Genomic DNA, 49,304 nt, shown 5'->3' with positions numbered 1-49,304 from the left:
TGCACGGGCAACCAGCCCGCGCTGCACGGCGTTCCTTGCCGAAAAGCTTCCAGCGCCAATCACGGTGGGTCAATCTAGGTCGGAAAGACTCTAGCCGGTGCCCGATGTCGTTTTCCAGGCAGACCCGCTCGAAGATGTGGATCAGCCATTGCCGGTTCTGGCCGCGCTGGAGCTGGACGAACTGGATGCCGTTGTCGGTCAGCAAGGTGTGGATACTGTAGGGCACGGACCTGACCGGCACCTAGAGGAAGGCGGCGGCGGCCAGCTTGGTAGCCTTGCGGCAAATGCGGGCGAACACCAGCTTCGAGGTGCGGTCAACGGCAACATGGAGGAAGCCCTTGCCGCCTTCGTAGCGCAGCTCGGCGATATCGATGTGGACGTTGCCGTTCTACACGACGACCAGCATGGGGCGCCAGACCCTCAACATGCTGCTCTCCTTCGCCCAGTTCGAGCGCGAGGTCACCGGCGAGCGCATCCGCGACAAGATTGCCGCACTGCGCGTATGATTTTGCATCCGCACGATATCCCGCGGAACTGCGCCATTGCCGGCGCCTGATGCGCGAGAGGCCCCTTGAGGGGGTGTTGCTCAGGACTGATTGGTGCGGTCGAGAAGACTCGAACTTCCACGGGGTTTCCCCCACAACGACCTCAACGTTGCGCGTCTACCAATTCCGCCATGGCCGCACGCGCCTCGACAGGTAGGACGCCGCCCCTAGCAAAGCGGTCCGGTGCGCGCAACAGGCTTTGTGCTGACCATGCCAATCATATTGCTGTCGCATAACGGCACAGTTTTAACTTTAGGGCCAATCGGTCGTTTGATGGCGGGTATGTTTTGGATATTTGCCCTCTATGCCGCTTGCGCAACATGGTTAAAACGGCGTTATCATTTGGCTGTGATATCGCTTTTGCCCCTGCTGTTGGCTGCAACGCCAGCGACCGCACCGAACGCGTCGCCGCGCGTAAGCCGGGTAGGAACGGCGACGGTGCAAATCATAAGGGCTGAATCCGTCATTCCAAAATCACCGGAGCAGGATCGCAAGCGACGTGATCGCCAATATCGGAAACGGGACAACATGCCTTTGGTCGATTTTTATTAGGCGGCGATTTTTTCGAGGCGGTATTTCCGCATTTTCTCGATCAAAGTTGTGCGTTTCAATGTAAGCAGGCGTGCGGCTTCTGAAATAACACCTTCGGCATGGATAAGCGCCATCTGGATGCGTTCCAGTTCCATCCGTTCAATCTGCGCCTTCAGATCGATGGGCGCGCCGAATGGTTGCGGTGCGGCAACGGCTGCTGGCGGAACAATGTCTGGCATATCGACGGCGACGGGCAGAGAGGTGACGGGCAGGGCGGGCACGGCGGCCAATTTTGGCAGGCTGCGGCCCAGGAGCTGATCGACCCCAAAGGCATCCAGTGTTTCACCGCTGAACAGGATATTTGCGCGTTCGATCACGTTGCGTAATTCGCGGACATTGCCCGGCCAGTCATGCATCGACAAACGCTGGATTGCGCTGTCATCAAATTGGCAAAGCTGGCCGGTGCGACCTTTTTGGAAATGGGCAATCAACTGGGGAATATCTTCCACCCGCGAAGCCAGATCGGGCACTTGCAACACGACTACGCCAAGGCGGAAAAACAGGTCTTCGCGGAAACGGCCGTCAAGAATGGCCTTGTCGATTTTCTGATGCGTTGCCGAGATTATGCGGACGTCGACGGGGATATTGCTGTTGCCACCGATGCGCGAAATCAGGCCGTCTTCCAAAACACGCAGCAGTTTGACCTGCATGTCAAAACGCATATCGCCGATTTCGTCGAGAAACAGCGTGCCCTTGTCGGCATTTTCAAAATGGCCGGTGCGGCGTGCTTGCGCCCCTGTAAACGCACCGCGTTCGTGTCCGAACAATTCGGATTCAATCAATTCAGCCGGTATGGCACCGCAGTTCAGGGCAACATAAGGTTTCGCGGTGCGCGGACTGGCGTTGTGGATGGCGCGGGCGACAACTTCCTTGCCGCAACCCGAAGGGCCGCAAATCATGACCGAGGCGGACGAATTGGCGACGCGGCGGACCATGTCGCGCAAGGTGCCCATGATAGGGCTTTTCCCGATCAGCATTTCTTCTATAGAGACGGGCTTTTCGTATTTTGCGGGTGCCTGAACCGTTGTCGTTACCATGCTGATTTCCTGTCGGATGACTGCCTTGGACCCGGTTTTTGTCCAACATGGTAAACGAAATACTAACAAAACCGGGCCCAAGCGTTAACTGATCCGAAACGGATTAAAGATGGGGCTGATTGTCAAATTTTGTAAACAGACATATCCATTTTGGATATCATTCCGCGCCTATTCCGAAACGGTTCGCCATCCCAGGGTGATCGACATGCGCCGGTTACGGGGGTCATAGGGGTTGTCGCGGATATAGGCTTCACGGTCGGCCACGCCTTCGATACGGACAAACCGGTTCGGCGATACGCCAGCACGGGCGAGCGCGGATCGAGTTGCTTCAGCGCGCGCCGATGACAATTGCCAGTTGTTGACGCCCAGCCGGCTGGATGTGGGCTGCGCGTCAGTATGCCCGCGAATGATAAGGCCATTTGGCAGGTCCGAAATGCTCGCACCGACGTCCCCCAACAGCTTGATGGCATCAGGTGTCAAAATATCGGTGCCCGATATAAACATCGAAAAATTGGCTTCATCGACCATATCAATCCGCAGTCCATCGCGGGTTTCGCTAAAGCGCAGGCTTTTTGCGATGCGCCTTACCTCTTTGCGTTCCATCAACTTGGTCAGCAACGTCTTGCGGACTTCCTGGAATTTTTGCCGGTCCTTGCCAATTCCGGACGCTTCTTTGGGGCCACCGGTCGCATCGCGCGGGATGGTCATGCTGCGGGTACCGGTTTGTCCTGCGCGGTGCGGATATTTGTCGACCGAAGTGATCGAATCCCCGCCAAAGAAGCTTGTTGAACCTGCACTGTCCTGTTTGCTCGACACCAAAGTCGGCGAGAAATAGTCGGCCAAGGCCTTGCGTTGCTTTTCCGTGGTCGCACCGAGCAGCCACATGAGTAGAAAGAACGCCATCATTGCGGTCACAAAGTCGGCATATGCCACCTTCCAGGCACCGCCATGATGCCCGCCATGCGGTGCCTCATAGATCTTCTTGACGATTACCGGGCGAACGGGTTCGTTTGCTCTGGCCATTACCGCCCCCGCATACCGTCAAATACTTCGGCAAAGCTCGGCTGGTTGCTATGTTCGATACCCGAACGGGCGGCCTCGATTACCAATGGCTGCGGATGGCCGTGCAGCGATGCTATGATCATCTGCTTGACGACATGATAGATGGCGGCATCCGCCTCGATTACCTGTTTGGCCCGGTTGGCGAAGGGACCGACAAGTCCATAGGCCAGCAACACGCCCAAAAAGGTTCCAACCAATGCAGAGCCAATCATACCGCCCAAAATGGCAGGCGGCTTGTCGATTGATCCCATCGTTTTGACGACGCCCAACACAGCAGCAACAATCCCGAGCGCCGGCAACGCGTCGGCAAGCCCTTGGAGACCTTCGGCAGGTTTTACGACATGATGGTGATGGTTCTTGATGCTGTTATCCATCACTTCTTCAACGGCATGGGGGTCAAGTGTTCCCGATGACACAACAACCAGCCGCAACGTGTCGCAGATCAGGTGGACGAGAGTCTTGTCCTTTAACAATTTGGGATATTCGCTGAACAATGAGGAACTGGCCGGGTCCTCAATATGGGGTTCAACCGCAACCGGGCCTTCGGTCTTCAGCATTTTCATCAGCTTTGACACGAGGAAAATGCAATCGAGATAATCTTGCTTGCCATATTGCGGTCCTTTGAAAACCTTGGCCAGACCGCCACCCAACGCCTTCAATTCCTTCGCTGAGTTTCCGATGATCAAAGCGCCCATACAGGCTCCGCCGATAATCAGCATTTCATGCGGCAGGGCATGCATGACAGGTGCCAGGTTGCCACCTGTGAGGGCGAATCCACCAAACACCATGACCAAGAGGACGATGATACCGACAACTGCAAACATGAAATGATTGGCCCCTATACGCGTCTTACAATCATGGTAAACGGCAGGAGCAACCGGATATTAAGCAGTTTTTCGTTTTTTCGAGTGGGAGGAAGAACTGCGATTTTCTACTTCGCTGCAGAATTCGCACAAAGATGAATGGGTAAGAAAAGGTTGCGCGTTAAACTTGACTTCCAATTCTGCACCACGTCACCCTGAACTTGTTTCAGGGCCCATTGGTCAGCCCAATCCTGCCTTTCTTGTACCAAGACAAGTCATGACTTAGGGGTGCGCTTCTTATCGCGCGACGGTCGAGGCTTCATGATGGACCCTGAAACAAGTTCAGGGTGACAGTGACGCTAAATTCACTCAATTAGCACCGTTGCTCCCTCAAGCGACCCCAATCTTCCTCTTAGTGGAGGGATTTGAGCAACATTCAATTTCGCCCTAGTTCAGAATGTCCATCAACGTCCGTCGGTTGATGCGGGCGAATGCGGCTTGGGCGGCTTCCAATGTCAATGTCATGCCATTCAATTCGGCTATCGCTGCACTTAAGTCGGTATCTTCAAGTGCCGATCGCTCGGCCCGGATACTGATTGAACGCAATTCGCGGTCGTCATTTATGCGTTCCAGTCGGGCGGCATTTATACCGACCGCTGCTGCCATATCGGCCGTATGGTTTATGGCACTATCTACCGCGGTATTTGAAAGACCGATTTGTGCGGCGTTACCGGCTGTTACTGCCGCGGCGGTATCCCGGATGATTTGCGATATCGAAACACCGGCTACATCAAATGCCTCTGCGCGAGTCGGGACGGGTGCAAAGGTTGCGTTGTCGTCGAAACGTATCGGCATATTGGCACCGGTCGCAAACAATGGCTGGCCCGTGGCCGATTTAGCCGCAGCCATCGCGTCGATTTCGTCGGCAATTGTTGTAAGCTCGATTGCTATGGAGCCTCTGTCCGCCGCTGAGGTAGCGCCGTTTGCACCAACCAATGTCAGTTCTTTGGCGCGCGCCAGCAAACCTGACATCTGACGCAAGCTGCCGTCGGCCTGTGCCGTCATGGTAATGCCGAGGTTGATATTCGCGGCGCGCGCCGTGTCGTTGGCCTGTGATCGGGCCAGATCTGTGACCCGTGCAGTAGCCACCGGATTATCCGATGCCCGTTGCAACCGACGGCCTGTCGAAATTTGTATCTGCTTTTCGGCAATCTGTTGCGCCATGCGCGACTGCCTTTGGATTTCCTGGGTCATCCGGTTGCCGGTTGCGTTGATCATTTCGGCCTCACCTTAAAATATGTTCAAAAGCGATTGCATGGTTTCACGGGCAACCTGAATAGTGCGGGCCGCCGCTTCATACGCCTGTTGGAACCGAAGCAACTCGGCAGCTTCACGATCAAGATCGACCGCGCCTATCGCATCGCGCGCGGCAAATGATCCATCCCGTCGGCTGCTGGCGGCGGCCTCCTGTGCTCGGGCGGCTGCGGTTGTTTGCGCCTGCGCCGCAATCATTGCGGAAATATTCTGCTCTATGCCACCTGCGCCCCGCAGATTGTTCATTGAAAGGACATTGCCGTTCAAGCTCGACCCGTTTGCAGCCGCGACATCATCGGGAGCCAGAGCAACCGCAACCATTGCGGCAGCGCCTCCGTTAAAGTTGAGCAAAGCGGCACCCGGATTACCATTGGCATCCGTACCGGCTTGATGGGCGGCATTCAGTTCTGTGGCAAATTGCGAGGCAAGCGTGTCCAGTGCCGTGCGTTGACCGGCGATATGGTCGGCCGCATCTTGCAGCCCGGCCAATGTTCCTGATCCTGGTATTAAAACGCCGGTTGCGCTCGGGTTGATTCCAAAACCAATTGTGCCATTGGCGGCAACGGTCACGGAGATGGTTGCCGTCGTCGCACCATCGACCAACGCATCGCCCGATGGTGTGCGGACAATGGCTGCGCCTCTGGCATCATAAGATACGACAACATCGGTCGCATTGGATAGATTGCCGACAAGGCGATCGCGTTCATCTAGCAAGGTTGCTTCGTTGCTCGATCCGGCGCGCGCGCGGCGCAAGCCGTCGTTGATGCGTGCCAAAGCCGATAGGTCAGAATTTAGCTGCGTTGCTGCGCCTTGGGCTTCGGTCGCGACACCTGCGGCTGCGGAGCCGAGCGCACTCGCGGTGCGACGGAAATTGGCCGCGCTTTCATCGACGGATGACAAGAATTGGCGGCGTAACGTATCGCTACCGGGGTTGCCACTGAGTTGTTCGGCGGCGGTGAATACTGAAGTGACTGAATTGCCGATCCCTGCACCGCCATCTGCGAGTACAGACTCGGTTGCAGTCACCCAATCCAGCTTTGCGCTTTGCCGTGATGCTTCGCCACCTGCAACGCGTGCATCGTCGACCAGCCACATATCGATCGACCGGGTAACCCCGGCCGCAATGACTCCGCCCGGCCGGATACTGTTACGTGAAAGGACGATGTCCCCGCCTGATGGCGCTTCGGACAGTCTTACGCTGCGGCGCACATAGCCTTCGGTCTGGGCGTTGGCGATGTTATCGCCGACAACCGATAGCGCCTGGCCATATGCCTTGATGCCCGATGCACCGATGGCGAGAAGGTCGCTCATCTTGTGTTTCCTTTGTGTTCAACCTGCACGGGGGCAGGACTAGCTGACGTTTTTGCCAATTGCCGTTCGACCATATCGGCAATGCCGAATTGCCGAAGGCCAGCCATATTGTCGGCAAGTTTTGCATCCGACATCTCGCGAAAATTATCGGTCGCGCTGGAACCGAATACATCTTTGCCAAGCTTGGCCTGCCGCATACTCGCCATCATCTGGCGCAGCATGACCGCCTCGAACGCTTCGGCAGCCTTGCGGAGCGCCGGATCGGGCTTTGTCGACGGCACGACTGGTTTTGAAAGGCTAACGAGAGGTGTCATATCACCACCAGCTCTGCACTCAATGCGCCCGCTTGCGATAATGCTTCCAAAATGGCGACAAGATCGCCGGGGGATACATTCAGCTTGTTGATTGCCGTTACGATATCAGAGAGCGAGGCACCCTTGTCCCATAAAAAGGCGGGGTTTGTGTTTTCCTGAATGGCGATATCGCTTGCCGGTTCGAGTGCAGTTTCACCCCGGCTAAACGGTGCGGGTTGAACCACCGTGGGGTTCTCATCAACTTTAACCGTCAGCTTGCCATGACTCACCGCCGCCGGTCCTACTCTGACAGCGCCGTTGATAACGACTGTTCCGGTTCGGGCGTTGACGATAACGCGCGCCGGTGGCTGTGCCTTCTTGATTTCGATATTTTCGATGACCCCCATCATGCGAATACGGGATTCACCGCCGGTGGGCGCATTTATGCGGATCGATGCGCCATCAACGGGTTGGGCAACATCGCTACCCAATTGCCGGTTGATGGCATCGGCAACCAATCCGGCGTTGCTGATATCTTGTTGCGCCAGGTTAAACGTTAAATGCGGGCTTTGGGCAAAGCCTGTATCCACGCTGCGTTCAACGGTTGCGCCGCTGCCGATGCGGCCGGCGGACGGAATGTTGACGGATAGTTTGGAACCGTCCGCGGCATCAACGCCCAGACCGCCCACAACCAGATTGCCCTGCGCCATCGCATAAATCTGCCCATCGGCACCGTAAAGCGGGGCCATTACCAGCGTGCCGCCTCGTAGCGACTTTGCTTTACCCAAAGCCGATACCGTGACGTCAAGACGTTGACCCGGTTTGGCAAAAGGCGGCAATTCTGCCGTGACAACGACCGCCGCCGCGTTCTTGAGCGCCGGGTTGATGCCGGCGGGAAGGTTGACACCAAAGCGGGAAATAGCGCCTTTCACGCCCTGCGTCGCATAATCGAGGCTGTCGTCACCGGTTCCGGCGAGGCCGACAACTACGCCATAGCCGGTGAGCTGGTTCGCCCGCAGGCCTTCGAATTGCCCCATATCTTTTATCCGTTCTGCATGTGCAGCGGATGAAAATAGCATGGCGAGGAGGATAAGCAGCGCGCGCATCAGAAAGGACTTATTCTGGAGAAGAAGCGTTGCAGCCAGCCTTGCGAGCTGCCGCGTGCGATTTCGCCCTTACCGGTATATCGGATGCGGGCATCAGCGACGCGGGTTGAAGGAACCCGGTTGTCGACGCTGATATCGGCGAGGCGGACAATTCCTGAAAACTGCACTTTTTCATCGCCGCGATTCAACGTGACGAACTTTTCGCCTTTTACCAGCATCGTGCCATTGGGATAGATGGCGGCAACGGTCACACTTACTTCTCCGGACAAGGCATTTGATTGGGAGGCTTCGCCTTTGCCATTAAACGACTGGTCGCCACTAATGTTTACATCGCTTGGACTAAACAAATTGAGCGGCCCGGTGGTCGGTGGAGTTAGACCCACGCTTCCTGTGCGTCCTGTAGTTGCGCTATTGCTCTTTGTTGCGCTCATTCGTTCGACAAGAATGATCGTCAGCAAGTCGCCAATACGGCTGGCGCGTGCGCCGGATGTCAGCGGGCTGTAATTTTCGGCCAGGAATATTGCGCCTTGTGTCGGCGCGTTCACCGGCATCGCTGGCGCAGTGGGCGTAAAATTGTCAGGTAGCTTACGTTCTTTGGCCACCCCTGGCGCGGGCACGGCCATGACCAGCATGGCCAGAACGAGCCTGCCAAAATGATGCGCACTTGATTTCACGATCTGTGCGGGATTAGAGGTTTTGTGTGGCATTACGCATCATTTCATCGGTGGACTGGATCATCTTGCTGTTGACCTCGTAAGCGCGTTGGGTTTCGATCATGTCGACCAATTCTTCAACGACGTTGACATTGCTTGCCTCAAGCGCCCCCGAGCGCAGCGATCCGCGCCCTTCTTCACCGGCAGCACCAACCTGCGGCGCGCCCGAAGCAGGCGTTTCGACCAAAAGGTTATTTCCGATCGATTGCAGGCCCGCCGAATTGGCAAAACGGGCGATTTCGATACGGCCGACTTCAGTGACATCGGCTTGTCCGGCAATTTGCGCGGACACGGTCCCGTCAGCACCAATCGAAACAGCGGTTGTGCCATCGGGGATTTGGATTTGCGGCTGAACCGGCATGCCGTCGGGGGTCACCAACGTACCTTCGGCGGACAGGCTGAAATCGCCTGCGCGGGTATAGCCGATGCGTCCGTCGGGCATCTGCACCTGAAAATAACCTGCGCCTTCAATGGCGACATCCATACCGTTTCCGGTTGTGGTTAGCGTGCCTTGCGTGTCGATGCGCGCGGTTCCGTTTACCTGAACGCCGGTGCCAAGGTTAAGGCCGATGGCATATTTGTTTTCCGCCGACGATGCCGAACCGGCGACAGTCATGGCTTGGTAAGCCAGTGTTTCGAAACTCGCGCGATCCTTTTTGAATCCGACGGTATTAACGTTGGCCAGATTGTTGGCGATGACTTGCATCCGCATATTCTGGGCATCCAGACCGGTGCGGGCGACATGAAGGGCTCCGTTTGACATAATCTATATTCCTTATTGCGGCATTGACATGAGGTCGGCGGTCGCAGCGTCCATATCGCGCGCGTCACCAAGCAGTTTGAGTTGGGTGTCCCACGACCGGCTGGCCTCGATCATCTTGACGAGGGCTTCGGTCGCGCTGACATTTGAGCTTTCCAGGTTGCGCGTGGTGACACGGGCGTCGGGGTCGTCGGGTAATACGCCGCCGCCTTTGACGCGGAACAGACCATCCAGCCCCTTAACAATGTTTGAACCGGCCGGGCTGGCGATCTGCAATTTATCGACCTGTTGCGGTTGGCTGGCATCGCCGCCTTGCGGGACGATCCAGACACTGCCTTGTTCATCGATGTTGATACTGTCCGCCGGCGGAAGGGTAATCGGGCCCTGACTGCCTTGCACCGGGCGGCCATCGCCCGTCGTTAAAAGGCCGCTGGCCGAAAGCAATAGATCACCCCTTTTGGTGTATCCGATTTCGCCATTTTCAGCTTGCACCGCCAACATGGAGTCGCCCGACATCGCAATATCAAGATCGCGGCCTGTGGAAACGACGGTGCCTGCGTCCATATTCGCCGCCAACACCTCTTCTGAAGCAAAGGCGCGTGTGTCCAGCCTTTGTCCGTCCAGCCACAGGGACTGCGCTTCGGCCAAATCGGCCTTAAATCCCGGCGTGTTGGCATTGGCAAGGTTGTTGGCAATGGCGGTTTGCCGCGCCATAGAGCCGCGCATCGCGGTCAGGCTGGTATATATCAGACGGTCCATGCCATTGCTCCGGTTTCGGCGGTCAATTTCCGGGTCCTGTCTGCACCCCGAATAATCTTCGTTATGCAGACAGGCAGGAAGTTATTGGCCATCATTATTAGTTGATCTGGACAATCGTCTGCGTCATGTTCGACGCGGTTTCGATTGCTTTGGCATTGGCCTGAAAGTTGCGCTGCGCCGAAATCAATGCGACCAGTTCTTCAGTCACATCGACATTGGCGCGTTCCAATGCACCCGAGCGGATGGTACCCAAAGGACCATTGGTTGCGGCATCAATCGACGGCGCACCGCTATCACCGGTGGATTGCCAATGGGCATCACCGACAGGACGCAGTCCTTCTTGCGCAGTAAAGCTGGCCATGGCGACCTTGCCCAGTAGTTCACTCGAGCCATCGGCGTAAGTCGCCGAAACAAGGCCATCAATGCCAACCGACACGTTCACAAGTGCGACCGTTGGATCAGCAGGCGAGTTGGCCGGCAATACAAAGTCAAATGCGGCGCCCAATGTTGCGGATGTCACGTTGCCCGCCGCATCGACCGGTAAAAGCTGCAAGGTGGATCCCAAAGTATCGACAACCTGCCGGTTCGCATTGACCTGAAACGCGCCGTTGCGGGTGTATGTTACCGCTGCACGGGGTGGATCACCGCGCGATACGAAAAATCCTTCACCGGCAATTGCCAGATCGAGCGTTTTGTCGGATGCTTCCAACGTGCCTTGGGTAAACTGCTGCACGACGGAGTTCAGGCGCGTGCCTTGTCCTGCAATCATCTTGGTGGTTTGGGTCGGCGCACTGGCGAACAGGTCACCAAATTGGGCGCGGCTTTTCTTGAAGCCCGTCGAGCCAACGTTGGCGAGGTTATTCGAGATTACCGAAAGATCGGTTTGCGCGCCTTTCAGCCCAGATAATGAAGTGTAAAATGACATGGGTTATACTCCTGTGGTGGACGGGGTGGTCGCTGCCGCGCCTGACGATTTGAAATCAGTCAGCAGCGCGGTTTGAGCCGATATCTGTTCGGCTATGGATTTCAGCGATGTGTTCATTTCAGAAATGCCGGCCACGCTCGAAAACTGGGCCATTTGGGCAACCATCGCCTGGTTATCGACCGGGTTGAACGGATCCTGTTCCTTCAATTGTGTGGTCATAAGGCGCAGAAAGTCATTCTGGCCCAATTGTTTTTGCGCGGCGTCCTTGGAAAGGACGGGCAAGTTCCGTGAGTTTACAGCAGATACGCTTGTCATGATTATTGTCCTAACCGCAGGGTTTCGCTGATCAGGCCCTTGGCGGTCGCAAGCACCTGAACGTTGTTTTGATATTGGCGTGAAGTTTCGAGCATCTCGACCATCTCCGCCGCACTATCGACGGCAGCTTCCCAGACATTGCCTTCCTTGTCGGCAAGCGGGTGGTCGGGTTGGTAGCGTTTGACAGGGGCTGTGGTGCCATTGTCGATACGGTCGACCTGCACGGTCGCTTTGCCCGCTTCGCCCATGACGGTCCGAAAAACCGGCTTCATCGAACGAAAGGCCGTATTTTCGCTGCCTGAGACTGTTCCGGCATTGGCAAGGTTGGAAGCGGTTGTGTTCAAACGCACAAGCTGCGCCGCCATTGCCCGTCCGCTGATATCGAATATAGATAGATTTTCGGCCATCTTCATTCTCCCTTAAGCGCGCGGGTCAGCGTGCCAATGCGGCCTTGCAGAAAAGACAGGCTCGACCGGTAGGCGAGGGCGTTTTCGGCAAAGGCGGTTTGTTCAGTGGCAAGCTCTACGGTATTTCCATCCAATGAAGGTTGGACCGGAATACGATATTGGATCGCGGCTGCGGGTGATTGCCCTTGTTCCGCCATTTTCAATGCGGATGAAAATTCAATGTCGCGGGCCTTGTACCCCGGCGTCGCGGCGTTCGCGATATTTGACGCAATCATCCCCATACGCTGTTCACGCAGCTTGAGTGCGGTGGCATGAATGCCGAACATATTGTCCAGTGACGGCATGGCCGACTCCTTTCGTTACTGCACCGGTTCAGGTGCTCACGAATGTAGTTCAGCAATTGCCGTGCCAAATATGATTATGTAATTTTATTTCAGATATTTATGATGTATTTTGATAGTGTCAAAAGTCCGACTGTCAAAATCCCGACGCGCTTATATGCCTTACATATTATCCCCCTCCCGCCTGCGGGAGGGGCTAGGGGAGGGAGGCGTGCCGCAGGCGCGCCTTGGGACCTCGCCGACTCACCCCCCCCCGGCCCCTCCCGCACGCGGGAGGGGAGAAAAAGGGTTTATTCCCCCTTCCGCGTGCGGAAGAGAGGTCGATTTTGCATCACCTTCGGCTCAACCCCATATACCCTAACATCCCGTCACCCTGAACCTAGAAAAGCAGCCCTAGCCCTTCCGCAGCAGGAATACCGCATGTTCCGCCATCAGATTGGCCAGCGCCTTTTTGCGCGGCCGGTTGCCCGACAGGAACCATTGCCCTTCGATCACTACGCCCCGATCTTTCAGGAAACTGCGGAAATCGTCGATCGTAACGTGGTGGATATTGGGCGTGTCATACCATCGATGGGGCAATTGTTCGGTTACCGGCATCTGGCCGCCAAACATATGGGCGATGCGAATGCGCCATTGTGCGAAATTGGGGAATGATACAAACGCCTGCCGCCCGATACGCAACATATGGTCAAGTACGAGATCGGGACGCCGGGTAGTCTGTAACGTCTGGCTCAGGATCACATAGTCGAAACACCCGTCGGGATAGTCGACCAGATCGCTATCTGCATCCCCTTGAACCACCGACAACCCTCGCGAAACCGCAGTTGCGACATTGCCCGGATCAATTTCCAGCCCACGGGCATCGACCTGTTTGTGATCGCGCAGGGCCGCCATCAATTGGCCATCGCCACAGCCGACGTCGAGTATGCGTGATCCGCCGCGGACATTGCGCGCGATAATCGCAAGATCGGAACGCAATTGCGTCACAGATTTTCTCCTGCCCTTAAGAACCCGTCGACAATCCGGTTCATTTCAGGTGCGTCGAGCAGAAAGCTGTCATGGCCAAAGGGACTGGACAGTTCGACAAAGCTCGCCGCAGCCCCTGCAGCATTTAATGCATGGACAATGCGGCGCGATTCCGATGTTGGGTACAGCCAGTCACTGTCAAAACTGATGAGGCAAAACCGTGCTTTTGTCGCCGCAAAAGCCTTGGCCAGCACCCCGTCATGCGGTTCGGCCAAATCGAAATAGTCCATCGCACGGGTAATATAGAGATAAGAATTGGCATCGAAGCGGTCGACGAAACTAAGTCCTTGATAGCGCAAATAGCTTTCCACCTGAAAATCCGCATCGAAGCCGAAGCTTTTCGCGCCCATGCTTCCGTCGGGACGGTTTTGCAGGCGGCGGCCGAACTTTTCGGTTAATCCGGCTTCGGACAAATAGGTGATATGCGCGGCCATACGGGCAACTGCCAAACCGGACGCCGGAGCCTCGCGTCCATAATATGCGCCGTTGTTCCAGCGCGGATCGGCCATGATCGCCTGTCGGCCGACCTCGTGAAAGGCGATATTCTGGGCCGAATGCCGCGCTGTCGATGCGATCACCACGGCAGAACGCACCCGTCCGGGATAGAGCGCGGCCCAGCTTAACGCCTGCATGCCACCCATGGACCCGCCGACGACCGCGGACAATGTTTCAATGCCCAAATGGTCGAGCAATATTGCCTGCGCCCGCACCATGTCGGCGATCGTAATCACGGGGAAAGCCATGCCATATGGACCACCTGTCGACGGATCGGTGCTGGCGGGACCCGATGATCCCATGCAGCTGCCCATGACATTGATGCTGATAATGCAATGGCGTTCCGGATCAATCGGTTTGCCCGGACCCACCATCCGCGTCCACCAGCCATCCTTGCCCGTGACCGGATGAGTCGAAGCCACATATTGATCACCCGTCAACGCATGGCAAATCAATATCGCATTGGACCGATCAGCGTTAAGTGGCCCGTATGTTTCATAGGCGAAATCCACCGGTGCAAATTCCGCCCCGCTGTCAAGCCTGACCGGCCCCAAGAGGCGCACCCTTTTATCTCGCCCGAAACGCTCATCCCCATGCATGGGTTTCGCCATATCAGGAGGACGAGCCTAGACAACAGATTATTGTGTATTCCAGATTGTTCCGGACAGAAGCGTGTAATCGGTCACCTGCATGGTCGGAAGATGTGATCATCAGATATTTCGAAAGACGGGACTTACGCTGCCTCGGCGAGATGTTTGAGTGCGCCACGGTCATTGATGACCACACGGCGACGATCCGGCAAAGTAATAACACCACTGGCCTTGATGCGCGTCATTTGCCGGCTAACCGTTTCGATCGTGAGCCCCAGAATATCTGCCATTTGCTGGCGATCCATGGGCAATTCAAATTCGTCTAGGTTAATCGCGGGTCCGGAGCATCCGTCGGCACTTAACCGTTCGGAAATGCGGATAAGCAAGGTCGCGATCCGCTCTTCGGCGGTTTTTTTGCCCAGCAGCATCATCCATTGGCGTGCATCGTCGAGCTCTATCAGCGTGCGTTGCAACAATTTATGCTGCAAATCCGGATGTTCCCTTGCGAACTGGTCAAAGGCCGAGCGCTGGAAAACGCACACTTCGGCGTCGCTCAAGGCGGTCACACTATAGGGGCTTTCTTTTCCGAAAGGCCGCCCGATGAAATCGGACGGAAACACCACGCCCACAATCTGCTCACGGCCATCGGCGGTTGAAACGCTTAATTTCAATACACCCGTGATGACATTGGCAACGACCAGAGCGTCATCGCCTTCCCACACCAGAGTCTGGCCGCGTTTAACCGATTGCTTCCGCCCCTTTTGACCAAGCATAGCGAGCTCGTCGGGCCGCAAGCTGGAACAGATGGCCCTGTTACGGACTACGCATTGGGTGCAATCGCTCATCTGTGTTGAGTAGCAACTTTCCCCATCGGAGACAAACCGATTTAACCGAAGCCGCGCACCAGTTCCAAAACGGGTCCCGCCCATTCCGGACGGCAGATAAGCAAGTCCGGCATATAGACATCGGCCTGATTATAAATCAGCGGGCTACCGTCGACCCGGCTGATGTGCAGCCCATAAGCGGCAGCAACGGCTGCGGGCGCACAGCTGTCCCATTCATATTGGCCGCCGGTGTGCAGATAAATTTCCGCTTCACCGCGCACGACTGCCATTGCCTTCGCGCCTGCGCTGCCCATGGGGACAAGTTCGGCTCCAATTTTCTCGGCAACCGCCACGGCTTCTGCAGCAGGCCGGGTACGGCTAACCAGCATCCGGGGCTTTTCAGCGGCGGGTGGCAAAGGCTGTGGCTGGTCTGTCCGAAGCACAAGATCAAGTCCGGGCAACGCAACCGCGCCGATGGTTGGAACACCGTTGATGGCAAGCGCGACATGCACGGCCCAATCCGTTCGTTCTTCCCCATATTCTCGTGTGCCATCGACGGGATCGATGATCCACACGCGGGATTTGGACAGGCGGTCGGCATTATCCTTTTCTTCTTCGGATAACAAACCGTCATCGGGACGCTGTTCGCGCAGCGCGTGGCACAGGAACTGGTTCGCTGTCTGGTCGCCAGCCTTCCCCAATGCCTTCAGGCTGAGCAGGCCAGATGCCCGCACCTCCAGTAACAATCGTCCTGCTACTTCTGCCAGATGCGCTGCTAATTCGCTGTCGTTCATCTCCATCCTCACTTCAGTGGCATCAGGAGACGGATGATATGTTCGGCAGCATCTGCCGCTGTCATCTCGACCGTGTTGACGCGAATTTCAGGATTGAACGGTGCCTCATAGGGGCTGTCGATACCCGTGAAATTCTTCAACGCACCGCTTCGCGCCTTTTTGTAGAGGCCTTTCACGTCACGTTCTTCGGCAACCTCAAGCGGCGTATCGACGAAGATTTCGACAAACTCGCCTTCGGGCATCATGGCGCGAACCATGTCGCGTTCGGCACGGAAGGGCGAAATGAAGGCGGTCAGGACAATAAGTCCCGCGTCCGTCATCAGCTTCGCGACTTCGCCGACGCGGCGGATGTTTTCAATGCGGTCAGCTTCTGTGAAGCCCAGATCCTTGTTCAGGCCGTGGCGCACATTGTCACCGTCCAGCAGGAAGGTGTGGCGGTTCATCAGGTTCAGGCGTTTTTCAACTTCATTGGCGATGGTCGATTTTCCTGAACCCGACAGACCGGTGAACCACAGCACGCGGGGCTTCTGGTTCTTCAGATTGGCATGTTCCTCACGGCCGATATCGGTCGCTTGCCAGTGCACATTCTGCGCGCGCCGCAAGCTGAAGTGCAGCATACCTGCACCCACCGTGCGGTTGGTGATCTTGTCGATGAGGATGAACCCGCCCAGCGCGCGGCTGTCGGCATAAGGTTCAAAAACGATGGGCTTGTCGGTGGCAAGCTCGGCAACCCCGATGGCGTTGAGTTCGAGCGTCTTGGCCGCCAGATGCTCCATTGTGTTTACATTGACAGTATATTTGGGCTGTTGCACTGTAGCCGATACAATCTGTGTACCGAGCTTTAGCCAATAAGACCGCCCGACATGCAAGGGGTCGTCATCCATCCAGACAAGGGTGGTTTCAAACTGGTCAGATACTTCGGGTGGATTGTCGGCCACGGAAATAACATTGCCACGCGAACAATCGACTTCGTCGGCAAAGCAAATCGTGACGGATTGTCCCGCGACGGCTTCGTCCAGATCGCCATCGAGTGTCACGACTTTGGTCACCGTCGAAGTCTTGCCCGAAGGCAGCACGCGCACGGCGTCACCCGGTTTCACCGAACCTGTCGAAATCAACCCGGAAAAGCCCCGGAAATCGAGATTCGGACGGTTCACCCATTGCACCGGCATCCGGAATGCCTTGCTCTGGTCTTGCTGATTGTTGAGCTCGACGGTTTCCAGATGCTCCATCAATGTCGCGCCCTGATACCAAGGGGTGTTTTCCGAAACCGACGTGATATTGTCGCCCGCCAAACCTGAAATAGGGATGCACGTGTAATTTTCGGCGATGCCTGCTTCGCGCACGAACGCGCGGAAGTCGTCGCAAATGGCGTTATACCGGTCCTGATCATAGCCGATCAGGTCCATCTTGTTAACCGCGAGAACGACGTTTTTCACACCGATCAGGTGCGCCAGATAAGCATGGCGGCGTGTCTGGACGATAATGCCCTTACGTGCATCGACCAGCAGGATCGCGAGATCCGCGGTGGATGCGCCGGTGATCATGTTGCGCGTATATTGTTCATGGCCGGGGCAGTCCGCAACGATGAACTTGCGCTTTTCCGTTGCAAAAAAGCGATAGGCGACATCGATCGTGATGCCCTGTTCCCGCTCGGCAGCCAAGCCGTCGACCAGCAAGGCAAAATCGATTTCCTGACCTTGTGTGCCGACCCGTTTGCTGTCGGCCTGCAACGCTTCCAGTTGATCTTCAAAGATCATCTTGGAATCATAGAGCAGACGACCGATCAAGGTCGATTTACCGTCATCCACGCTGCCGCAGGTGATAAACCGCAGCAGGCTTTTATGCTGGTGCGTTTCCAGATAGGCGTCGATATCCTCGGCGATGAGGGCGTCGGTCTTGTAGATCGTATCGGCTTGCGACATCAGAAATACCCTTCCTGCTTTTTCTTTTCCATGCTGGCGTCGCCGCCATCCTTGTCGATGACCCGCCCCTGACGTTCGGACGTGGTGGTCAACAGCATTTCCTGAATGACCTCGGGCAAGGTTTTCGCATCACTCTCGACCGCGCCGGTCAACGGGAAGCAGCCCAAGGTGCGGAACCGGATCGAGCGTTCGGTGATTTCGGGGCGCTTGCCCATCACCCGTTCCAGCCGTTCGATATCATCGGCCATGAACAATTGGCCCTGATATTCAAAGGTCGGCCGTTTCGCGCTGAAATACAGCGGAACAATCGGAATGTCGTTCAGATGGATATATTGCCAGATATCCAGCTCGGTCCAGTTGGAGATCGGGAAAATCCGGATGCTTTCGCCCTTGGTCTTGCGGGCATTATACAGGTTCCACAATTCGGGCCGCTGGTTCTTCGGGTCCCAGCCATGGGTAGCCGTGCGGAACGAGAATATGCGTTCCTTGGCCCGGCTTTTTTCCTCGTCACGCCGCGCGCCGCCAAAGGCCGCGTCGAACCCATAATGGTCGAGCGCCATTTTCAGGCCCTCGGTCTTCCACATATCCGTGTGCAGCGGGCCGTGATCGAACGGGTTGATGCCCCGGTCCATCGCTTCCTGATTATGATAGACCAGCAGTTCCATGCCGCTTTCTTGCGCCATCTGGTCGCGCAGCTTGTACATGTCCTTGAACTTCCACGTCGTATCGACGTGCAGCAGCGGAAAAGGCGGCGGCGAAGGATAAAATGCCTTGCGCGCAAGATGCAGCATGACTGCGCTATCCTTGCCGACCGAATATAGCATCACCGGCCGGTCGGATTCGGCGACGACCTCGCGCATGATGTGGATGCTCTCGGCTTCCAATCGTTCCAAATGGGTCAAAGTTCGCACCATTATTCTGCAAGCTCCCTGTTACTTCGTCGAATCATATGCCCCGTGAACGCCATGCTTGCACCTCCCATATGGGAGGGTATAAGACAGCGATGCACACCGATGACGACAGCCTGTTGCAATCGCTTTACGAAGGGATGTTCGAAACGCCCCTATGGCGCGGATTTCTTAACAAGTTACTGGCCAAAACCGGCTCCGATACCGTGAAATTGCTGTTTCAGCCATCGGATGAGGAGCGCGTTATCGAACTGTCGGCCGGATCGGCAAATATGCTTGGCGAACCAATCCAGCCAGAAGGCCGCCGCAGAATCGGTGACGCAATCCCGATCCGCGCCATGCGCCCCAACCGCGTATACGCGCAGGACGAACTGCTGGATCTTGCCGGGGCAAAGCGTTCCGACGAACCGTCATCCTTCAAACAATTGCGGGCAATTCGGGTTACCGAACCCGGCGGTCTTGATCTGTGGCTGCTGTGTTCGGGCGGCAAAAATATCGGTTCAGCCACCAGCGCGCTGTTAACCGCGCTCGCCCCGCATATGCAAATCGCACTCCGAAGCCATGCGGCGTTGGAACGCGAACGGTTTCGGTCGTCGATTACGGGGCAGGCTTTTGACCGGCTGAAAATGGGGTGGCTGTCGCTGGATGCAGGGTGCCATATCATCGATACGACGGACAATCTGGAACAGCTTTTCCAATGGGGCGGGGTCCTGCGGCGGGGGCGCTATGACCGGCTGGTGCCGGCATCACCCGAGATTGATCGCGCCCTGACGGCGTTGGTCAAGGGATTTGTTGCCGACACAGGCACCCGCCCGCAGGCATTTAACCTCAGCAAGGACCCGTGGGTCGAAATGCTGGTGACACCGCACCAAAGCCACAATATTTCGGGCAACCGGACGCCTGTCGCCATTGTCTATGTCAGCGGCGACAGGCGGTCACAGGCGGACCGTTGCGACCAGTTGGTGGACCTGTTCGGATTGTTGCCAAGCGAGGCGCGGCTCGCATGGATGCTCGCACAGGCGACAAGCATCGCCGAAGCGGCACAGGCTCTGGGCCTCAGCGTGGAAACTGCGCGGAATTATTCCAAGAAAATCTACGCCAAAACCGGCGCCCGCGGCCACGCAGAACTGGTCCGCATCATCCTCACAAGCGTTTTGGCGATCAGTTAAAGGCACACAATCCCCCTCCCGCCTGCGGGATGGGAGTAGGATTCAAGGTGCAGGGAACTTGGGTTCAGGATGAAGTCTACTTTCTCTGCGGGCTCCGCTAGCTCCGCGTCCTCTGCGAGAACCCAAAAACACGGCGCTAGTGGGTTCACGCGGAGGACGCGGAGGGGGCGGAGTTCGCGGAGAGAGTAGAATGGAGGATTCGCCGCTTCACAAAAACCAATCCCCCTCCCGCCTGCGGGAGGGGTTAGGGGAGGGCGGCGTGCCGCAGGCGCGCCTTGGGGCGGTGCCGATTCACCCTCCCCCGACCTCTCCCGCAAGCGGGATGGGAGAAGAAGCTTCAATCCCTCTCCCGCAAGCGGGAGAGGCGCGAGACTTGCGAATTCATTCGCTAGTCGCAGCGGAGAGGGCTTCCCCCGAACCTCTGCAAACCCCCTGTAAACCACCCCCAAATCCAGCCTCACACCATATAAAAAGCAAAACTATGTTTACATACATGGCAACACTATGTATTGGCCGACCGATTCCCCATCGCAAGCCAATGGCTGCGCGCCGGATCTGTATGAATAATAAAGGAGCATTTCAGATGTTAAGCCGTAAGAATTTACTGACCGCCGCGCTCACCAGCGCCAGCCTCGCCGCACTTGCCATGCCGACATCCGCTTGGGCGCAGACAGTAACTGCCGAACCTAATTCCACGGCGGAATGCGCTGAAGCACTGCAAGACGCGACTAGCCCGACGCCAGGTGCGGTAATATCGGGATCAACACAATGTGGCATCGGTGCAAGTGCAGGACAAAATGCCGTCGCGATAGGTGCTGGTGCAGCTGCGGTCATCGAGGGCACGGCCATTGGTCACCTAGCAAAAGCGCAAGGACAAAGTTCTGTGGCATTGGGCGATGGTTCGGTGGCGACTTTAGCAAATACCGTTTCGGTGGGTAATGCCTCGCTGAAGCGCAGGATCGTCAATGTCGCGAACGGCTTTGGCACATTTGACGCGGTGAACTTCGGGCAATTGATAGATGCGACGAAGTTCGTTGCAAGTAATGGCGGTAGTAATACCACCGCCGCTGTGGCTGGGCGGTAGCAGCAATGCATCGGGTCTCCGCTCGGTTGCGCTGGGCAGCGGGTCCGTTGCATCGGCGGATAATGTGGTATCGGTTGGCTCGGGCAATGCCGCAGACGCAGGGACCATTCAGTTCCGCAAGATCGTCAATGTCGCAAACGGCACCGCCGCAAATGACGCGGTGAACAAGGGGCAGTTGGATGCCGCGGCGGTCAATAACAAGTTCATTGCAATTAATACCGGCGGTGTTGTGGCTATCCCTACGGTTGGCAATCTATCCATCGCCATTGGCCCTGGGGCAAGTGCTGCAGGTGATCAAAATGTTGTAATAGGTATTAACTCTCAGGCCCTTGCGGGCCAATCGATTGCGTTGGGGCAAAATGCTTTAACGAATGGCAATAATTCCACAGCGCTTGGTCAAGGAACAAGAGCAGAAGCTGGAAATGGGCTCGCCCTTGGTCAGGGGGCCATTATCAATGTCGGCAATGCCATCGGAGCCCGGCAAGACTACGGTTGTTGGCGGAACCGCATTCTACCGCGGTGAAGGCGCATTCAGCTTTTCGTTCAACCACCGTCTGAATTTGGAGGCTCCAGTCTCCTTCGGCGGCGGCGTCGCGCATTCGGGTGGCAAAGACACCGTCGTCCGCGCCCATGTCGCGACCGAATTTTAAGCTTAGCCAAAAGTAAAAAAGGGGGCGCCGGTGTGATTCCGGCGCCCTTTTTATAGGCACTCATGTTGTTCGCAGGATTAAAAGCGTTGCGAAAAATGAGGTTTCATTGTAATGCTATCTATCGGCGGCGTTAACAAAATGGAGAATGATCGTTGAAGCAATATGGTGCGGATGGTGATCAATTTTGGTCCACGGAGTCGCAAGCGTTACTCTTCACGCGCCGTACTTTGGCACTTTTCGGCGGCATGGTGATGCTTTGGGCCGGACATAGTTTTCCCGCTATTGCCCAAAGCCAACCGCAATTGCCGCAGTCCGTGGCACCGCAAAATACCCTTTCTGCCGCTCCTATTCCCGGCGAACTGGAATTGGCGAAGTTGATTTGGGGAACAATCGCGGCGGTGGATAATGCCAACCAGTCAGGCAATTATTCCGTGCTGCGCGATCTTTCGGCAACCGGATTCCAGATCAACAATAATCCTGCGCGTCTTGCCGAGATTTTTTCAGGCTTGCGGAGCAGCAAGATCGACTTGTCCAACGCCTTGCTTGTTGCGCCTTCTTATACTGCCCCGCCGCAAATGGTCCAACCCGACGTTCTGTATCTGCGCGGTTATTTCGGCATTCGGCCTACCTCGGTCGAGTTTGAACTTTATTATCAATGGATGGCCGGTAAATGGCGGCTGTACGGCGTTTCCATTGTCCCGTTGCAGGTCGCAGGGGCAGCACCGTCGCCAGCCGGGACTCAGCCAGCGCCTACCCCCACCCCGGAAAAGAAACGGAACCGATGAAACCGGCTTCGAAAACTATCCTGGTGAACGCAGCCGCTTGACGCGGGAAAACAGACCGGGGCTCGAAAAAGGTTCGAACATCTGGTCGGCACTTTCGGGATCCAGTGCGGCCGTTTCGGCTATAACCTTCTCGGCTTCGGTCAGCTCCGGAATGGCAAGTCGCACAAGTTTACGGCCATTTCCCTGTGCCACTTCGATGATAGTCCGCATCGTCTTGCCTTGCCCCAAAAGTTCCATCACTTTGGTGTCCGAAAGTCCGCAATGTTCCGCCAATAACGAAGCCCGCAATGCCGTGATGGCCGGCCCCGCGCTCGCATTTCCAATACGGACTGTATCGATGAGTAAATCGCATTCGCTATCCAGACCCAGCGAACGGTTGTTCATATTCGCGGACCCGATGCGCAATATTTCGTCATCCACAATCATCAGCTTGGCATGGACATAGATCGGTTCACCCTGCTTGGTGTGCGGAACATAGATGCAGAACCGGTCCTTGGGGTCGTGCTTCCCTATGGCGCGCAGCAGCTGCGCGCGGGCGCCATCCATGGCCTTTTGTTCCAGCCATCCGTCCGCGGTCTCGGGGTTGACGATGATAATCTCGGGCGGGTCAGGTTCCGCCATGCGCTTGGCGATTGCATCGGCGATTTTGGGCGAGGCAAAATACTGGTTCTCTGCGTAAATGAACTTTTTGGCGCGGGCGATCTGTTCCAGAAACAAGTGCTGGATTTCGCGGATTTCGGTGGCGTCCTTATATTCCGCACGGGTGCGCGTAATCCCCATTTCGACAAATTGATATTCGGCCTTCAGAAATTCGGGCCAGGGCGAGGCAGCATCCGTGGGGCAGGGTTCCATAGGATCACCACCGGCCAATTCCCAACGCGCCCGGCTAAGGACGGCGAGTGCAGCGGCGGTGTCGCCTTCGACCAGCATGGTCGTGTCATGCCAGGGGCCATAGAGCTTCCCGTTGGGGCGCTTGCGCCGTAGGTCGCCGTCGACATGTTCGGGGGTATCCCAGCGGTCTGCGGTCATGTCGATGCCACCGCAGGCGGCCATCTTGTCGTCAATGACGACGATCTTCTGGTGGTGGCTGCATCCCACAGGATGCGCACTGTCGAGTTTGAACTGGATCTGCTTGTGCATTGCCCATTTAGCGACATCGACCATGGCCGACCCCCGTGTCATCAGCTTAAGCGCACCGAAATTCCATTTAAGCAGCTTGATTTCCAGCCCCGGCGTCCGGTCGGCCAGCCACAAGATGAAATCACCAAGCCGTTTTGGCGGGTCGCCTTTTTTCCGGCGGCTCCGGCTTAAATCGATACGTGTGTCGAAATCCCAACCGATCAGCATGATGCGGTGCTTGGCATTCATCATGGCGGCCTGGATGATCTCATAATAGGGTGCCGCGTCGACGACAGCATGCGCCCGCGTCGCTTTCGCATGGCACCAGATGCCCGGGCTTTCGGAAATGTCGGGGTTCATGTGGTCTCCTGCATCTTTCTATATGACAGCATCTAACAGGTCCTGCCCCAATTTAACGACAAAAAGCTGACTCCACATTCTGGAAAAAGAAGATATAGAACAAAACATGAACATTAAGGCGATTCTATCTGCGCCCCCGTCCAACAGGTTGTGGCAGCAGTACCAGTCGGAGAAGCCGCAAAGGCTTCTGCCGGTCGGCGCGCCTTTGGTGGACCAGCGACTGCAGGGGGGAATCGCGCAGGACGGTCTGCATGAATTTTTCGCTGCTGACCATAATGACGCAACTGCGGCAGCCGCCTTTGCCATGCTGATGGCGCTCCGCTTGCCCGAGACGGAGACGCATATTTTGTGGGTTTCGGGGGACAAGGAACGGCAGGCCTCGGGCCGGCTCTATGCCGCGGGTCTTGCGCAAATGGGTGCGGATCCCGCCCGCCTTTTGCTGGTTCAGGCGGCGGATATGCGCGATGCCTTGCGCGCTGCAGCCGATGGCATCCGTTCAAAAGCCGCAGGTGCCGTCATCTTGGAGGCGCAGGGCCATGCCCGGCTGATCGATCTGACATCGACGCGGCGGCTGGTGCTGGCCGCGCGCGAAGCCGGTGTTTTGGCACTGCTGGTGCGGGGTGATGCGGTCCCGATGCCCAGCGCGGCCACCACCCGCTGGCAAGTCCGGTCCGCGCCATCGCTGCCTCTACCCGGCAACGTGCCGGGCTTTGCAACATTCGACATCAATTTGCTGCGCCACCGCGGCGGCATTGCGCCTTTTGCGGCGAGAGTGACCTGGGATCATGGAGACAGAATTTTTCACGACGCGCCGTTATCTGGCGGTCTTTCTGCCGGTTCTGCCGGCGGAACGACTGATCCGGAGCTGCGGAGACAAAGCGCCTGACGTTCCTTTTGCGCTGATTGAAAAGCAGCGCGGGGCCATGCGGCTTGTCGCCTGCGATACGGCTGCGCTTGGGCTGGGCATGACGCCCGGCATGGCGCTTGCCGATGCGCGGGCGCGCGTCCCGGATCTGGCGGTATTTGACCATGATCCGCAGGCGGACAGGCAATTGCTCGAATGGCTTGCCGACGGATGCGAACGCTACACCCCCAGTTGCGCTTTGGATCCGCCACAGGGTCTGATTCTGGATATTAGCGGCTGCGCGCATATATTTGGCGGCACCGAAGCGGCCCTTGCCCGGGATTTGAAAATGCGGCTGCGGCGTCATGGCCTGACCGCGCGTATCGCCCTGGGTGCGACACCGGACAGCGCGCGGGCCAAGGCCAGATTTGGTGTGCGGACGATAAACGCATTGCCGGTGCACGCGCTGGATTGCGACGCAAAGGTGCATGCCGCGTTGCAGCGGGCCGGATTGAAAACGGTCGGCGACCTTGCCGCGCGTCCACGTGCCGCCTTTGCCGCGCGTTTCGGTAAGGATTATGGCCGCACACTTGCGCGTCTGTTGGAGGAAGAAGACCCCCGCATTACGCCGCGCCGGGCCGCCCCGGTTATCCAGGTGGCGCTCAATTTTGCAGAGCCGGTGGCGCGCACGCAGGATGTAATGGCGGGGATCACCCATCTGGCACAGCAAAGCGCGATCCTGTTGCAGGAACGTGGCGAAGGTGGCCGGCGGTTTGAAATATCCCTGTTCCGCAGTGACGGTCATGTCGCGCGGCTTGCCGTGGATACCGGCACCCCGACACGTGATGCGGCTTTGCTCGACCGGTTGTTCGGGGAGCGGATTGATACATTGTCCGATCCGCTCGACCCGGGATTTGGCTATGACATGATCCACATGGCTGTTCCGCGCAGCGAATATTTGGCGCATGTGCAGGCAGGTCTTGAATCCAAGGTGGATGTAAAGGCGGAAAAGGCGGCGCTGATCGACCGGTTGAGCGTACGCCTGGGGCCGGAGCGCATCCGTCATTTTCACATGGGCAACAGCCATATTCCCGAACGTGCAACCTTTGAGCGTCCCGCGCAGGCCGGACCGCCATCGGCTTTCCGGACAACAGCCCAGATGCAGGAACCGCAAATGCGGCCTTTCCGTCTGTTCGACCCGCCGCAGCCTGTGGAGGTGACGGCGCTGCTGCCCGATGGACCGCCGCGCCAGTTCCGGTGGCGGCGTCATGTCCATCTGGTCCATTCTGTCGAGGGGCCTGAACGGATCGCGGACGAATGGTGGCGGCGTCCTGCGGGGCATGAACCGGGAAAGGGCGGACTGACCCGCGACTATTACCGTGTGGAGGACAGTGAAGGCCGGCGTTTCTGGATGTTCCGGCATGGGCTCTATGGGGAGGGGGGGGACCCGCGCTGGTATCTGCACGGGTTGTTCGCATGATTGCCTACGCCGAACTGGTTGCTGCAACCCATTATTCCTTTTTGCGCGGCGCATCCTCTCCGGCGGAGATGGTGCTGCAGGCGGCCGCACTTGGTATGAAGGCACTTGGCATAGCCGACCGTAACAGTGTGGCAGGTGTTGTGCGGGCGTGGAGTGCGGTCAAAGCCGCCCGTGCCCAATCCCTATTGCCCCAAGGTTTCCGGCTTGTAACCGGCGCGCGGCTGGTCTTTGCCGACGGGACGCCGGATATTGTCGCCTATCCCCGCACCCGTCTGGGGTGGGGACGGCTGACCCGGCTTTTGACAACCGGGAATATGCGGTCGAAAAAGGGGGGCTGCATCCTTTATTTCGACGATCTGGCGGCGCACGCGCAGGATATACTCTTCATCCTTTTGCCTGTGTCCACGGCGCAGGAAAATACGCCGCAGGGCAGGCCTGTACCCTATGATCATCATGACGGCAGCGAAGGGTTGCGCCTGGTGGAGCCAACGCCGCAGGGGATCGAGAATATTCTGCTGCGCCTGAAAAAATGCGCGCCCGACCGCGTCTGGTTGGGGGTGTCCATGCATCTTCAGGGCAGCGACAGGCGCCAGTTCGAACAATCCCGCCTTTTGGCCCAGCATTTGGGTGTTCCCCTGCTCGCCACGAACGACGCCCTCTATGCAGAGTGCCGGAACCGGCCCTTGCACGATGTCCTGACGGCAATATCCCTCGGCGTCCCTGTGGCACAGGCTGGTGCCCGACTGGACAGCAATGCGGAGCGGTATCTCAAATCGCCCGGCCAGATGGCTGACCTTTTCGCACATTGTCCTGACGCCATTGCCGAAACGTCCCGCCTGTTGCGGCAGATCTCTTTTGATCTGGCGCAGCTGGGTTACGAATATCCGCATGAGCCCGTGCCGGAAGGCTGGGATGCACAAGGCTGGCTGGAACATTTGGTCATGACCGAGGCGCAGCGTCGCCATCCCGATGGGTTGCCGCCCAAATTGGTGAAGATGCTGAAGGAGGAATTCCAGCTTGTCCGGCAGAAGAATTATGCACCTTATTTCCTGACCGTGCACGACATCGTCCGATTTGCCCGCACGCAAGAACCGCCCATCTTGTGTCAGGGAAGAGGCTCTGCCGCCAATTCGGTGATCTGCTATCTGCTGGGGATTACCTCGGTCGATCCTGTCGCCAACAATCTGCTCTTCTCGCGCTTTTTGTCGGAAGAGCGGGACGAGCCGCCCGACATCGATGTGGATTTCGAACATGAGCGCCGCGAGGAGGTCATGCAATATATCTACCAGCGGTACAAACGCCACCGTGCCGCCATCGCCGCCACCGTGATCCATTATCGTCCGCGCAGCGCGGTGCGCGAGGTTGGCAAGGCGCTGGGGCTGACCGAGGATGTGACGGCGCGGCTGGCGGGAACGATCTGGGGCAGTTTCGGGCGGGAATTGCCCGAAGAGCGGCTGGTGGAGGCAGGCTTTGATCCGGCCAATCCGCAGATTGCCCAACTGCATGCGCTGGTCGGCCAGTTGCTCGATTTCCCGCGCCATCTGTCGCAGCATGTCGGCGGTTTTGTGCTCACCGAAAACCGTCTGGATGAAACCGTTCCCATCCATAATGGCGCCATGGAAGATCGCACTTTCATCGAGTGGGACAAGGACGATATTGCCGCGCTCAACCTGTTAAAGGTCGATATATTGGCGCTGGGGATGCTGACCTGTATCCGCAAAAGCCTCGACCTCATCCGGGAAAACGGATTGGGCGATTATCGTCTGGACAGCATACCGGCAGAGGATCCGGCGGTGTACCAGATGCTGCAAAAGGGCGACAGCATCGGCACCTTCCAGGTGGAAAGCCGCGCGCAGATCAACATGCTCCCCCGGCTGAAGCCCAAGGAGTTTTACGATCTGGTCATCCAGGTCGCGATTGTCCGCCCCGGGCCTATCGAGGGGGATATGGTCCACCCCTATCTGCGCCGTCGCAACAAGGAAGAGCCCGTCGATTTCCCTGCACCCGCCCCGCCGCATGACCCGCGGGAACTGTACGACATTCTTCACCGCACCTGTGGCGTGCCGCTGTTTCAGGAACAGGCCATGAAGCTTGCCATGGTTGCGGCCGCCTTCACCCCGGATGAGGCCAATGGATTGCGTCGCGCGATGGCGACGTTCCGCAATGTGGGGACAATGCCCGATTATCGCGACAAGATGATCGAGGGCATGGTGCGCCGTGGTTATGAGCGTGATTTTGCCGAGCGGTGTTACAAGCAGATTGAAGGCTTTGGCAGCTATGGCTTTCCGGAAAGCCATGCGCAGGCCTTTGCCCATCTGGTCTATGTGTCGTCCTGGCTGAAATGCCATCACCCCGCTATTTTCACCGCTGCCCTGCTCAATTCCCAGCCCATGGGCTTCTACGCGCCCGCGCAATTGGTGCAGGATGCGCGGGCGCACGGGGTCGAGGTCCGGCCGATCGACATTAATTTCAGCCAGTGGGACAATAGCATCGAAGAAGGGGCCTTGCGGCTGGGATTTCGGCAGGTCGATCATTTCCGGCAGGATTGGGCCAGGGCGGTTGTTGCCGCACAGCCCTTTGCCTCCATGGAGGAGCTCGCGCACAAGGCGTCCTTGCCGTCGCGCGGCCTGCATCTTTTGGCCGATGCCGATGCGCTGCGGTCCCTGGGTCTCGACCGCAGCGCCGCCGGATGGGAGGCGCGGCGGACGCCGTCGGACCAGCTTCCCCTTTTTGCCGCAGCGGATGCGCGCGAACTGGCCGAAGAGATGGACGCCCGCCTACCCGTCATGCCGATGTGCGAGCATGTGGCTGCGGATTACCAGATGACGCGGCTGTCGCTGAAAGGGCATCCGATGCAGTTCCTGCGTTCGGTATTTGCGCGCGAGGGGATATTGAGCTGTGCCGAGACCGACAAGGCGCGGCACGGTTCTCGGGTGAAGACTGCCGGGGTCGTGCTGACACGGCAGCGCCCGGGGAAGGGCAATGCCATTTTCATCACCATCGAGGATGAGACGGGCGTCATCAACGCCCTTTTATGGGCACGCCTGTTCGAGCGGCAAAGGCGCGCTGTCATGGGCGCGCGCCTGATGGTGATTGAAGGGGAAGTGCAGCGCAGCAAGGAGGGTGTTGTCCACCTGATGGCGACGACGATTACCGACCGGACGCATGAGCTGGACCGGCTATCCGAAGACCATGATCCCAATGTTCCGCTCAGCCGGTCGGACGAATTTGCCCGTCCTGTCGCCCCCCGTCATGGCCACCCGCGCGACGTCCGCATCCTGCCGAGATCGCGCGATTTTCATTAGGCCGTGACCCATCTCTACTCCCCTCCCGCAAGCGGGAGGGGCCGGGGGAGGGTGAGTCGGTGAGGTCGCAAGGCGTACCAGCGGTCCGCCCCCTCCCCTAACCCCTCCCGCTTGCGGGAGGGGGATTGGTGCCTTCATTGACTGGCCCAATTCCTACCTCCGCATACTCTGCGGTCTCCGCGTGAACCCATTAGCGCCGTGTTTCTGGTTCACGCAGAGTTCGCAGAGTTCGCGGAGTAGGTAGACTTCATCCTGAAACTTAGTTTCCTTCTTCTTGAATACTACTCCTCGTCGAATCCCAACTTACGCGGCATCCTTCGCAGCGCGCCGTGCGGCGAGTTCGGCCACGGATGTGGCACGCATGAAGGGATTGGTCGCCTTTTCGAGAGCGATGGTGGTCGGCACTGTCGGTTCCCCCCGATCGCGCAAGGCGACAACCTCTGCCATGCGCTGCACCAAAGCCGTGTTGTCCGGCTCGACGGTGAGGGCGAAGCGGCCGTTGCTCAAGGTATATTCATGGGCGCAGTAGATGGCCGTGTCGTCGCCCAGCGCTTCGAGCGCGCGCATGTTGCCAAACATCTGCTCCGCCGTGCCCTCGAACAAACGCCCGCAGCCCATTGCGAACAACGTGTCGCCCACAAAAGCGGCCTGATCTTCGGCGAAGTGAAAGGCGATATGGCCTGCCGTGTGCGCCGGGACATCAAGGACATCAGCGGTCACATCGCCCAGCCGCACAACATCGCCGCCCTTCACCTGCACATCCAATGTCGGGATACGCCCCGCTTCGGCGGCCGGCCCTGTGATCGTGCAGCCGGTGGCCTGCTTTATCTCGGCATTGCCGCCGGTGTGGTCGGGATGCCAGTGGGTGTTCCAGATCTGCGAAATCTTCCAGCCGAGCTCTTCCGCCTTTTCCAGAACGGGGGGTGCAACGGCAGGGTCGACCACCATGGTCTCGCCGCTCACCGGTTCGTGCACCAGCCAGACATAATTATCGGACAAGACCGGAATGCGGACAATCTTTAGCATTATTACCAGCTCCCGACATTGGGCATGCTGACCCAAGGCTCCGCAGGCTCCAGATGGCCTTCCTGCAGAAGTTCTATCGAGATGCCGTCTGGTGTGCGGACAAAGGCCATATGGCCGTCGCGCGGCGGACGGTTGATGGTGACACCTGCATCCATCAGCCGCTGGCAGGTTACGTAAATATCGTCGACCCGATAGGCCAGATGCCCGAAATTCCGGCCGCCGCTATAATCTTCCGCAGGGCTGCCATCGGCGGGCGGCCAGTTGTAGGTCAGCTCGACTTCCGCAATCCCGTCCTGGCCGGGCGCGGCGAGAAAGATGAGCGTAAAGCGCCCCGCTTCGCTGTCGAAACGCCGCACTTCCTCCAGCCCGATCAGTTTGAAAAAGGCGACAGTCGCATCGGGGTCGGTGACGCGGATCATCGTGTGCAGATATTTCGTCGCCATAATAACTCCATTCATCTCTATTAACGCACGGTTCATCGTCAATACTATAGCAAAGCATGCAATAGGTCGACGCAACAGATGGACCCTGACAGTATCCGGCGCAAGGGGTGCACAAGGCTGCGGGGCAGAATTTTCAAGGATCAGATGATGGGTGATGATGCGGGTGAAATAAATGGAACAAGCTGGTTGGGTAAGCTGACCGCCAATCAGGGTAAGGCATGGCTCGCAGGAACGGCGCTTTTGGCGACGGGCCTTGTGGCGGGTGGCTATCTGATGGGTGACGGGCTGGTGCGGATGAAACAGTCCGACCGCGCGGTAACCGTCCGCGGGCTTGCGGAACGCGATGTGACCGCCGACCTTGCCACATGGACGATCGCTTATTCGGCAAAGGCGGGTGATTTGCAGTCGGCGCAGTCCAAAGTCGACGGCGACACAAAGGCAATCCGTGGATTCTTCAACAGCCTCGGTTTCGATGCCGATGCCCTGCAGCCAACCGGCGCCAATGTCTCGCAATATAATGAAAACGGCATTCCCACCTATACGGTGAAGCAGCGCCTGTCGCTGCGTACCACCGACATCAAAAAGGCCGAAGCCGCCGTGAAGCGGCAGTTTGATCTGGTCAAAAGCGGCGTCGAGTTGGAGGAGGGGTCGGGCATGTCGTACACCTTTACCAAATTGAACGCCATCAAGCCCGAAATGATCGCCCAAGCGACAAAGGACGCGCGCAAATCTGCGGAGCAATTTGCCAAAGACAGCGGCACCGGCGTCGGCAGCATCAAATCGGCGACCCAAGGCTATTTCGAAGTCACTGCCCGTGACGGCGATAGCGCAGGCGGCTGGGGTGTTTCGGATTCACCTTATAAAAAGGTGCGGGTCGTTACCACGGTGGAATATTATCTGGACTGATCTTGTTCTGGCGGCGTTGGCTTCATCCCCAACGCTGCCAATTGTGTATTTGCGCTCGCGGCCTGCCTGCTGTTTGGCGCTATAGCAAGGACTTGCTCCCATTGTTTGCGCGCGGTGCTTTCATCCCCTGCGGCAATGGCGATATTGCCCGCTTCCAAAGCAACAGAGGGGTCACGAGGAGCAAGCGCTGCAGAGGTCTGGATATACGCAAGCGCATCGGATAATTTGTTAACCCGCCGTGATAATGTAGCGGAAAGCAGCCAGGCAACAGAGTTCTCAGGCGAAAGGCTCCGTGCCGTGGTAAGCGCTGCCTCCGCTTCGCTATTCCGGTCGAGCGCGACAAGCGCGCGGGCGCGGTCAATTTCGCATTCGGCACGCTCGGCATTATCCAATAATGCACCTGCCAACGCCCGATCCAATGACTCTAATGCTACGTCCATTCGCCCTGCTGCTATGGCCGCATTTCCCGCTTGCGCCCAAAAACGGGCGGCGCGGTTGTCGAATTTAACTTCCGCACCTTTGGCTGCATCAGCAAGAATTGGAGATGCAAGTTCAAATTTGAAATCAGCGGCCAACGCAAATCCATGACAGGCTTTTGCAAGATGGCCCCCACCCTTTTGAGTCCATTCATTTGCTAGGGCTACCGCAGACGGTGCATCGGTTTGTGCGAGTTTCATGCACTCGTTAAACTGGACCTCATCGAGGGTCAGCAATGGTTGCGCTGAAACCGGGTTGGCCGACTGGAGAAGAAAAAGAGAAAGCAGAAGCATTAGATATCCAAAATGTCGGCACGGCGGACGTCCGCATTAGAGTTTTGCCACCACATCGATCAACAATGCGATGTCCTGATCGCGCGAAAGCCGGTGGTCTCCATCCTTTATCAATATCGTCTGCACGTCGGCTGAACGAAGACACGCGGCGAGCTTCAGTGAAAAATCCCAAGGGACATCCGGATCTTGTTGTCCGTGGATCAGCCGTACCGGGCAATCGAGTGCGACACGGCCAGTCAGTTGCAGATTATCCTGACCTGATGTCCAAAAATCTTGGGTAATGACCATGGCGTCATAACCATACTCGCTGGGCCGCTCGATCCGTCCCTTTTCCAGCAAGGTGGCTTTATCGGCTGCGTCAAAATCCCAATCGGTAAAATCAGGGGCCGCCGCAATACCGACCAGCGCCCCGACTTGGTCGCCAAGAGCTTGCGCCACCAGAAGCATCAGCCATCCACCCATGGACGACCCGATGAGAATGATTGGCCCCGTGACGACCGCAGCGATGACCGCGCAAACATCGTCGCGCCAGACATCAAGTGTTCCTGATTCAAATACCCCGTCACTTTCACCGCAACCGGAATAGTCCAATCGCAACATGGCCCGATTTTGCGTTTGCGCCCATGCGGCAAGCGCCTGCGCTTTGCCGCCCTGCATATCGGACATGTAGCCTGGTAAAAATACGATGGTTGGGCCTTCGCCGCGAAGATGGCGATAGGCAAGACGGGTCCCGTCCGGACGATTCAGAAACTGGACAGGCGGTTCCACCAGTGTCAAATCACCCAGTCAACCGTCAAAGTCTGGGCGACATCCTGCCCTTTGGCACGGCGTTGTTCGACCATGATTGTGTTAAGCCGCTTGACGGTGTCGCTGCCCGAAGTGATGCACAGGCCGGGAATGACCGCATGCACCAGCGCCTTCATGCCACCCCAGATCATTGTCAAACCGAAGCGGCCGGCGACACCGAAATGCTGCACATAATTTTCGTCAACGCTTTTGGGGTGATCGATAAAAAGGCGGCGAAACATGGTTGGGATAGTCTCCTTTTGCGCGCAATAGCGCTGCATCATTAAAAATCAAAGCCGAAGCCTGACTTCGCTTTGCGGTCCTGCGTACACATGGTCTTTAATTCGGTCCATTCTACGGCGGTCAGCGCGGGCTTGTAATTCTTGCCCTTTATGATGCTCTTTTCAAATGCCTTCTTACGCTCACGTGAGAGCGGATGACTGGACATATAGCCTGCAACTCCCTGGCCATCCTCTCCGTTTCGGGCGCTACCGTCCAATTCCGACAGTCGGTCGAAGAACGACGCGGTGCCCACAGGTGAGATATTGGCAGCGCCGAGCGCCTTCATCGAATGGGCGTCGGCCTCCGCCTCGGATTCGCGGCTGTAGCTCATGGCGAGCATGTTGTTCACAAGCGCACCGCTATTTCCATCCACGCCGCCGAGCACGACGGCGAGGCCCATTTGCCGCAACAACGCCTGCATCACATGCTTTTCGCGCACATGGCCAATTTCGTGGGCGAGGACACCGGCCACTTCGTCGGGTGAGCGGGCCTGTTTTACCAGACCATCGAACAAAATCACTTTGCCACCGGGCAGGGCGACCGCGTTGATCATGTCGATCTTGGCCACTTCGACTTGCAGGTCTTGCGGATTGGGGTCGATGGAACGTACCAGCTTTTGCAACGCCGCGTCTCCGGCGGGCGTGCTGCAGAAGCGTCCGCCAAAATCACCCACCAGCGCTTCGCCCAATTTTCTGTCGACACTGGAAGGAATCAATGGGGCAAGCCACTGTGGACTAAGAAGAACGACTGCGACCGCGGCTGCGCTTACAAGCGCGAACGCTATGGTCGCCTTGCCAAGCCCCAGCCGGTCGACCCACCCGCCGTATTTACGCTGCGCCGGCAGTAGCTCCAACAATTCCTTGGGAACAGGCCCAGAGATCATAAGCCGCCATCCGTCGATATCCGCCAAGCCATAAACGTCGACATTTTCCTTGCGCGTCACATATTCCACATCGGAAAAAGAAAACGGCCCGTGCCGACGCTCATTTTCGACCAGGAAGAACTGCCGCCCGATAGTCTGGACCTCAACCTTACGGCGAACCGCGCTGCGGCCGTCATAATGCCAAACGTTGAAGAAATTATCCATCGATCAGATCGCACCGACATCAAAGGCGTCGAGCAAACCTTCGCCATGTTTTGACACAATGGTCTTGGACTGGGTCAGTTCGTCAATGTTAATCTCGCCATAGGCTTCCATATGGTCGATAAAAAATTTCCAGTTTCTGTAAGGCATAAAGATATAGCCAATCCCGAGCGTGCAGATGACAATTACCATATTTGCCAGAAAAAAGAGGATCCAGTCCGGCGCCCTTGCGCGAAAATCGAATTCCAGATTATGCAGGCGAAGGCCGCCTACAGCGATCCGGAAATATTTGCTGTAATAGGCAAGAGCAGCCAGCGGCAAGATGATATAGAGGCTTAAGATAGCAACCACGACCAATACACTACCTATGGCCATACCGGTACCGCCCAGCCCCCCGAGCTGCCCGCCGGAAGTCGCTGCGGCAATCCCTAAAATTATCCCGCCGACGAACATCAGAAATGGAACCAGATAAAAAAGCAGATAGCGCTTCATTAACGGTTGCCACCGGGCATTGGATTCGAAGCTGTGCGGGCCAAAGCTCATCGAATTCCAACGTTCATTCCACAGAGAGATCATAGACCATGGTACCAGCAGGAAAATCGGCAGCACGCCGACAATGTTTTTCCACATATAGGAAATCCCGTACCCAAAGCCGGGATCGTTGCTCCCCCCCCGAATACCCCGCCAATAGGTGCGGCTAAGGCGGTAGCGAAGGGCACGGAAATAGGCGACGCCGCTGAGGTAAAACAACATTACAAACATGGCGATGGTAACAACGCCTGCAATGAAAGTCTGACCTCGGAAAATGAGGCCTTGGGAGACAAGCTGCATGACAATTATCGGCAGACCGAGCAGCAAGAATACCATGATGAAGCCGATAAACAGCTCCAATCCTTTGCCCGTCCATTCCAGCCGTTCATCAATGAAATCGGTTTGCGCCCACAGATATTCCCGTTCCCGCGTGGTCGCCCAGAAACGGTAAATGCCCAATGTAACGATGGTAAGCAACAGATTGGGAAAGGCAATTTTGGCAAATTCCTGCCAGCTTCCATGGAAACGGAATGCGCTATGGCGCTGTGTCAGGTCTTCGCTCATAAATTCAATGCCCCTTTATAACCTGCAAAACATGCGCGGAAGGGCTTGGATTTGTCAAGAACAGCGATGTCAAAGGGCGACGCGCTTCGACAAAAGCGCGTCGCATCGGCACTTATTGAACGGTTACGGTAACCGCGCGGCGGTTTTGCGCCCAGCTTTGCTCATCCGAACCCAGCGCCTGCGGGCGTTCCTTGCCATAGCTGACAGTCTGGATCCGGCTGGCATCGACACCCACCGATATCAGATAATTTTTTGCCGAGTTGGCGCGCCGTTCGCCCAAAGCAAGGTTATAGTCGCGGGTTCCACGCTCGTCGGCATGGCCTTCAACAGTAATTCTCGTATTAGGATAGCGGGCAAGCCATTGCGCCTGAACTTGCAACGTAGCCTGATCGTCGGTGTCGACATTGAAGCGGTCGGTATCAAACAGGATACGGTCGCCAAATTGACCTACTGTTTGCAGGAAATCTTCCTGGCTTCCCGGCTGAATAGTGTTGGTGACCGGGCTGGTCTCGGCGGGTGGTTGGCCATAATTGGTATTTTCCGCGACAGGCGGAAGCACCTCTACATCCTTTTTGCCGCAACCTGCGACCAATGACGCGGATGCCAGCAAAAATGCCAATCCCTTGATACTGTTGTTTCTCATCGGCTTTCTCCTTCTTTTCGAGCCCCGCTTGATTTGGAATTCGACATATTGTTACGGCAATACCGGCCCCCATGCCGGGTCGGAACCATCGACCGGCGTGGGTAATTTGCGTTCGTTCGATCCGGTCAAGTCTACCTGCCATATGCTTGTTTTACCACTAGCTTTCGCAGTACGGAAGAACTGGATGACACGGCCATTGGGTGCCCAGGTGGGTGCCTCGTCCTGCCAACTGTCGGTGAGCAGCCGTTCGCCGGAACCGTCGGGCCGCATCGTGCCTACGCGGAAATCGCCCGCGATGCGTGTATAGGCAATCAGGTCGGCGCGCGGGCTCCATTCTGGGGTGGCATAGCGGCCCTGGCCAAAGCTGATCCGGCGCTGGTTTGAGCCATCGGCGTTCATGACATAGATTTGCTGGCTGCCGGAACGGTCGCTTTCAAACACGATCTGGCGGCCGTCGGGGGAAAAGCTTCCGCCGACGTCAATGCTGGGCGAACTGGTCAGTTTCACGGGTGTACCATTGCCCGAGGCCGGGATCTTGTAGATATCCGTGTTGCCCGAAACCGCCATTGAATAGAGGATCGTCTGCCCGTCGGGTGACCAACGCGGCGCAAAGGTCGGGTTACGCGATTGCGTGATCAACCGCTGCCGTCCGGCGTCGATATCATACACATAGATCCGCGGATTGCCGTCAACATAGGACAGATACAGGATCGACTTGTAATTGGGCGAGAAACGCGGGGTCAGCGCGGTCGACTGGCCATTGGTGATGAAACGGTGATTGGCACCGTCCGAATCCATGATGGCAAGGCGCTTGACCCGTTTGCCCTTGGGACCGGTTTCGGCAATATAAGCGATGCGGCTGTCGAAAAAGGGCAGCTCGCCGGTCAGTTTCGAATAGATCGCATCGGCGCATTTATGTGCGGCGCGGCGCCATTCACGCGGCGGCACGTTAAAGCCAAGACGCGTTGTTTCATTGCCAAAGCCGACATCATATAGATAACAGCCCACGGTCAGATTGCCGTCGCCACCCACGCGGACAAAGCCCTGCACCAGCTGTTCGACCGGACGTGCTTTCCAATAATCGAATTGCGGTGCGGTGACTTCGGGCAAGTCGATGGCGCGCAGACCATTAGGCCCTTGCGTTTCAAACACGCCCGATGCGCGCAGGTCGGATGAAATCACCTCCGCAATCTGACGACCCAGCGCGGTGCTGTTGCCCGCTGGCGTGTCGGCAGGCGCGGGCGCAACGAGGGCAGGGACGGCGATGGAGCGGGTTTTGGCCGTATCAAATTCGACCAGTTCCGGTTCGTCCGCAGGCATCGTTGGTGCCGCGTCTTGCGCTTGTGCCTGTGCGGCAAAAGTTACCAGGAACAGCGCAAAAAATGCAGCCAATTTTTGGTAAAGGGTCGTGGGCATTGGTCGTTTCATTCCTTTATCCGCCTGATCTCTATCCTGTGGCGCGAAGTCTGAGTGCGTGGGTCTTCCATATATCGTGATATTCCGGGTCAAGCCCTTCAAACGGAGATGCGGCGCGAACCGCCTGCAATATACAATCCTTTAGCGGCGCGGCCTGTGGTTGATTGCTATCGTTTACCCCAACCTGCTTGTCAAAGCGAACTGAAGTCAGCCGCCCGCCCGGCTCAAGATTGAGCGTGACGAAGGTTTCGATCTTGTTGATCTCAACCCCCGAAGGCGCACAGGCGCGGACGCGGGCGCGGATCTGGCTGGCGAGCGACACGCTGACCGACCGGCGAACCTCAGAAGCCGTTTTCGCCGCCGGCGTTCCAACCGCCTTGCCCGCGCCCGGGGCCTTGCCGATGGCGTTCATGCTATCTTCGAAACTTTGGCTAAATCCGCCCGGCTTGGCAGGGGTCGTCGCTTTCCCGCTCTTCGCCGCGGCGGTGTTGCTTTTCGCAGGCGGCTGCTTGACGGCGACTTTTTTGGCCGCGGTCTTTGCCGGAGGCGGCGTATCGCGCGCCAATGGTTTTGCCACAGGCTTGGCCTGCGGCTTTTCAACCGGCCGTTCGATCTGCATCGCCGGACTTGGCGGCGGCTCAGCCGGTTCGATTTCGCCCGGCGCAGGGGGTGCGGATTCTTCCTGGATCGCGTCCGGCGCGGTCGAGACATCGGCAATCTCGCCGACCAGCGAGACCGAGATGGCTTCGGGCTTTGTGACGGGTTCTGCGGACATCATCAGGCCAAGCGCCATCGCGCCGAGCAGCACGACATGGCCACCAACGGCAGCGCCCAATCCCAGTTTCTCCGCCCGGTCCATCGCCCTACTGCCTAGTTTTCACCAGATGAACCTGTGGTGACCAGACTGACGCTGTTCAGCCCCGCACGGTTCAACTCGCCCATCACCCGCATCATCTGGCCGTAGCTGATTGTCGTGTCGCCGCGCAGCATGATCTGCCGCGGCGTGTTTTCATCTTGCGCAGCCGCAATCTCTTCCAGCCGTGCGGGCAGGTCACCCGGGCCGACTTCGGTTCCGTCGATGAAGGTCACGCCATCCTTGTCGATGGCGATCTCAATCGGTTCGTCCTTCTGGTCGAGGGCATTTGCGCGGCTTTCGGGAAGCTCGACCGGCACGCCGGTGACCAGCAAGGGGGCCGTCACCATGAAGATGATCAGCAACACCAGCATGACATCGACTAGCGGCGTGACGTTGATCTCCGCCATCGGAGCGCGCCGTCCACCCCGACCCCGCCTGCGTCCACCGCCGGAGGATAGGTTCATCGCCATCAGTTGCTTTCCCGTTCCAGTTCGCGGCTCAACGTGCCGTGGAATCCGTCGGCAAAGCGACCCATGCGCGCCTCATACTGGTTCAGCCGGTGCGAAAAACGGTTGTAGGCGATGACCGCCGGAATGGCGGCAAACAGGCCGATTGCGGTGGCGAACAATGCTTCGGCAATCCCAGGCGCGACCACGGCGAGTGAGCTGTTTTGTTCGGCGGCAATGGCTGCAAAGCTGCGCATGATTCCCCAAACGGTGCCAAACAAACCGACAAAGGGTGCAACAGAACCGGTCGTCGCCAGAAAGTTCAACCGGTTGGCGAGCTTGTCGGTTTCGGCCGCAATGGTTGCGTCCATCGCCGTTGCCAGCCGTTCGCGCGTTCCGGCGCGGTCGATGTTTCGGCCATTGGTCGATCGCCGCCATTCCGCAACACCGGCCGCAAACACCCGCGCCACGGGCAGTTCGCTTTTGCCATAGCCATTATAAAAACCGTCTATGTCGCTGCTCGCACCAAAATCGCGTTCGAACTTTTGGGTCTCTTTATTTATGCGCGCCATTTTCACGGTGAAGCTGATAATGATGGCCCATGCCCAGATGCTGGCCAACGCCAATCCGATAATTACGGCCTTTACCACCCAGTCGGCATCCATAAACAAGGTGATGGGAGAGAAATTTACGACTTGTGCTGCTAAAACAAAATTCATGGGCGTCCTTATTTGGCTGTCTGGTTCAATATCGGCTGGAACGCAGCTACCCAGTGGGCGGGTTGCCGGCGTGGCTTGCCGTCGGGGGATACAAACGCGGCCGTAACGGTTGCCTCGATCAGTATTTCACCGCCACGCATTACTGTTTGATGAATGTCGCAACTTGCCGCACGGACGGCCTCCACCGTGCTGACAACAACTAGCGCATCGTCAAAATGTGCCGGACGGCGGTATTTGATATGCATTTCGGTCACGGCATAGGCGCCTGCGCCCTCTTCATGTACGCGCCGTTGGTCGATGCCGACGCACGCCAACATGTCAGAGCGTGCCCGTTCCATGAAGTGCAGATAGCGTGCATGATAAACCACACCCGAAAAATCGGTGTCCTCGAAATAGACGCGGACCGCAAAATAATGCCGCGTGCCGTCAAAATGGCCTTGATAGGGTTGGGGCGGGGACATCGGTCAATGGCTTACCGCAAGGATTCACAGACCGAAAGGGGGTTTGGCAGGCAAATCCTCAACTTATCGCCCGAAAGAGTCGGTCTATCTGCTATTTGTCAAACAACCCGTCTTGCGATCCTGCGGGCGGGTTGAGGCCCAGATGCTTCCATCCCGGTGCATTAAGCGCGCGGCCACGTGCGGTGCGGGCGATGAGGCCGAGTTGCAACAGATAAGGTTCCACCACATCCTCGATTGTATCGCGTGGTTCCGATAAGCCCGCGGCTAACGCTTCGACACCGACCGGTCCGCCGCGGTAGATGTCGGCAATCATATGCAGATATCGCCGATCCATTGCATCCAGTCCTAGCGCGTCGACCTCCAGCCGATTGAGCGCGGCGTCTGCGATTTTTGCGGTGACCACCGGTTCGCCTGCAACATTGGCGAAGTCGCGCACTCGGCGCAGCAAACGACCCGCGATGCGGGGGGTCCCTCGTGCGCGCTTGGCAATCTCATTCGCGCCGTCGGGCGCAATGCCCAGATCGAGCAAGCGGGCGGCACGGGTCACAACCAGTTCCAGTTCGGCATGGGTGTAGAAATTCAGCCGCACCGGAATTCCGAAACGGTCGCGCAACGGCGTCGTGAGCAGTCCCTGCCGCGTTGTCGCCCCGACCAGCGTAAAGGCGGGCAAATCGATCCGCACCGACCGCGCCGATGGCCCCTCGCCGATCATGATATCAAGCGCGCGGTCCTCCATGGCAGGATAGAGAATTTCCTCGACCACCGGACTTAGCCGGTGGATTTCGTCGATGAACAAAACGTCGCCATCTTCCAAATTGGTCAGCAGCGCCGCAAGATCTCCCGATTTTGCAATCACGGGACCTGACGTCGCACGGAATCCCACGCCCATTTCCTTGGCGACAATCTGCGCCAATGTGGTCTTGCCCAAACCCGGTGGTCCAAAAAACAGGACATGGTCAAGCGGCTGCCCGCGACCTTTCGCCGCCTCGATAAACACCCGCAAATTATCTCGCGCGGCCGCTTGGCCAATGAATTCGGCGAGCGTCTTGGGCCGCAGAGCGGCATCGACATCTTCGGGCTTGCGCATAGGGGTGAGGTGGGGGTTGTCAGTCATGATCGATGCTATCCCCGACAATCTCTACCCATTTGTGTTTGCGATTTTCGTAAATCGATACTGACGGCGCACCGAAGGATGGATCGGCAAACGCGCCAATCGCCACCGCTGTCAAATTGGGAAATGGCCCTGCCTTATAAAAGACGGTCGCACCGCAATTCGGGCAGAAATAAAATTTGCCAACAGCACCGCTATCGCCTGGATGATCGTATAATTTTGAAACGCCGGTTATGGAAACCGCCGAGTCGGGAAAGCGCGCTTGGGCTGTGAAAGAACTTCCTGATCTTTGCTGGCATTTCAAACAATGACAGACCGAAATGCGCATCGGTTCCCCCGTGCACGCAACCGACAACTGGCCGCAACGGCACGTGGCGGCTCGTACCAACGTCACCGCTCCATCCCCTTTAACGCCCGCTTTGCATCCATCGCATGGTGCACGATTCGAGCAATGAACACCAAATTACCTTTCGCAGTGTAAAAAATACGGTGCTGCCGGTGTGTCAATTTGCGGATACCTCTGCCTAAATCTGATGCTGTTACACCAGCCTTTGGGAGAAGTCGAAGCAAGTCAAATAGTTCGTCGAAGCCGCGCATATAAGCGTCAGCGATGTCTTCGCCGAACTGTTCAAAGCTATAGGCATCAATGCTGTCTAAGTCTGCCTCCGCCGAACTGCTAAGCCGCAGCTTTACGCGTTCGCGCTTTACGTCGGGCAATAATTTTTTCGATGACGTCTTCCGGCTCTTCATCGACCACACCCGACGCGAGCCCCTCGGCAATCAATCCCCGTAACCATTCGGTTTCGGTCGTTGCGGCCTCTTGATCCCGCCGCACCAGATCGCGCACATAATCGCTGGCGCTGCTGTAGCGCCCTTCGGAAACTTTGTGATCGACCCAACTCTTGAGTGCTGGCGGAAGAGAGAGATTCATCTGTGGCATCAATGGAATATACAAATTTGTGCAAATTTGTCGAGAAAATTATCATTTTTATAGCAACACTCACTTCGAAGCCTTCTTCAACGCCAGCCGGACCAGCGCATCCAAACTCGCATCCGCGCCCAATTCCTCGACCGCCAATGCTACGGCAGAGCTCGCCTCGCCCGGTTTGAAGCCCAGATTGGCGAGCGCGGAAAGGGCATCGCCCGCATGGCCGCCGCTGGCCGTTCCGCCGGACATCAATTTTGCCCCGCCGCCGATACCGGCCAACGCGCCGACCTTATCCTTCAATTCATTGACAATGCGGCTAGCGAGTTTCGGCCCGACGCCATTGGCGCGCGCGACCATCGCGGCGTCGCCGCTGCCAATCGCAAGCGCGAGATCCTGTGGTTCGATGGCAGACAATATCGCAAGTCCCACCTTGCCGCCCACGCCCTGCACGCCAGTCAAAAGGCGGAACCAGTCGCGTTCTTCGCGCGTGGCAAAGCCGATGAGGCGCATGTCGTTTTCGCTGACCTGCATTTCGGTGAATACGGTGGCGAAATCGTCGGCCTTGCCAAGCGCCGCCAATGTCCGCGCGCTTGCCTGCACCAGATAACCGACGCCATTTACGTCGATGACCAGATGGTCCACGCCCGTTTCGTCAATCCGACCGTAAAGCTTTGCGATCATGTCCACCCCTTCATGTCCAACAGGTAGCCTGCCAAAAGTTCAAGAGCAAGAAAAAGAGAACAATAAGTGAACTAACGCCGAATGTGGTGCGCGTGGGTAATTGCTACAGCGAGCGCGTCAGCCGCGTCTGGCCCAGCCAATTTCAGGCCGGGCAGCAAAATACGTAACATCGCCTGAATTTGCTCTTTGTCGGCCTTGCCTGTGCCGACGACTGATTTCTTGACGAGCCGCGCGGCATATTCGGTGACAACGACCCGCGCCTTTGCCGCGCCGAGCAGAACAACACCTCGCGCCTGACCGAGCTTCAATGTCGTCTGCGGGTTTTTGTTCACGAACACTTCTTCGACCGCAACCGCATCGGGACGGAAGCTGTCGATCACCGCGTTCAGCTTGGCATCCAGCAGCAGCAGGCGGTTTGCCAGCGGCAGCTTGGCGTCTGTATCAATCTCGCCATTGTCGATATGCGAAAGGCGGTTGCCTTCCTTGCGAATGACGCCCCAGCCGGTCGTACCCAGGCCGGGGTCAAGCCCGAGGATTATCATCCAAGCTTCGCCATGACCTCGTCCGACATGTCGTAATTGCCCCAGACTGTCTGGACGTCGTCATCTTCCTCAAGCGCGTCGATCATTTTGAGCAATGTCGCGGCATTGGCTTCGTCGACTTCAACGAGCAATTGTGGCTTCCATGCAAGGCTGGCACTTTCTGCTGCACCCAACGTCGTTTCCAACGCTTTGGCAACTTCGTGCAAGCTGTCCATTGCCGTCCAGATGCTGTGTTCGTCTTCGCCAGATTCCACATCTTCGGCACCAGCTTCCAGAGCCGCTTCGAAAACTGCATCTGCATTACCGACGTTTGCGGGATATGTAATCAAACCCATCCGGTCGAAACCATGGCTCACCGCGCCAGACGCCCCAAGATTGCCACCATTTTTGGCAAAAGCGGTGCGTACATTCGTTGCCGTGCGGTTGCGATTATCGGTCAGCGCCTCGACGATGACAGCAACGCCGCCCGGGCCATAGCCTTCATAGCGCATTTCTTCATAGTCTTCACCACCTGCTGCTGCTGCCTTGTCAATCGCGCGCTGGATATTATCCTTCGGCATTGATTGCGCCTTGGCGGCGTTGACCGCCAGCCGCAGCCTCGGGTTCATGTCCGGATCGGGCATGCCCATTTTCGCAGCAACGGTGATTTCGCGGCTCAATTTGGAAAATTGAGCCGATCGTTTTTTATCCTGCGCGCCTTTGCGATGCTGGATATTTTTGAATTTACTATGGCCTGCCATGGCTCTTTTCTTTGAAGCTAAAGTGAAGTGAAGGCGCGCCCTTACAACAGGGACGGGGGCAAGGGCAAGCGGGGCGCTTATCCCAGCTTCACCGCCGTGCCCGACGCAGTGACCATCAGCATGGATCCTTCCTTGCCCAATACCTCGTAATCCAGGTCGATGCCGATGACGCCGTCCGCGCCCAGATTGCGGGCTTCGTCGGCCAGTTCGGCAAGCGCGGTCTGGCGGGCATCGCGAAGCGAGCTTTCATACGCCCCCGATCGGCCACCGACGATATCGCGGATGCCGGCAAACAGATCCTTGAAGATATTGGCACCCACAATGACTTCGCCCGTTACAACGCCCAGATATTGGCGGACAGGTTGGCCTTCGATGGAGGATGTGGTGGTCATCAGCATGGGATTTTTCGCTCCTGTAACAAAACTCGGGTTCTTCGTGTCTCATTATTGATCTAACTCGATCTCAGCCTCAAGTCTTGTGCAATGTTAAATTGCAATTTTCTTGATCGAATGGTTGAAGCAAGGCCGGAGGTATAAAATAATGATCAACAATAGCTTAGGGCAAACATTTTGCGGAGTTTTGGGATATGATGCCTTGGAAGCAATGATAAAAATGGAGGCGAATGAAAGCCAGCCGGCGCGGCGCGATTTCGTGCGAACCGCTTTTGCCGCAATTGAAGGTTGGCTGTGGTTGTATCGACAAAACATTCAGGAAATGGTGGCTTCAATTCGCGGACTGACGCCGCTGGAACGATCCGCATTTGAAGAAAAAAGCTTTGGCATAAACGAAACTGGCCAGCTCAAAGAGCAAGAGAGATTTGTCCCTCTAACAGCCATGTTCCGTTTTGTCGTCAAACTAGCCGAGAAGGAGTTTGGCGAACGGCTCATCGATTTTTCATCTGCAGACTGGCAAAATTTCAACCATGCAATTCGGATCCGAAACCGTATCACGCACCCTAAGACCATCGAAGACCTTAATTTGTCAAAGCAAGATATAGAACTGGTAAGAGGTGCGCTTTTGTGGGCATTTGCAAATGTCGTCACCGGCAGTGAGCAAGCTCAGCTCGCCTTGACCAACCATATCGGTTCAATGCGAGAAGTTTTAGACAGCTTGGCAACCGGTAATGCTGAGACAATGGCCTTATATAAGGCAGTTCTAAACAGTGACAGCTAACACCATCAGTTCCCAACTTACGCTAATCCCAAAGCCGACTTATAAGTGTCGAGCAGGGCTTCCATTTCTTGGCGATCGTCATTGCTCATTTTGCGGAGCTTCAAGATCTGACGCATTATTTTGGTATCATAACCTTGGCTTTTAGCCTCGGAAAAAACGTCGCGAATATCGTCAGAAATTCCCTTTTTCTCTTCATCCAAACGCTCGATGCGCTCCATAAAGAGGCGCAATTGTTCATTGGAAACAGCGGCATCTGCCATGATAATCTCCTAAATATTGGGGTGGGTGCCGTTGGTTGCCGGCGGCCCGAATCAGATGTCGACCCGCTTAATGCGCGGCAGCATTTTTCGCCACGCTTTCCTTCATGCGGTGCAGCTTTTCCGGTGTCGCCTCACTTTGGAAGCGGGCTTTCCATTCGGCGGCTGGCATGCCGTGGATCAGTTCGCGCGCTTCGTCCTTGGTCAGGGTGCCATCGGCCTCCATCACCCAGTCGGCGAGGCAATTGCGGCAAAAACCAGCGAGCCCCATCAGGTCGATGTTTTCAGCGTCGTGCCGGTGTTGCAGATGCGTTACGAGACGGCGGAATGCGGCTGCAGCAGCGTGGTCGGTCAGTTCTTTCATCGGTGAATACCTATTCTTGTGATTTGAAGGCCTTCCGCCATGATTCCCTTGTGCTATAGCCGGTCTTATTAAGAATTCCAGCCAACGGAGCGGACGCTTGACCCAATATTCGAAACCACGTGCCCGCAAAGTCCGCATTCTCGCCACTCTCGGTCCGGCCAGTGACACGCCGGAGATGATTGAAAAGCTGTTTCTGGCTGGCGCGGATGCATTCCGCATCAATATGAGCCACGGTGAACAGGCCGACAAGGCAAAGCTTGTCGAACATATTCGCGGATTGGAAAAAAAATTCGGTCGCCCAACCACAATATTGGTCGATTTACAGGGGCCGAAATTACGCATCGACAAATTTGCCGAAGGCAAGGTCGAATTGAAAACCGGATCAAAATTCATACTTGATGCGGACAAAACACCTGGCGACGCCAGCCGTGTTTATCTCCCGCACCCCGAGATTTTTGCCGCCCTCGAACCGCAAACCCGGCTTTTGCTAGATGATGGCAAGCTGGTGCTGCGCGTCGTGACCGTTGCCCCGCAAAAAATTGAAACAATGGTCGAAGTGGGCGGCATGCTGTCCGACCGCAAGGGCCTGAATGTCCCCGATGTTGTGGTGCCTGTTGCCGCGCTGACCGAAAAGGACAGGTCCGATCTTGCTTTTGCTGTGTCGCAACATGTCGATTGGATCGCCATGTCTTTTGTGCAACGTCCTGAAGACGTGGCCGAAGGCAAGAAGCTGATCGGTGGCAAAGCCGCTTTGCTCGCAAAGATTGAAAAGCCAGCGGCGATTGGACGGCTGGAAGAAATATTGGAACTGGCCGATGCGGTGATGGTGGCGCGCGGTGATCTGGGGGTTGAATTACCGCCTGAACAAGTGCCGCCTTTGCAGAAACGGATTGTCAGCACCGCACGGCGGATGGGCAAGCCGGTGGTTGTTGCCACGCAGATGCTGGAGTCGATGATCACCTCGCCTTCGCCAACGCGCGCCGAAGTGTCGGACGTGGCCACCGCGATTTACGATGGCGCAGATGCGATCATGCTGTCGGCCGAAACTGCTGCCGGGGCGTGGCCGATTGAGGCGGTGTCGATCATGGACCGGATCGCGATGCAGGTCGAAAGCGACCCTGATTACCACGCCCGCGTCCAGTTCACCAAGATCAGCGCCGATGCGACCACCGCCGATGCCCTCGCGGCGTCTGCGGCGCAGATTGTGCAGACCATTGATACGAGCGCGATCATCTGCTTCACCTCATCCGGTTCGACAGCGCGGCGTATTGCGCGTGAACGGCCCATGGTGCCGGTATTGGTGCTGACCTCGCACATTGCAACTGCGCGCCGGATCGGCCTTTTATGGGGCGCGCACAGTGTGCGGACGAAAGATATTGGCAGCTTTGAAGAAATGGTCGCCAAAGGCCGTCGGATGGCATTGCGCCATCATTTGGGCACCGCGGGTGCGCGGATTATCATCATGGCCGGTGTGCCCTTCGGCACGCCGGGGTCGACCAATGTGCTGCACATAGTCCGGTTGACAGGGGATGAACTGAAGGGCCATTGATCCGATTTGCGGTGATTTTGCTTAGGCCTTGAAAGGGAAAGGTAAAGAATTATATTATCTTTGCCCAAACACCATTATTCTCCCGTGCTTTGGTTTCATCTTCCTTTCTCTATGCGTCACCCTGAACTTGTTTCAGGGTCCTAGTAATGCGGCGTTGAAAACTAAGACCCTGAAACAAGTTCAGGGTGACGGTGGTTATGGATTTACGGGTTTGTGGCGGACAGTTGCGCTTCTTCCTTTTTCCCCAATTCCTTCTGATGAAAAATTTTCAACCTTTGTCTTGGTTCACCTCGCTATTCGGGTAGCAACAGGCTGGAATCACCATAAGAGTAAAAGCGATATTCGCTTGCGATCGCGTGCGCATAAGCCGCCTGCATTGTTTCGCGGCCCATCAGCGCGCTAACCAGCATGAACAGTGTCGATTTGGGCAAGTGGAAATTGGTCATCAGGCCGTTGATAGCCTTGAAACGATAACCCGGCGTAATGAAAATATCGGTGTCGCCTGAAAACGGCCGGATCGTTCCGTTTTCGTCAGCTGCACTCTCGATCAGGCGCAGCGACGTGGTTCCAACCGCAATGAGACGCCCGCCATTTTCGCGGATCGCGTTCAAACGAGATGCGGTTTCCGCGTCGATTTGTCCCCATTCATGATGCATATGATGGTCATTGGTATCTTCGGCCTTCACGGGAAGAAAAGTGCCGGCACCAACATGCAGCGTTAACGTGGCAGTTTCGATGCCCGCCGCGACAATTGCGGCCATCAATTCGGGCGTGAAATGTAGAGAAGCCGTCGGTGCTGCAACTGCGCCATCCTTCTGGGCAAACATGGTCTGATAATCCTGCGCGTCCCGTTCGTCTGTGGGGCGTTTGCCGGCGATATAAGGCGGCAAAGGCATTGTTCCTGCGCGCTGCAGCAGAATTTCGACCGGCTCGTCACCCTGAAAATAAAGCGTATAGCTGCCATCATCGTGGCGCTCTTCGGCGACGGCGATTACGCCCGAGCCGAAATCGACACTTTCACCCTCCCGCAGGCGCTTTGCGTTGCGGATAAAGGCCTGCCAACGGCGCAGGTCGAGGCGCTTGTGCAATGTTGCGCCGATTTTGGCCGCGCCGCGAAACCCGTCCAACTGGGCCGGGATTACACGCGTGTCGTTGAAAATAAGGCAATCGCCCCGACGCAACATTTGCGGCAGGTCACAGACATGATGGTCGGACACATCACCTGTACCTCCAACAGCCAACATACGTGCGGAATCGCGCGGTGTAACCGGCCGCAACGCAATGCGTTCCGGCGGCAGATGAAAATCGAACAGGTCTACCCGCATGTTTTGACGGTCTTTCGAACCCGCGAAAATCGGGTCAATCGGTCATGATCTGCGGAGCGGC

58 protein-coding genes, 1 tRNA gene and 2 pseudogenes (1 of these 61 only partly in view) are annotated in these 49,304 nt (G+C 57.1%); 12 read left to right on the top strand and 49 right to left on the bottom strand.

The window, feature by feature from the left end; all coding sequences use genetic code 11:
- Nucleotides 1-91: 91 nt before the first annotated feature.
- Nucleotides 92-385: pseudogene (locus tag ACKVOS_RS01350) on the bottom strand (IS481 family transposase); the annotation flags it as partial.
- On the opposite strand from ACKVOS_RS01350, the pseudogene ACKVOS_RS01345 reads away from it, so the two are divergent.
- Nucleotides 378-494: pseudogene (locus ACKVOS_RS01345) on the top strand (recombinase family protein); the annotation flags it as partial. The pseudogenes ACKVOS_RS01350 and ACKVOS_RS01345 overlap by 8 nt on opposite strands.
- A gap of 103 nt (nt 495-597) precedes the next feature.
- Here the strand turns inward: ACKVOS_RS01345 and ACKVOS_RS01340 are convergent.
- From ACKVOS_RS01340 to cysD, 22 genes are all read right to left on the bottom strand, one after another.
- Nucleotides 598-684, bottom strand: a tRNA-Leu gene (locus ACKVOS_RS01340).
- Between the two features lie 199 nt (nt 685-883).
- Entirely contained in the window at nt 884-1,012 is a 129-nt protein-coding gene (locus ACKVOS_RS01335; RefSeq protein ID WP_409210220.1) for a hypothetical protein, read from the bottom strand.
- An 81-nt stretch (nt 1,013-1,093) separates the two neighbouring features.
- On the bottom strand, nt 1,094-2,173 hold the full coding sequence (locus ACKVOS_RS01330) for a sigma-54 interaction domain-containing protein (protein WP_409210219.1): 1,080 nt from the start codon (nt 2,171-2,173) through the stop codon (nt 1,094-1,096).
- A 168-nt stretch (nt 2,174-2,341) separates the two neighbouring features.
- The gene (locus ACKVOS_RS01325; protein WP_409210218.1) at nt 2,342-3,196 is read right to left on the bottom strand and encodes a flagellar motor protein MotB; all 855 of its coding nucleotides are present in this window, start codon (nt 3,194-3,196) and stop codon (nt 2,342-2,344) included.
- Nucleotides 3,196-4,059: a flagellar motor stator protein MotA gene (motA, locus tag ACKVOS_RS01320; protein WP_409210217.1), complete on the bottom strand. Its 864-nt coding sequence runs from the start codon at nt 4,057-4,059 to the stop codon at nt 3,196-3,198. Before motA ends, ACKVOS_RS01325 begins: the two co-directional genes overlap by 1 nt.
- 426 nt (nt 4,060-4,485) lie before the next feature.
- Nucleotides 4,486-5,316 (bottom strand): flagellin, encoded by an 831-nt coding sequence (locus tag ACKVOS_RS01315; RefSeq protein ID WP_409210216.1) that lies wholly within the window; start codon nt 5,314-5,316, stop codon nt 4,486-4,488.
- A gap of 12 nt (nt 5,317-5,328) precedes the next feature.
- Entirely contained in the window at nt 5,329-6,663 is a 1,335-nt protein-coding gene (flgK, locus tag ACKVOS_RS01310) for a flagellar hook-associated protein FlgK (protein ID WP_409210215.1), read from the bottom strand.
- Complete coding sequence (locus tag ACKVOS_RS01305) at nt 6,660-6,977, bottom strand: rod-binding protein (RefSeq protein ID WP_409210214.1); 318 nt, start codon at nt 6,975-6,977, stop codon at nt 6,660-6,662. The genes flgK and ACKVOS_RS01305 overlap by 4 nt, the downstream gene beginning before the upstream one ends.
- A complete protein-coding gene (locus ACKVOS_RS01300) occupies nt 6,974-8,062 on the bottom strand; it encodes a flagellar basal body P-ring protein FlgI (RefSeq protein WP_409210213.1) in 1,089 nt (362 codons plus the stop codon). The genes ACKVOS_RS01305 and ACKVOS_RS01300 overlap by 4 nt, the downstream gene beginning before the upstream one ends.
- Nucleotides 8,062-8,694, bottom strand: a complete 633-nt coding sequence (locus tag ACKVOS_RS01295) for a flagellar basal body L-ring protein FlgH (protein WP_409210227.1) — start codon at nt 8,692-8,694, stop codon at nt 8,062-8,064. Before ACKVOS_RS01295 ends, ACKVOS_RS01300 begins: the two co-directional genes overlap by 1 nt.
- 55 nt (nt 8,695-8,749) lie before the next feature.
- Nucleotides 8,750-9,538 carry a flagellar basal-body rod protein FlgG gene (flgG, locus tag ACKVOS_RS01290; protein ID WP_409210212.1) on the bottom strand — a complete coding sequence of 263 codons (789 nt, stop codon included), beginning with the start codon at nt 9,536-9,538 and terminating at the stop codon, nt 8,750-8,752.
- Nucleotides 9,539-9,550: 12 nt separating this feature from the next.
- The gene (locus tag ACKVOS_RS01285; RefSeq protein WP_409210211.1) at nt 9,551-10,294 is read right to left on the bottom strand and encodes a flagellar basal body rod protein FlgF; all 744 of its coding nucleotides are present in this window, start codon (nt 10,292-10,294) and stop codon (nt 9,551-9,553) included.
- Nucleotides 10,295-10,391: 97 nt separating this feature from the next.
- Nucleotides 10,392-11,219 carry a flagellar hook-basal body complex protein gene (locus ACKVOS_RS01280; protein ID WP_409210210.1) on the bottom strand — a complete coding sequence of 276 codons (828 nt, stop codon included), beginning with the start codon at nt 11,217-11,219 and terminating at the stop codon, nt 10,392-10,394.
- Between the two features lie 3 nt (nt 11,220-11,222).
- Nucleotides 11,223-11,534, bottom strand: coding sequence for a flagellar hook assembly protein FlgD (locus tag ACKVOS_RS01275; RefSeq protein ID WP_409210209.1), 312 nt, complete (start codon nt 11,532-11,534; stop codon nt 11,223-11,225).
- Nucleotides 11,535-11,536: 2 nt separating this feature from the next.
- Entirely contained in the window at nt 11,537-11,941 is a 405-nt protein-coding gene (gene flgC, locus ACKVOS_RS01270) for a flagellar basal body rod protein FlgC (RefSeq protein WP_409210208.1), read from the bottom strand.
- A gap of 2 nt (nt 11,942-11,943) precedes the next feature.
- Nucleotides 11,944-12,285, bottom strand: coding sequence for a flagellar basal body rod protein FlgB (locus ACKVOS_RS01265; RefSeq protein ID WP_409210207.1), 342 nt, complete (start codon nt 12,283-12,285; stop codon nt 11,944-11,946).
- 390 nt (nt 12,286-12,675) lie between these two features.
- Nucleotides 12,676-13,269: a methionine biosynthesis protein MetW gene (gene metW, locus ACKVOS_RS01260; RefSeq protein WP_409210206.1), complete on the bottom strand. Its 594-nt coding sequence runs from the start codon at nt 13,267-13,269 to the stop codon at nt 12,676-12,678.
- On the bottom strand, nt 13,266-14,402 hold the full coding sequence (locus ACKVOS_RS01255) for a homoserine O-acetyltransferase MetX (RefSeq protein ID WP_409210226.1): 1,137 nt from the start codon (nt 14,400-14,402) through the stop codon (nt 13,266-13,268). Before ACKVOS_RS01255 ends, metW begins: the two co-directional genes overlap by 4 nt.
- A gap of 134 nt (nt 14,403-14,536) precedes the next feature.
- Complete coding sequence (locus ACKVOS_RS01250; RefSeq protein ID WP_409210205.1) at nt 14,537-15,238, bottom strand: Crp/Fnr family transcriptional regulator; 702 nt, start codon at nt 15,236-15,238, stop codon at nt 14,537-14,539.
- A 41-nt stretch (nt 15,239-15,279) separates the two neighbouring features.
- Nucleotides 15,280-16,011: a 3'(2'),5'-bisphosphate nucleotidase CysQ gene (locus ACKVOS_RS01245; RefSeq protein ID WP_409210204.1), complete on the bottom strand. Its 732-nt coding sequence runs from the start codon at nt 16,009-16,011 to the stop codon at nt 15,280-15,282.
- 8 nt (nt 16,012-16,019) lie between these two features.
- Entirely contained in the window at nt 16,020-17,936 is a 1,917-nt protein-coding gene (cysN, locus tag ACKVOS_RS01240) for a sulfate adenylyltransferase subunit CysN (protein WP_409210203.1), read from the bottom strand.
- Nucleotides 17,936-18,850, bottom strand: coding sequence for a sulfate adenylyltransferase subunit CysD (gene cysD, locus ACKVOS_RS01235; RefSeq protein ID WP_409210202.1), 915 nt, complete (start codon nt 18,848-18,850; stop codon nt 17,936-17,938). The genes cysN and cysD overlap by 1 nt, the downstream gene beginning before the upstream one ends.
- Before the next feature lie 89 nt (nt 18,851-18,939).
- Here cysD and ACKVOS_RS01230 point away from each other — a divergent pair, with 89 nt between their 5' ends.
- From ACKVOS_RS01230 to ACKVOS_RS01210, 5 genes are all read left to right on the top strand, one after another.
- Nucleotides 18,940-20,013, top strand: a complete 1,074-nt coding sequence (locus tag ACKVOS_RS01230) for a helix-turn-helix transcriptional regulator (protein ID WP_409210201.1) — start codon at nt 18,940-18,942, stop codon at nt 20,011-20,013.
- 583 nt (nt 20,014-20,596) lie between these two features.
- Nucleotides 20,597-21,097 carry a hypothetical protein gene (locus ACKVOS_RS01225; protein WP_409210200.1) on the top strand — a complete coding sequence of 167 codons (501 nt, stop codon included), beginning with the start codon at nt 20,597-20,599 and terminating at the stop codon, nt 21,095-21,097.
- Entirely contained in the window at nt 21,057-21,620 is a 564-nt protein-coding gene (locus tag ACKVOS_RS01220; protein ID WP_409210199.1) for a hypothetical protein, read from the top strand. Before ACKVOS_RS01225 ends, ACKVOS_RS01220 begins: the two co-directional genes overlap by 41 nt.
- Nucleotides 21,562-21,747 carry a YadA-like family protein gene (locus ACKVOS_RS01215; RefSeq protein ID WP_409210198.1) on the top strand — a complete coding sequence of 62 codons (186 nt, stop codon included), beginning with the start codon at nt 21,562-21,564 and terminating at the stop codon, nt 21,745-21,747. Before ACKVOS_RS01220 ends, ACKVOS_RS01215 begins: the two co-directional genes overlap by 59 nt.
- A gap of 152 nt (nt 21,748-21,899) precedes the next feature.
- Nucleotides 21,900-22,532, top strand: coding sequence for a hypothetical protein (locus tag ACKVOS_RS01210; RefSeq protein ID WP_409210197.1), 633 nt, complete (start codon nt 21,900-21,902; stop codon nt 22,530-22,532).
- Nucleotides 22,533-22,547: 15 nt separating this feature from the next.
- On the opposite strand, the gene ACKVOS_RS01205 is transcribed toward ACKVOS_RS01210, so the two are convergent.
- Entirely contained in the window at nt 22,548-24,011 is a 1,464-nt protein-coding gene (locus tag ACKVOS_RS01205) for a phospholipase D-like domain-containing protein (protein WP_409210196.1), read from the bottom strand.
- Nucleotides 24,012-24,117: 106 nt separating this feature from the next.
- On the opposite strand from ACKVOS_RS01205, the gene ACKVOS_RS01200 reads away from it, so the two are divergent.
- Genes ACKVOS_RS01200 through ACKVOS_RS01190 form a run of 3 tightly spaced genes read left to right on the top strand, consistent with a single transcriptional unit; the run spans nt 24,118 to nt 29,640 of the window.
- Entirely contained in the window at nt 24,118-24,897 is a 780-nt protein-coding gene (locus tag ACKVOS_RS01200) for an ImuA family protein (protein ID WP_158900975.1), read from the top strand.
- Complete coding sequence (locus ACKVOS_RS01195; RefSeq protein WP_409210195.1) at nt 24,797-26,335, top strand: Y-family DNA polymerase; 1,539 nt, start codon at nt 24,797-24,799, stop codon at nt 26,333-26,335. Before ACKVOS_RS01200 ends, ACKVOS_RS01195 begins: the two co-directional genes overlap by 101 nt.
- Complete coding sequence (locus tag ACKVOS_RS01190) at nt 26,332-29,640, top strand: error-prone DNA polymerase (protein ID WP_409210194.1); 3,309 nt, start codon at nt 26,332-26,334, stop codon at nt 29,638-29,640. Before ACKVOS_RS01195 ends, ACKVOS_RS01190 begins: the two co-directional genes overlap by 4 nt.
- Nucleotides 29,641-29,943: 303 nt before the next feature.
- Here ACKVOS_RS01190 and gloB read toward each other — a convergent pair whose 3' ends face one another.
- Entirely contained in the window at nt 29,944-30,666 is a 723-nt protein-coding gene (gene gloB / locus ACKVOS_RS01185; protein WP_409210193.1) for a hydroxyacylglutathione hydrolase, read from the bottom strand.
- 2 nt (nt 30,667-30,668) lie between these two features.
- The gene (locus ACKVOS_RS01180; RefSeq protein ID WP_409210192.1) at nt 30,669-31,145 is read right to left on the bottom strand and encodes a VOC family protein; all 477 of its coding nucleotides are present in this window, start codon (nt 31,143-31,145) and stop codon (nt 30,669-30,671) included.
- A gap of 108 nt (nt 31,146-31,253) precedes the next feature.
- Here ACKVOS_RS01180 and ACKVOS_RS01175 point away from each other — a divergent pair, with 108 nt between their 5' ends.
- Nucleotides 31,254-32,015 (top strand): SIMPL domain-containing protein, encoded by a 762-nt coding sequence (locus tag ACKVOS_RS01175; RefSeq protein WP_409210191.1) that lies wholly within the window; start codon nt 31,254-31,256, stop codon nt 32,013-32,015.
- On the opposite strand, the gene ACKVOS_RS01170 is transcribed toward ACKVOS_RS01175, so the two are convergent.
- The 19 genes from ACKVOS_RS01170 to ACKVOS_RS01080 form a co-directional block, all read right to left on the bottom strand.
- Entirely contained in the window at nt 32,003-32,692 is a 690-nt protein-coding gene (locus ACKVOS_RS01170; RefSeq protein WP_409210190.1) for a hypothetical protein, read from the bottom strand. The genes ACKVOS_RS01175 and ACKVOS_RS01170 overlap by 13 nt on opposite strands.
- Before the next feature lie 129 nt (nt 32,693-32,821).
- Nucleotides 32,822-33,562, bottom strand: coding sequence for an alpha/beta hydrolase (locus ACKVOS_RS01165; protein ID WP_409210189.1), 741 nt, complete (start codon nt 33,560-33,562; stop codon nt 32,822-32,824).
- Nucleotides 33,559-33,813, bottom strand: a complete 255-nt coding sequence (locus ACKVOS_RS01160) for a DUF6356 family protein (RefSeq protein WP_409210188.1) — start codon at nt 33,811-33,813, stop codon at nt 33,559-33,561. Before ACKVOS_RS01160 ends, ACKVOS_RS01165 begins: the two co-directional genes overlap by 4 nt.
- A gap of 41 nt (nt 33,814-33,854) precedes the next feature.
- Nucleotides 33,855-34,940: a M48 family metallopeptidase gene (locus ACKVOS_RS01155; RefSeq protein ID WP_409210187.1), complete on the bottom strand. Its 1,086-nt coding sequence runs from the start codon at nt 34,938-34,940 to the stop codon at nt 33,855-33,857.
- Between the two features lie 3 nt (nt 34,941-34,943).
- The gene (locus ACKVOS_RS01150) at nt 34,944-36,032 is read right to left on the bottom strand and encodes a YjgN family protein (protein WP_409210186.1); all 1,089 of its coding nucleotides are present in this window, start codon (nt 36,030-36,032) and stop codon (nt 34,944-34,946) included.
- Nucleotides 36,033-36,144: 112 nt separating this feature from the next.
- Complete coding sequence (gene pal, locus ACKVOS_RS01145; protein ID WP_409210185.1) at nt 36,145-36,675, bottom strand: peptidoglycan-associated lipoprotein Pal; 531 nt, start codon at nt 36,673-36,675, stop codon at nt 36,145-36,147.
- A gap of 51 nt (nt 36,676-36,726) precedes the next feature.
- On the bottom strand, nt 36,727-38,091 hold the full coding sequence (gene tolB, locus ACKVOS_RS01140) for a Tol-Pal system beta propeller repeat protein TolB (protein ID WP_409210184.1): 1,365 nt from the start codon (nt 38,089-38,091) through the stop codon (nt 36,727-36,729).
- Nucleotides 38,092-38,122: 31 nt separating this feature from the next.
- On the bottom strand, nt 38,123-38,950 hold the full coding sequence (locus ACKVOS_RS01135; RefSeq protein ID WP_409210183.1) for a hypothetical protein: 828 nt from the start codon (nt 38,948-38,950) through the stop codon (nt 38,123-38,125).
- Nucleotides 38,951-38,961: 11 nt separating this feature from the next.
- A complete protein-coding gene (gene tolR, locus ACKVOS_RS01130; RefSeq protein WP_409210182.1) occupies nt 38,962-39,417 on the bottom strand; it encodes a protein TolR in 456 nt (151 codons plus the stop codon).
- Nucleotides 39,417-40,112, bottom strand: coding sequence for a protein TolQ (tolQ, locus tag ACKVOS_RS01125; RefSeq protein ID WP_409210181.1), 696 nt, complete (start codon nt 40,110-40,112; stop codon nt 39,417-39,419). Before tolQ ends, tolR begins: the two co-directional genes overlap by 1 nt.
- Nucleotides 40,113-40,120: 8 nt before the next feature.
- On the bottom strand, nt 40,121-40,573 hold the full coding sequence (locus ACKVOS_RS01120) for a YbgC/FadM family acyl-CoA thioesterase (protein ID WP_409210180.1): 453 nt from the start codon (nt 40,571-40,573) through the stop codon (nt 40,121-40,123).
- A gap of 91 nt (nt 40,574-40,664) precedes the next feature.
- Nucleotides 40,665-41,687, bottom strand: a complete 1,023-nt coding sequence (gene ruvB / locus ACKVOS_RS01115; protein WP_409210179.1) for a Holliday junction branch migration DNA helicase RuvB — start codon at nt 41,685-41,687, stop codon at nt 40,665-40,667.
- Nucleotides 41,680-42,078, bottom strand: a complete 399-nt coding sequence (locus ACKVOS_RS01110; RefSeq protein WP_409210178.1) for a GFA family protein — start codon at nt 42,076-42,078, stop codon at nt 41,680-41,682. The genes ruvB and ACKVOS_RS01110 overlap by 8 nt, the downstream gene beginning before the upstream one ends.
- Nucleotides 42,075-42,434 carry a type II toxin-antitoxin system RelE/ParE family toxin gene (locus ACKVOS_RS01105; RefSeq protein ID WP_409210177.1) on the bottom strand — a complete coding sequence of 120 codons (360 nt, stop codon included), beginning with the start codon at nt 42,432-42,434 and terminating at the stop codon, nt 42,075-42,077. The genes ACKVOS_RS01110 and ACKVOS_RS01105 overlap by 4 nt, the downstream gene beginning before the upstream one ends.
- A complete protein-coding gene (locus ACKVOS_RS01100; protein WP_409210176.1) occupies nt 42,361-42,615 on the bottom strand; it encodes a type II toxin-antitoxin system ParD family antitoxin in 255 nt (84 codons plus the stop codon). Before ACKVOS_RS01100 ends, ACKVOS_RS01105 begins: the two co-directional genes overlap by 74 nt.
- A gap of 69 nt (nt 42,616-42,684) precedes the next feature.
- A complete protein-coding gene (gene ruvA, locus ACKVOS_RS01095) occupies nt 42,685-43,293 on the bottom strand; it encodes a Holliday junction branch migration protein RuvA (protein ID WP_409210175.1) in 609 nt (202 codons plus the stop codon).
- A 71-nt stretch (nt 43,294-43,364) separates the two neighbouring features.
- Nucleotides 43,365-43,835 carry a crossover junction endodeoxyribonuclease RuvC gene (ruvC, locus tag ACKVOS_RS01090; protein ID WP_409210174.1) on the bottom strand — a complete coding sequence of 157 codons (471 nt, stop codon included), beginning with the start codon at nt 43,833-43,835 and terminating at the stop codon, nt 43,365-43,367.
- On the bottom strand, nt 43,832-44,575 hold the full coding sequence (locus tag ACKVOS_RS01085; protein WP_409210173.1) for a YebC/PmpR family DNA-binding transcriptional regulator: 744 nt from the start codon (nt 44,573-44,575) through the stop codon (nt 43,832-43,834). Before ACKVOS_RS01085 ends, ruvC begins: the two co-directional genes overlap by 4 nt.
- Before the next feature lie 77 nt (nt 44,576-44,652).
- Nucleotides 44,653-44,973, bottom strand: coding sequence for a heavy metal-binding domain-containing protein (locus ACKVOS_RS01080; protein WP_409210172.1), 321 nt, complete (start codon nt 44,971-44,973; stop codon nt 44,653-44,655).
- Between the two features lie 142 nt (nt 44,974-45,115).
- Here ACKVOS_RS01080 and ACKVOS_RS01075 point away from each other — a divergent pair, with 142 nt between their 5' ends.
- Nucleotides 45,116-45,748 (top strand): hypothetical protein, encoded by a 633-nt coding sequence (locus ACKVOS_RS01075; RefSeq protein ID WP_409210171.1) that lies wholly within the window; start codon nt 45,116-45,118, stop codon nt 45,746-45,748.
- A gap of 17 nt (nt 45,749-45,765) precedes the next feature.
- Here the strand turns inward: ACKVOS_RS01075 and ACKVOS_RS01070 are convergent, their stop codons facing one another.
- Nucleotides 45,766-46,008, bottom strand: coding sequence for a DUF2312 domain-containing protein (locus ACKVOS_RS01070; RefSeq protein ID WP_409210170.1), 243 nt, complete (start codon nt 46,006-46,008; stop codon nt 45,766-45,768).
- Between the two features lie 67 nt (nt 46,009-46,075).
- Nucleotides 46,076-46,369 carry a DUF1244 domain-containing protein gene (locus tag ACKVOS_RS01065; RefSeq protein ID WP_409210169.1) on the bottom strand — a complete coding sequence of 98 codons (294 nt, stop codon included), beginning with the start codon at nt 46,367-46,369 and terminating at the stop codon, nt 46,076-46,078.
- A gap of 97 nt (nt 46,370-46,466) precedes the next feature.
- Here ACKVOS_RS01065 and pyk point away from each other — a divergent pair, with 97 nt between their 5' ends.
- Nucleotides 46,467-47,918 (top strand): pyruvate kinase, encoded by a 1,452-nt coding sequence (pyk, locus tag ACKVOS_RS01060; protein ID WP_409210168.1) that lies wholly within the window; start codon nt 46,467-46,469, stop codon nt 47,916-47,918.
- 293 nt (nt 47,919-48,211) lie between these two features.
- On the opposite strand, the gene queA is transcribed toward pyk, so the two are convergent.
- Together queA and ACKVOS_RS01050 are read right to left on the bottom strand one after the other, a co-directional pair.
- Nucleotides 48,212-49,243: a tRNA preQ1(34) S-adenosylmethionine ribosyltransferase-isomerase QueA gene (gene queA / locus ACKVOS_RS01055; RefSeq protein WP_409210167.1), complete on the bottom strand. Its 1,032-nt coding sequence runs from the start codon at nt 49,241-49,243 to the stop codon at nt 48,212-48,214.
- 34 nt (nt 49,244-49,277) lie between these two features.
- Nucleotides 49,278-49,304 carry the final stretch of a peptidylprolyl isomerase gene (locus ACKVOS_RS01050; RefSeq protein WP_409210225.1) on the bottom strand. 537 nt of this gene lie beyond the right edge of the window, so the window shows 27 of its 564 coding nt (coding positions 538-564); the start codon falls outside the window, past its right edge; it ends in the stop codon at nt 49,278-49,280.

Origin of the sequence: Sphingorhabdus sp. (assembly GCF_046154385.1) — a bacterium.
Lineage (GTDB): Bacteria > Pseudomonadota > Alphaproteobacteria > Sphingomonadales > Sphingomonadaceae > Sphingorhabdus_B.
This window is presented reverse-complemented; position numbering and strand designations above follow the sequence as displayed.

What these genes read in the sequence shown, in the direction of transcription:
- ACKVOS_RS01335 (WP_409210220.1), bottom strand. Translation starts at nt 1,012, where the DNA reads ATGACGGATTCAGCCCTTATGATTTGCACCGTCGCCGTTCCTACCCGG.
- ACKVOS_RS01330 (WP_409210219.1), bottom strand. Translation starts at nt 2,173, where the DNA reads ATGGTAACGACAACGGTTCAGGCACCCGCAAAATACGAAAAGCCCGTC.
- ACKVOS_RS01325 (WP_409210218.1), bottom strand. Translation starts at nt 3,196, where the DNA reads ATGGCCAGAGCAAACGAACCCGTTCGCCCGGTAATCGTCAAGAAGATC.
- motA (WP_409210217.1), bottom strand. Translation starts at nt 4,059, where the DNA reads ATGTTTGCAGTTGTCGGTATCATCGTCCTCTTGGTCATGGTGTTTGGT.
- ACKVOS_RS01315 (WP_409210216.1), bottom strand. Translation starts at nt 5,316, where the DNA reads ATGATCAACGCAACCGGCAACCGGATGACCCAGGAAATCCAAAGGCAG.
- flgK (WP_409210215.1), bottom strand. Translation starts at nt 6,663, where the DNA reads ATGAGCGACCTTCTCGCCATCGGTGCATCGGGCATCAAGGCATATGGC.
- ACKVOS_RS01305 (WP_409210214.1), bottom strand. Translation starts at nt 6,977, where the DNA reads ATGACACCTCTCGTTAGCCTTTCAAAACCAGTCGTGCCGTCGACAAAG.
- ACKVOS_RS01300 (WP_409210213.1), bottom strand. Translation starts at nt 8,062, where the DNA reads ATGCGCGCGCTGCTTATCCTCCTCGCCATGCTATTTTCATCCGCTGCA.
- ACKVOS_RS01295 (WP_409210227.1), bottom strand. Translation starts at nt 8,694, where the DNA reads ATGCTGGTCATGGCCGTGCCCGCGCCAGGGGTGGCCAAAGAACGTAAG.
- flgG (WP_409210212.1), bottom strand. Translation starts at nt 9,538, where the DNA reads ATGTCAAACGGAGCCCTTCATGTCGCCCGCACCGGTCTGGATGCCCAG.
- ACKVOS_RS01285 (WP_409210211.1), bottom strand. Translation starts at nt 10,294, where the DNA reads ATGGACCGTCTGATATATACCAGCCTGACCGCGATGCGCGGCTCTATG.
- ACKVOS_RS01280 (WP_409210210.1), bottom strand. Translation starts at nt 11,219, where the DNA reads ATGTCATTTTACACTTCATTATCTGGGCTGAAAGGCGCGCAAACCGAT.
- ACKVOS_RS01275 (WP_409210209.1), bottom strand. Translation starts at nt 11,534, where the DNA reads ATGACAAGCGTATCTGCTGTAAACTCACGGAACTTGCCCGTCCTTTCC.
- flgC (WP_409210208.1), bottom strand. Translation starts at nt 11,941, where the DNA reads ATGGCCGAAAATCTATCTATATTCGATATCAGCGGACGGGCAATGGCG.
- ACKVOS_RS01265 (WP_409210207.1), bottom strand. Translation starts at nt 12,285, where the DNA reads ATGCCGTCACTGGACAATATGTTCGGCATTCATGCCACCGCACTCAAG.
- ACKVOS_RS01255 (WP_409210226.1), bottom strand. Translation starts at nt 14,402, where the DNA reads ATGCATGGGGATGAGCGTTTCGGGCGAGATAAAAGGGTGCGCCTCTTG.
- ACKVOS_RS01250 (WP_409210205.1), bottom strand. Translation starts at nt 15,238, where the DNA reads ATGAGCGATTGCACCCAATGCGTAGTCCGTAACAGGGCCATCTGTTCC.
- ACKVOS_RS01245 (WP_409210204.1), bottom strand. Translation starts at nt 16,011, where the DNA reads ATGAACGACAGCGAATTAGCAGCGCATCTGGCAGAAGTAGCAGGACGA.
- cysN (WP_409210203.1), bottom strand. Translation starts at nt 17,936, where the DNA reads ATGTCGCAAGCCGATACGATCTACAAGACCGACGCCCTCATCGCCGAG.
- cysD (WP_409210202.1), bottom strand. Translation starts at nt 18,850, where the DNA reads ATGGTGCGAACTTTGACCCATTTGGAACGATTGGAAGCCGAGAGCATC.
- ACKVOS_RS01230 (WP_409210201.1), top strand. Translation starts at nt 18,940, where the DNA reads ATGCACACCGATGACGACAGCCTGTTGCAATCGCTTTACGAAGGGATG.
- ACKVOS_RS01225 (WP_409210200.1), top strand. Translation starts at nt 20,597, where the DNA reads ATGTTAAGCCGTAAGAATTTACTGACCGCCGCGCTCACCAGCGCCAGC.
- ACKVOS_RS01220 (WP_409210199.1), top strand. Translation starts at nt 21,057, where the DNA reads ATGGCGGTAGTAATACCACCGCCGCTGTGGCTGGGCGGTAGCAGCAAT.
- ACKVOS_RS01215 (WP_409210198.1), top strand. Translation starts at nt 21,562, where the DNA reads ATGCCATCGGAGCCCGGCAAGACTACGGTTGTTGGCGGAACCGCATTC.
- ACKVOS_RS01205 (WP_409210196.1), bottom strand. Translation starts at nt 24,011, where the DNA reads ATGAACCCCGACATTTCCGAAAGCCCGGGCATCTGGTGCCATGCGAAA.
- ACKVOS_RS01200 (WP_158900975.1), top strand. Translation starts at nt 24,118, where the DNA reads ATGAACATTAAGGCGATTCTATCTGCGCCCCCGTCCAACAGGTTGTGG.
- ACKVOS_RS01195 (WP_409210195.1), top strand. Translation starts at nt 24,797, where the DNA reads ATGGAGACAGAATTTTTCACGACGCGCCGTTATCTGGCGGTCTTTCTG.
- ACKVOS_RS01190 (WP_409210194.1), top strand. Translation starts at nt 26,332, where the DNA reads ATGATTGCCTACGCCGAACTGGTTGCTGCAACCCATTATTCCTTTTTG.
- gloB (WP_409210193.1), bottom strand. Translation starts at nt 30,666, where the DNA reads ATGCTAAAGATTGTCCGCATTCCGGTCTTGTCCGATAATTATGTCTGG.
- ACKVOS_RS01180 (WP_409210192.1), bottom strand. Translation starts at nt 31,145, where the DNA reads ATGAACCGTGCGTTAATAGAGATGAATGGAGTTATTATGGCGACGAAA.
- ACKVOS_RS01175 (WP_409210191.1), top strand. Translation starts at nt 31,254, where the DNA reads ATGATGGGTGATGATGCGGGTGAAATAAATGGAACAAGCTGGTTGGGT.
- ACKVOS_RS01170 (WP_409210190.1), bottom strand. Translation starts at nt 32,692, where the DNA reads ATGAAACTCGCACAAACCGATGCACCGTCTGCGGTAGCCCTAGCAAAT.
- ACKVOS_RS01160 (WP_409210188.1), bottom strand. Translation starts at nt 33,813, where the DNA reads ATGTTTCGCCGCCTTTTTATCGATCACCCCAAAAGCGTTGACGAAAAT.
- ACKVOS_RS01155 (WP_409210187.1), bottom strand. Translation starts at nt 34,940, where the DNA reads ATGGATAATTTCTTCAACGTTTGGCATTATGACGGCCGCAGCGCGGTT.
- ACKVOS_RS01150 (WP_409210186.1), bottom strand. Translation starts at nt 36,032, where the DNA reads ATGAGCGAAGACCTGACACAGCGCCATAGCGCATTCCGTTTCCATGGA.
- pal (WP_409210185.1), bottom strand. Translation starts at nt 36,675, where the DNA reads ATGAGAAACAACAGTATCAAGGGATTGGCATTTTTGCTGGCATCCGCG.
- tolB (WP_409210184.1), bottom strand. Translation starts at nt 38,091, where the DNA reads ATGCCCACGACCCTTTACCAAAAATTGGCTGCATTTTTTGCGCTGTTC.
- ACKVOS_RS01135 (WP_409210183.1), bottom strand. Translation starts at nt 38,950, where the DNA reads ATGGACCGGGCGGAGAAACTGGGATTGGGCGCTGCCGTTGGTGGCCAT.
- tolR (WP_409210182.1), bottom strand. Translation starts at nt 39,417, where the DNA reads ATGGCGATGAACCTATCCTCCGGCGGTGGACGCAGGCGGGGTCGGGGT.
- tolQ (WP_409210181.1), bottom strand. Translation starts at nt 40,112, where the DNA reads ATGAATTTTGTTTTAGCAGCACAAGTCGTAAATTTCTCTCCCATCACC.
- ACKVOS_RS01120 (WP_409210180.1), bottom strand. Translation starts at nt 40,573, where the DNA reads ATGTCCCCGCCCCAACCCTATCAAGGCCATTTTGACGGCACGCGGCAT.
- ruvB (WP_409210179.1), bottom strand. Translation starts at nt 41,687, where the DNA reads ATGACTGACAACCCCCACCTCACCCCTATGCGCAAGCCCGAAGATGTC.
- ACKVOS_RS01105 (WP_409210177.1), bottom strand. Translation starts at nt 42,434, where the DNA reads ATGAAGAGCCGGAAGACGTCATCGAAAAAATTATTGCCCGACGTAAAG.
- ACKVOS_RS01100 (WP_409210176.1), bottom strand. Translation starts at nt 42,615, where the DNA reads ATGAATCTCTCTCTTCCGCCAGCACTCAAGAGTTGGGTCGATCACAAA.
- ruvA (WP_409210175.1), bottom strand. Translation starts at nt 43,293, where the DNA reads ATGATCGCAAAGCTTTACGGTCGGATTGACGAAACGGGCGTGGACCAT.
- ruvC (WP_409210174.1), bottom strand. Translation starts at nt 43,835, where the DNA reads ATGATAATCCTCGGGCTTGACCCCGGCCTGGGTACGACCGGCTGGGGC.
- ACKVOS_RS01085 (WP_409210173.1), bottom strand. Translation starts at nt 44,575, where the DNA reads ATGGCAGGCCATAGTAAATTCAAAAATATCCAGCATCGCAAAGGCGCG.
- ACKVOS_RS01080 (WP_409210172.1), bottom strand. Translation starts at nt 44,973, where the DNA reads ATGCTGATGACCACCACATCCTCCATCGAAGGCCAACCTGTCCGCCAA.
- ACKVOS_RS01075 (WP_409210171.1), top strand. Translation starts at nt 45,116, where the DNA reads ATGATCAACAATAGCTTAGGGCAAACATTTTGCGGAGTTTTGGGATAT.
- ACKVOS_RS01070 (WP_409210170.1), bottom strand. Translation starts at nt 46,008, where the DNA reads ATGGCAGATGCCGCTGTTTCCAATGAACAATTGCGCCTCTTTATGGAG.
- ACKVOS_RS01065 (WP_409210169.1), bottom strand. Translation starts at nt 46,369, where the DNA reads ATGAAAGAACTGACCGACCACGCTGCTGCAGCCGCATTCCGCCGTCTC.
- queA (WP_409210167.1), bottom strand. Translation starts at nt 49,243, where the DNA reads ATGCGGGTAGACCTGTTCGATTTTCATCTGCCGCCGGAACGCATTGCG.